The sequence below is a fragment of the Brevibacillus brevis genome (assembly GCF_900637055.1).
In the GTDB taxonomy this organism is placed as follows: Bacteria; Bacillota; Bacilli; order Brevibacillales; family Brevibacillaceae; genus Brevibacillus; species Brevibacillus brevis.
The window spans coordinates 1,925,596-1,983,266 of record NZ_LR134338.1 but is presented as its reverse complement, the minus strand read 5'-3'; the positions used below and the strand labels follow the sequence as shown (position 1 = coordinate 1,983,266).

Annotated in this window: 55 protein-coding genes, 2 tRNA genes and 2 pseudogenes (2 of these 59 only partly in view); 22 read left to right on the top strand and 37 right to left on the bottom strand. The window is 46.9% G+C overall.

All coding sequences use genetic code 11. From position 1 onward, the window contains the following. The 5 genes from EL268_RS10195 to EL268_RS10175 form a co-directional block, all read right to left on the bottom strand. A protein-coding gene (locus EL268_RS10195; RefSeq protein WP_106653685.1) for an SDR family NAD(P)-dependent oxidoreductase crosses the window boundary here: on the bottom strand, positions 1–5,119 show its 5' portion. Its footprint begins 3,125 nt before the window's first position; 5,119 of the gene's 8,244 nt are visible here — the first part of the coding sequence; it begins with the start codon at positions 5,117–5,119; its stop codon lies off the left edge, out of view. Between the two features lie 20 nt (positions 5,120–5,139). Then, complete coding sequence (locus EL268_RS10190) at positions 5,140–5,955, bottom strand: methyltransferase domain-containing protein (protein ID WP_106653686.1); 816 nt, start codon at positions 5,953–5,955, stop codon at positions 5,140–5,142. A 1-nt stretch (position 5,956) separates the two neighbouring features. Continuing rightward, on the bottom strand, positions 5,957–6,757 hold the full coding sequence (locus EL268_RS10185) for an alpha/beta hydrolase (RefSeq protein ID WP_106653687.1): 801 nt from the start codon (positions 6,755–6,757) through the stop codon (positions 5,957–5,959). A gap of 37 nt (positions 6,758–6,794) precedes the next feature. Next, positions 6,795–10,052 carry an ACP S-malonyltransferase gene (gene fabD / locus EL268_RS10180; protein ID WP_106653688.1) on the bottom strand — a complete coding sequence of 1,086 codons (3,258 nt, stop codon included), beginning with the start codon at positions 10,050–10,052 and terminating at the stop codon, positions 6,795–6,797. A gap of 83 nt (positions 10,053–10,135) precedes the next feature. Further along, the gene (locus EL268_RS10175; RefSeq protein WP_232030372.1) at positions 10,136–10,897 is read right to left on the bottom strand and encodes a 4'-phosphopantetheinyl transferase superfamily protein; all 762 of its coding nucleotides are present in this window, start codon (positions 10,895–10,897) and stop codon (positions 10,136–10,138) included. Between the two features lie 373 nt (positions 10,898–11,270). On the opposite strand from EL268_RS10175, the gene loaP reads away from it, so the two are divergent. From loaP to EL268_RS10160, 3 genes are all read left to right on the top strand, one after another. After that, entirely contained in the window at positions 11,271–11,804 is a 534-nt protein-coding gene (gene loaP, locus EL268_RS10170) for an antiterminator LoaP (protein ID WP_106653690.1), read from the top strand. A gap of 305 nt (positions 11,805–12,109) precedes the next feature. Next, positions 12,110–12,259: a lipase family protein gene (locus EL268_RS33840; RefSeq protein ID WP_331251423.1), complete on the top strand. Its 150-nt coding sequence runs from the start codon at positions 12,110–12,112 to the stop codon at positions 12,257–12,259. 328 nt (positions 12,260–12,587) lie between these two features. After that, complete coding sequence (locus EL268_RS10160) at positions 12,588–13,001, top strand: hypothetical protein (protein WP_106653778.1); 414 nt, start codon at positions 12,588–12,590, stop codon at positions 12,999–13,001. Between the two features lie 315 nt (positions 13,002–13,316). Here the strand turns inward: EL268_RS10160 and EL268_RS10155 are convergent, their stop codons facing one another. The 4 genes from EL268_RS10155 to EL268_RS10140 all read right to left on the bottom strand — a co-directional run bounded on the left by EL268_RS10155 (position 13,317) and on the right by EL268_RS10140 (position 15,508). Continuing rightward, positions 13,317–13,451, bottom strand: a complete 135-nt coding sequence (locus EL268_RS10155; protein WP_106653691.1) for a cyclic lactone autoinducer peptide — start codon at positions 13,449–13,451, stop codon at positions 13,317–13,319. Beyond that, entirely contained in the window at positions 13,441–13,977 is a 537-nt protein-coding gene (locus EL268_RS10150; protein WP_106653692.1) for an accessory gene regulator ArgB-like protein, read from the bottom strand. The genes EL268_RS10155 and EL268_RS10150 overlap by 11 nt, the downstream gene beginning before the upstream one ends. Beyond that, a complete protein-coding gene (locus tag EL268_RS10145) occupies positions 13,970–14,626 on the bottom strand; it encodes a hypothetical protein (protein WP_106653693.1) in 657 nt (218 codons plus the stop codon). Before EL268_RS10145 ends, EL268_RS10150 begins: the two co-directional genes overlap by 8 nt. 591 nt (positions 14,627–15,217) lie before the next feature. Beyond that, the gene (locus EL268_RS10140) at positions 15,218–15,508 is read right to left on the bottom strand and encodes a hypothetical protein (RefSeq protein WP_106653694.1); all 291 of its coding nucleotides are present in this window, start codon (positions 15,506–15,508) and stop codon (positions 15,218–15,220) included. Between the two features lie 90 nt (positions 15,509–15,598). Here EL268_RS10140 and EL268_RS10135 point away from each other — a divergent pair, with 90 nt between their 5' ends. Together EL268_RS10135 and EL268_RS10130 are read left to right on the top strand one after the other, a co-directional pair. Continuing rightward, entirely contained in the window at positions 15,599–16,396 is a 798-nt protein-coding gene (locus EL268_RS10135; RefSeq protein ID WP_106653695.1) for a putative protein N(5)-glutamine methyltransferase, read from the top strand. A 322-nt stretch (positions 16,397–16,718) separates the two neighbouring features. Continuing rightward, positions 16,719–17,709: pseudogene (locus EL268_RS10130) on the top strand (IS3 family transposase). Positions 17,710–17,765: 56 nt separating this feature from the next. Here the strand turns inward: EL268_RS10130 and EL268_RS10125 are convergent. The 7 genes and pseudogenes from EL268_RS10125 to EL268_RS10090 form a co-directional block, all read right to left on the bottom strand. Beyond that, the gene (locus EL268_RS10125) at positions 17,766–18,203 is read right to left on the bottom strand and encodes a hypothetical protein (RefSeq protein WP_106653696.1); all 438 of its coding nucleotides are present in this window, start codon (positions 18,201–18,203) and stop codon (positions 17,766–17,768) included. A gap of 737 nt (positions 18,204–18,940) precedes the next feature. Next, the gene (locus EL268_RS10115) at positions 18,941–19,159 is read right to left on the bottom strand and encodes a hypothetical protein (protein ID WP_106653697.1); all 219 of its coding nucleotides are present in this window, start codon (positions 19,157–19,159) and stop codon (positions 18,941–18,943) included. Beyond that, positions 19,156–20,031 (bottom strand): zincin-like metallopeptidase toxin domain-containing protein, encoded by an 876-nt coding sequence (locus tag EL268_RS10110; RefSeq protein ID WP_373863412.1) that lies wholly within the window; start codon positions 20,029–20,031, stop codon positions 19,156–19,158. Before EL268_RS10110 ends, EL268_RS10115 begins: the two co-directional genes overlap by 4 nt. 9 nt (positions 20,032–20,040) lie before the next feature. Continuing rightward, a pseudogene (locus tag EL268_RS10105) lies at positions 20,041–20,457 on the bottom strand (DUF4280 domain-containing protein); the annotation flags it as partial. A 436-nt stretch (positions 20,458–20,893) separates the two neighbouring features. Next, a tRNA-Val gene (locus tag EL268_RS10100) sits at positions 20,894–20,969 on the bottom strand. Between the two features lie 25 nt (positions 20,970–20,994). Then, positions 20,995–21,071, bottom strand: a tRNA-Ile gene (locus EL268_RS10095). 403 nt (positions 21,072–21,474) lie between these two features. Continuing rightward, positions 21,475–22,068 carry a phosphatidylglycerophosphatase A family protein gene (locus tag EL268_RS10090; protein ID WP_106653698.1) on the bottom strand — a complete coding sequence of 198 codons (594 nt, stop codon included), beginning with the start codon at positions 22,066–22,068 and terminating at the stop codon, positions 21,475–21,477. A 177-nt stretch (positions 22,069–22,245) separates the two neighbouring features. Between EL268_RS10090 and EL268_RS10085 the strand changes: the two genes are divergently transcribed. Further along, positions 22,246–22,950, top strand: a complete 705-nt coding sequence (locus EL268_RS10085; RefSeq protein ID WP_106653699.1) for an alpha/beta hydrolase — start codon at positions 22,246–22,248, stop codon at positions 22,948–22,950. A 2-nt stretch (positions 22,951–22,952) separates the two neighbouring features. Here the strand turns inward: EL268_RS10085 and EL268_RS32725 are convergent, their stop codons facing one another. After that, entirely contained in the window at positions 22,953–23,111 is a 159-nt protein-coding gene (locus EL268_RS32725) for a hypothetical protein (RefSeq protein WP_164724454.1), read from the bottom strand. 145 nt (positions 23,112–23,256) lie between these two features. Between EL268_RS32725 and EL268_RS10080 the strand changes: the two genes are divergently transcribed. Then, positions 23,257–23,766, top strand: coding sequence for a YjcG family protein (locus EL268_RS10080; protein ID WP_106653700.1), 510 nt, complete (start codon positions 23,257–23,259; stop codon positions 23,764–23,766). 77 nt (positions 23,767–23,843) lie between these two features. Then, complete coding sequence (locus tag EL268_RS10075) at positions 23,844–24,299, top strand: GNAT family N-acetyltransferase (RefSeq protein ID WP_106653701.1); 456 nt, start codon at positions 23,844–23,846, stop codon at positions 24,297–24,299. A 107-nt stretch (positions 24,300–24,406) separates the two neighbouring features. On the opposite strand, the gene EL268_RS10070 is transcribed toward EL268_RS10075, so the two are convergent. Then, positions 24,407–25,306, bottom strand: coding sequence for an NAD(P)-dependent oxidoreductase (locus EL268_RS10070; protein WP_106653702.1), 900 nt, complete (start codon positions 25,304–25,306; stop codon positions 24,407–24,409). A 200-nt stretch (positions 25,307–25,506) separates the two neighbouring features. Here EL268_RS10070 and EL268_RS10065 point away from each other — a divergent pair, with 200 nt between their 5' ends. The 3 genes from EL268_RS10065 (at position 25,507) to EL268_RS10055 (ending at position 27,563) form a co-directional block, all read left to right on the top strand. Continuing rightward, positions 25,507–26,022 (top strand): TetR/AcrR family transcriptional regulator, encoded by a 516-nt coding sequence (locus EL268_RS10065; protein WP_106653703.1) that lies wholly within the window; start codon positions 25,507–25,509, stop codon positions 26,020–26,022. 108 nt (positions 26,023–26,130) lie between these two features. After that, complete coding sequence (locus EL268_RS10060; RefSeq protein ID WP_106653704.1) at positions 26,131–26,553, top strand: DUF3995 domain-containing protein; 423 nt, start codon at positions 26,131–26,133, stop codon at positions 26,551–26,553. 113 nt (positions 26,554–26,666) lie between these two features. Beyond that, the gene (locus EL268_RS10055) at positions 26,667–27,563 is read left to right on the top strand and encodes an RCC1 domain-containing protein (RefSeq protein ID WP_106653705.1); all 897 of its coding nucleotides are present in this window, start codon (positions 26,667–26,669) and stop codon (positions 27,561–27,563) included. Between the two features lie 132 nt (positions 27,564–27,695). On the opposite strand, the gene EL268_RS10050 is transcribed toward EL268_RS10055, so the two are convergent. Beyond that, complete coding sequence (locus EL268_RS10050; RefSeq protein ID WP_106653706.1) at positions 27,696–28,541, bottom strand: PHP domain-containing protein; 846 nt, start codon at positions 28,539–28,541, stop codon at positions 27,696–27,698. Positions 28,542–28,647: 106 nt separating this feature from the next. Between EL268_RS10050 and EL268_RS10045 the strand changes: the two genes are divergently transcribed. Then, entirely contained in the window at positions 28,648–29,010 is a 363-nt protein-coding gene (locus tag EL268_RS10045) for a hypothetical protein (RefSeq protein ID WP_047068510.1), read from the top strand. Here EL268_RS10045 and EL268_RS10040 read toward each other — a convergent pair. Next, positions 28,980–29,909 carry an MBL fold metallo-hydrolase gene (locus tag EL268_RS10040; protein ID WP_106653707.1) on the bottom strand — a complete coding sequence of 310 codons (930 nt, stop codon included), beginning with the start codon at positions 29,907–29,909 and terminating at the stop codon, positions 28,980–28,982. The genes EL268_RS10045 and EL268_RS10040 overlap by 31 nt on opposite strands. Before the next feature lie 10 nt (positions 29,910–29,919). After that, the gene (locus EL268_RS10035; protein ID WP_106653708.1) at positions 29,920–30,642 is read right to left on the bottom strand and encodes a YitT family protein; all 723 of its coding nucleotides are present in this window, start codon (positions 30,640–30,642) and stop codon (positions 29,920–29,922) included. Positions 30,643–30,925: 283 nt separating this feature from the next. Between EL268_RS10035 and EL268_RS10030 the strand changes: the two genes are divergently transcribed. Next, the gene (locus tag EL268_RS10030) at positions 30,926–32,290 is read left to right on the top strand and encodes a hemolysin family protein (RefSeq protein WP_106653709.1); all 1,365 of its coding nucleotides are present in this window, start codon (positions 30,926–30,928) and stop codon (positions 32,288–32,290) included. A gap of 71 nt (positions 32,291–32,361) precedes the next feature. Next, entirely contained in the window at positions 32,362–34,773 is a 2,412-nt protein-coding gene (locus EL268_RS10025) for a UvrD-helicase domain-containing protein (RefSeq protein WP_106653710.1), read from the top strand. 149 nt (positions 34,774–34,922) lie between these two features. Here the strand turns inward: EL268_RS10025 and fabI are convergent, their stop codons facing one another. The 3 genes from fabI to EL268_RS10015 all read right to left on the bottom strand — a co-directional run bounded on the left by fabI (position 34,923) and on the right by EL268_RS10015 (position 36,725). Continuing rightward, positions 34,923–35,696 carry an enoyl-ACP reductase FabI gene (fabI, locus tag EL268_RS10020; RefSeq protein ID WP_016742464.1) on the bottom strand — a complete coding sequence of 258 codons (774 nt, stop codon included), beginning with the start codon at positions 35,694–35,696 and terminating at the stop codon, positions 34,923–34,925. Between the two features lie 96 nt (positions 35,697–35,792). Beyond that, positions 35,793–35,960, bottom strand: coding sequence for a hypothetical protein (locus EL268_RS32720; RefSeq protein ID WP_164724409.1), 168 nt, complete (start codon positions 35,958–35,960; stop codon positions 35,793–35,795). Positions 35,961–35,999: 39 nt separating this feature from the next. Continuing rightward, a complete protein-coding gene (locus EL268_RS10015) occupies positions 36,000–36,725 on the bottom strand; it encodes a ZIP family metal transporter (RefSeq protein WP_106653711.1) in 726 nt (241 codons plus the stop codon). A gap of 233 nt (positions 36,726–36,958) precedes the next feature. On the opposite strand from EL268_RS10015, the gene EL268_RS10010 reads away from it, so the two are divergent. Beyond that, positions 36,959–37,576 carry a MerR family transcriptional regulator gene (locus tag EL268_RS10010; protein ID WP_106653712.1) on the top strand — a complete coding sequence of 206 codons (618 nt, stop codon included), beginning with the start codon at positions 36,959–36,961 and terminating at the stop codon, positions 37,574–37,576. 152 nt (positions 37,577–37,728) lie between these two features. Further along, positions 37,729–38,817 carry an HD-GYP domain-containing protein gene (locus EL268_RS10005; RefSeq protein ID WP_106653713.1) on the top strand — a complete coding sequence of 363 codons (1,089 nt, stop codon included), beginning with the start codon at positions 37,729–37,731 and terminating at the stop codon, positions 38,815–38,817. A 41-nt stretch (positions 38,818–38,858) separates the two neighbouring features. On the opposite strand, the gene EL268_RS10000 is transcribed toward EL268_RS10005, so the two are convergent. Then, entirely contained in the window at positions 38,859–39,530 is a 672-nt protein-coding gene (locus EL268_RS10000; protein WP_106653714.1) for a TerC family protein, read from the bottom strand. A 95-nt stretch (positions 39,531–39,625) separates the two neighbouring features. Here EL268_RS10000 and EL268_RS09995 point away from each other — a divergent pair, with 95 nt between their 5' ends. Beyond that, positions 39,626–40,147 carry a hypothetical protein gene (locus EL268_RS09995; RefSeq protein WP_015892281.1) on the top strand — a complete coding sequence of 174 codons (522 nt, stop codon included), beginning with the start codon at positions 39,626–39,628 and terminating at the stop codon, positions 40,145–40,147. 164 nt (positions 40,148–40,311) lie between these two features. Further along, on the top strand, positions 40,312–40,791 hold the full coding sequence (locus EL268_RS09990) for a chemotaxis protein CheW (protein WP_106653715.1): 480 nt from the start codon (positions 40,312–40,314) through the stop codon (positions 40,789–40,791). A 36-nt stretch (positions 40,792–40,827) separates the two neighbouring features. Here the strand turns inward: EL268_RS09990 and EL268_RS09985 are convergent, their stop codons facing one another. From EL268_RS09985 to EL268_RS09955, 7 genes are all read right to left on the bottom strand, one after another. Next, positions 40,828–41,496 carry a hypothetical protein gene (locus EL268_RS09985; RefSeq protein ID WP_106653716.1) on the bottom strand — a complete coding sequence of 223 codons (669 nt, stop codon included), beginning with the start codon at positions 41,494–41,496 and terminating at the stop codon, positions 40,828–40,830. A 49-nt stretch (positions 41,497–41,545) separates the two neighbouring features. Next, the gene (thpR, locus tag EL268_RS09980; protein ID WP_106653717.1) at positions 41,546–42,142 is read right to left on the bottom strand and encodes an RNA 2',3'-cyclic phosphodiesterase; all 597 of its coding nucleotides are present in this window, start codon (positions 42,140–42,142) and stop codon (positions 41,546–41,548) included. 64 nt (positions 42,143–42,206) lie between these two features. Continuing rightward, entirely contained in the window at positions 42,207–42,689 is a 483-nt protein-coding gene (locus EL268_RS09975) for a hypothetical protein (RefSeq protein ID WP_106653718.1), read from the bottom strand. A 148-nt stretch (positions 42,690–42,837) separates the two neighbouring features. Continuing rightward, positions 42,838–43,878, bottom strand: a complete 1,041-nt coding sequence (locus tag EL268_RS09970; RefSeq protein ID WP_106653719.1) for a hypothetical protein — start codon at positions 43,876–43,878, stop codon at positions 42,838–42,840. Positions 43,879–43,881: 3 nt separating this feature from the next. Continuing rightward, positions 43,882–44,679 carry a 5'/3'-nucleotidase SurE gene (gene surE / locus EL268_RS09965; protein ID WP_106653720.1) on the bottom strand — a complete coding sequence of 266 codons (798 nt, stop codon included), beginning with the start codon at positions 44,677–44,679 and terminating at the stop codon, positions 43,882–43,884. Between the two features lie 131 nt (positions 44,680–44,810). Further along, positions 44,811–45,242 carry a tellurite resistance TerB family protein gene (locus EL268_RS09960; RefSeq protein WP_048033900.1) on the bottom strand — a complete coding sequence of 144 codons (432 nt, stop codon included), beginning with the start codon at positions 45,240–45,242 and terminating at the stop codon, positions 44,811–44,813. A gap of 100 nt (positions 45,243–45,342) precedes the next feature. Then, entirely contained in the window at positions 45,343–47,145 is a 1,803-nt protein-coding gene (locus tag EL268_RS09955; RefSeq protein WP_106653721.1) for an SgrR family transcriptional regulator, read from the bottom strand. 134 nt (positions 47,146–47,279) lie between these two features. Here EL268_RS09955 and EL268_RS09950 point away from each other — a divergent pair, with 134 nt between their 5' ends. Next, positions 47,280–48,503: an MDR family MFS transporter gene (locus EL268_RS09950; protein WP_106653722.1), complete on the top strand. Its 1,224-nt coding sequence runs from the start codon at positions 47,280–47,282 to the stop codon at positions 48,501–48,503. 10 nt (positions 48,504–48,513) lie between these two features. On the opposite strand, the gene EL268_RS09945 is transcribed toward EL268_RS09950, so the two are convergent. The 5 genes from EL268_RS09945 to EL268_RS09925 form a co-directional block, all read right to left on the bottom strand. Continuing rightward, on the bottom strand, positions 48,514–49,311 hold the full coding sequence (locus EL268_RS09945) for an ABC transporter ATP-binding protein (RefSeq protein WP_106653723.1): 798 nt from the start codon (positions 49,309–49,311) through the stop codon (positions 48,514–48,516). After that, positions 49,304–50,239, bottom strand: coding sequence for an ABC transporter permease (locus tag EL268_RS09940; protein ID WP_106653724.1), 936 nt, complete (start codon positions 50,237–50,239; stop codon positions 49,304–49,306). The genes EL268_RS09945 and EL268_RS09940 overlap by 8 nt, the downstream gene beginning before the upstream one ends. Before the next feature lie 28 nt (positions 50,240–50,267). Beyond that, on the bottom strand, positions 50,268–51,323 hold the full coding sequence (locus EL268_RS09935) for an ABC transporter substrate-binding protein (RefSeq protein WP_106653725.1): 1,056 nt from the start codon (positions 51,321–51,323) through the stop codon (positions 50,268–50,270). 90 nt (positions 51,324–51,413) lie between these two features. After that, a complete protein-coding gene (locus EL268_RS09930; protein WP_106653726.1) occupies positions 51,414–52,418 on the bottom strand; it encodes an ABC transporter substrate-binding protein in 1,005 nt (334 codons plus the stop codon). A gap of 131 nt (positions 52,419–52,549) precedes the next feature. After that, complete coding sequence (locus tag EL268_RS09925) at positions 52,550–53,869, bottom strand: hemolysin family protein (RefSeq protein ID WP_106653727.1); 1,320 nt, start codon at positions 53,867–53,869, stop codon at positions 52,550–52,552. A gap of 141 nt (positions 53,870–54,010) precedes the next feature. Here EL268_RS09925 and EL268_RS09920 point away from each other — a divergent pair, with 141 nt between their 5' ends. The 3 genes in view from EL268_RS09920 to EL268_RS09910 are tightly spaced (at most 52 nt apart) and all read left to right on the top strand, a layout consistent with a single transcriptional unit that may run on beyond the window. Beyond that, positions 54,011–55,675, top strand: coding sequence for a DNA repair helicase XPB (locus EL268_RS09920; RefSeq protein WP_197724042.1), 1,665 nt, complete (start codon positions 54,011–54,013; stop codon positions 55,673–55,675). A 52-nt stretch (positions 55,676–55,727) separates the two neighbouring features. Then, on the top strand, positions 55,728–56,297 hold the full coding sequence (locus tag EL268_RS09915; RefSeq protein ID WP_007716978.1) for an RNA polymerase sigma factor: 570 nt from the start codon (positions 55,728–55,730) through the stop codon (positions 56,295–56,297). Then, positions 56,278–57,671, top strand: partial view of a hypothetical protein gene (locus EL268_RS09910; RefSeq protein WP_106653729.1) — the 5' portion only. Its footprint extends 1 nt past the window's final position; the window shows 1,394 of its 1,395 coding nt (coding positions 1–1,394); it begins with the start codon at positions 56,278–56,280; only part of the stop codon is in view: it crosses the right edge, with 2 bases visible at positions 57,670–57,671. Before EL268_RS09915 ends, EL268_RS09910 begins: the two co-directional genes overlap by 20 nt.

Below are 57,671 nucleotides of genomic sequence, written 5' to 3'. Positions count from 1 at the left end.
ACGTAATGTTGGCGTTCCCTTCTTCAAAATGCAGGGATGGCGCTATTTGTTTGTGTTTTAATGACAAAAGGATTTTGATGACCCCTGCAACGCCTGCTGCGATCTGGGTATGACCTATATTCGTTTTGATCGATCCAATCGCACAAAATTCTTTTTTATCCGTATAGGCTCGAAAAGCGCGAGTCAGCGCTTGATACTCAATCGGATCTCCCAGCTTGGTCCCTGTTCCGTGAGCCTCGACCATCGTAATTTGCTCAGGATTGATGTCGAATGTATCGTAGACATGGCGTTCCAAACGCTCCTGAGATTTCGCACTCGGCGCAGTAATCCCATTCGTCGTCCCATCCTGATTGATTCCCGAGCCTCGAATGACACCATAAATATGGTCTCCGCAAGCGATCGCTTCCGAGAGACGTTTCAATACAACGACACCAGCGCCTTCCCCCGTCGCAAAGCCATCTGCACGCTCATCAAACGTATGGCAGCGTCCTGTCGGTGACAGCATACCTGCTCGCTTGGCATGCAAATAGAATCCCGGCGTAGATTGAATGAAGACCCCACCTGCCAATGCCATATCGACCTCGCCTGTCCGCAAGGCTTGGCACGCCATATGAATCGCCACCAAGGAACTGGAGCAAGCAGTATCAATCGTGACGGCAGGCCCCTGCAAGTCCAGATGATAAGCAACCCGAGCAGGAACAATGGACTCCATATTTCCCCAGAAGGCTTGGGCAGGAGGATTCTCTCCCACGAGACGATCGTAATCACCTTTGGCGCATCCTGCGTAGACGCCGCATTGGATTCCTTGCACGCCTTGACCCGCATAGCCAGCATCCTCCAACGCCTTCCAGGATTCCTCCAAAAAGAAGCGTTGCTGCGGGTCCATATAGTCAGCTTCCAGACCGGAGATGTTGAAAAAAAGCGGATCAAACAAGTCAATATTTTCTACAAGCCCGCCGTATTGATAGCCCTCTGCATCGTCCAGGCCGTACGCTGATAAATCCCAGCGAGTCACTTTCGTAAGCAAATCCGAACCGTTTACTAAGTGATCCCATAAATCGTCAGCGTTGTCAGATGAGGCAAACGTACCGCTCATTCCAATAATCGCAATGGGTTCAGTGAGGAACGAAGCTTTTTCTGACACGCTTACTTTTTCCTCTGAAAGCACAGGAGCTGCTTGAATGAATGGCTCGCTCTGAATCGCAGAGACGGAATCTTCACGCTGCTCGGATAGACTGCTCTCCTGCCCTAGTGCTTGAACAATGACTTCTTTGTACGCAGACAAAATATAGCTTGTAAGTTGATTTACCGTACTATAATCAAAAAGAATCGTCGTCTCTATTTCAATCGTCAATGCTTGATTGATCTCTTGAACCAATCTAACGCCAAGAATGGAATCCAATCCATAGTCTCTGAATGCGTCATCCACATCGATCGAATCGACATCGACTTCCAATGCGGTGACCAGCTTTTCAATAATCATATCCTTCACATAATCCGTCACCTTCTGCTCGGTCACCACAGATTGGCTTGGAATGTTTTGGGGTGCTGGCTGCGAAGAGACTTTCCCTTCTGCTTTTCCCTGCTGTACAGTCTCTCGCGCGATAGGCGATACAGTCGTACCGACACGCACATCAGAGTGAAGGACGCCATCGCTTTTTCCAATGACAATCTGTTGTCCCAAATCATGAGCTTCCCGAGCTGGAAAAGAGATCGTGTGAAATCCTTCATTCTCCAGCACCGTTTGCCAGCTTGTCGGAGTTAAGGCAGGAGAACCAGGAATACGTACGTCCGTATCTTCAGACAGCCACCAGCCCTCCAACAGACCAAAGGTCAGATGTAGGAACAAGGAATTACTGCTAATCTCATTTAAAAGAACCAAACCGTTTTCTCGCAAAACAGCTTTGGTATGGCGCAAAGTTTTGCGAATATCTTTGGTGGCATGCAACACGTTAGCCGCAATCACCAAATCGTAATAGCCCGCTCGAACTCCTTGCTCAGCAAAAGGCGCTTCCACATTAAAAATCTGATAGGTCAGATACGGAAAGTGCGGTCCATATTCTTTTTGTGCGAACATCAAAAATGCTTTGGAGATGTCGGTATAGCAATATTCTTCAATAAGCTCCTGGTAAGGCTTCAGCTTTTCAAAGACAAACGTGCTCGTTCCGCCCGTCCCCGCACCAATCTCTATGATGCGAATTTTTGCAGAAGGATCTTTTTTCAAGCGTTCTTCCACATAGGTTGCGACTGTTTCCGCTAGCACTTCATTGTAATGGTCTGCCACCGGGTTATTTTTATAAATATGTTGCACCAATTCCATTGAAGAGCCTGGAAACATGACATCCGTAGCAAGTCGCTTGCCTGTTACAATGTGCGGCAGAGATTTCATCGTAGCTTCCAGCAATCTGATCCGCGCTTCCAGATTGGCATCTTCTCGCCATGCCACCTTACGTCGATCCCATTCTTCCCATACAGCTTCTACCTCGATCAAAGTCGGATCGACCACCAGGCATTGCTCTCCATCATAGCCAACGAGATAACCATGACGAGTGAACATCGCCATACTTTCTTCCATCCATTTTTCATAGCGGTGATGGAAGCCTGTTTTTGCCTTGAGGTCGGCGACATTCACACTCTTGTCCGTAAACCAACCGATGGACTGCATTTGCCCCCATAACAGCTTGCAAAGAAGCTCGTCCATCTCCTTCCACAATTCGGGGTGAGTATTGGGCAAACGATCCTGTCTCTTGGTTTTGGGCAGCCAATAGCGTTCCCCTCCAAATGGATAGGCTGGCAAAGGCACCCGGGTGTATCTGCCGTTTTTATAGAAGGAACGCCAATCCAGCTTGTAGCCTTTTACAAATAAATCGGCAAGCGTTGACAGCTTCTCTTTACTCATATGAGTGGGTAGCGAACGGTTCTCTGCTACCTCTGCCATTAATTTTTCTCCAAACTCTTTCAAGCTCTTGTCTAGTCTTACGGAATCCGTTTCATACTGGACAAAATAATCAGCAGCTGTACCCGTTTCTTTGACTTCCGCGATTTTTTGCCGTAATTCATCTGCGTCCTTGGCAATAAATATGCAACGGTGCGAGAAATGACTTCTCCCTGTGAACAAGGTATAGGAAATATCTTGTTCGTGAAAACGTCCCGCTTCTTTTTCTAACCATTGAGACATTTCATCCATTTTTTGCGTGAGAGCTGACTCGCTCTTGGCTGAAAACGGGAACAAGTAGTAAGCTCCTGCTTGCTGATTGCTTGGTTTCGGTTGTACCATCGGCGCTTCTTCCATAATCAAATGACAATTGGTTCCGTTCGATCCTAAAGCGCTCACACCCGCTCTTCGCGGAGTGGCATCACTGGTATTCCATTCGATGAGCTCGGTATTGATGAAAAAGGGACTTGCGTTCAATTTGATATGCTTATTGACTTCCTTGACGCTGATCGTCGGAGCGATCTTTTTATATTTCATCGCCATGACAACTTTAAACAGACTCGCCAGTCCCGATGTCATCGTGGTATGACCGATATTGGGCTTATGTGTGCCAATCGCGCAAAATTGTGTTTTATCCGTAAACGAACGAAATGCTTCCATCAATGCCTTCACTTCAATAGGGTCACCCAGCTGTGTTCCTGTCCCGTGCGTTTCGATATAGCTGATCGTCTCCGGATCAACCCCTGCATTTTGATAAGCATCGATAATCAATTCTTTTTGGGCAAGCATGCTCGGTGCGGTAATCCCGTTTGATTTTCCCGTCTGATTCATGGTCGAGCCCTTGATGACCGCATAAATATGGTCGCCATCTTCCATCGCTTGCACAACTGGCTTCAGTACGACTGCTCCAACGCCTTCTCCAAACACCATGCCATTTGCATCATTGTCAAAGGCGTTGCATGTTCCATCGGGTGAGACCACGCCCATTTTCGAGGACATCACAAAAAATTCGGGAGAGCTGTGAATCGCCACTCCGCCTGCAAGAGCCATTTCGGTTTCTCCCCTGCGAAGACTGTCGCAGGCTAAATGAATGGCTACCAAAGCAGAAGAACAAGCTGTATCTACAGCAAGACTGGGTCCCTTGAGATTTAAAAAATAGGAGAGCCTTGCCCCTAACATCGACATTTCATTGCCTAGCATCGTTTGTGAAGAGATACCTTCGGCCAACACGGATTTCTCTTTGTAGTCTGATTGGCGTCCCCCGACAAACACACCTACTTTTCTCCCCGATAACTGTTCAACAGAGTATCCGCTATCTTCAAAAGCTTTATAGGATTCTTGCAGGAATAACCTTTGTTGAGGGTCCATATTTTTTGCTTCATCAGGCGAAATATTGAAAAAGGATGCATCAAATTGATCAATGTCCTTGAGAAGACCGCCGTAATATTGTTTCGCTTCCCAACCACTGCGCGTTATTGCCTCGATACAACTGTCGCCAGACGCAAGATGCTCCCAAAACTCTTCCACTGAATCCGAGCCAGCAAATCTGCCTGCTATTCCAATGATCGCGATATCCGAGTGGCGAATAACAGTAGGCGGGATTTGGCTATCATCTGCTGCCATCTCTGTTGCAAATTGCAGAGAGATATATTCAGCCAGCTCACCCACCTCTGGATAATCAAAAATAACTTCTACGCCAAGATTAATCTCCAAGTCAGCATTGACCGCTTCTATTAATTCGACCGCCAACACAGAATTAATGCCCAGCTCTATGAAGCTTTTATCGAAACTCAAGGTTTCCACAGGTGTATCCAATAGCTGAGCAATGATTGTACCTATCTTGCTCGCAATCGCTGGTGAACCGTTCCCAGCCTGGGTACGATCTGTTGTTGGAGAAGCGATTTCCTGTAGCGTTTCATTCCCACTTGCTGGCTGATATTTTTCGAAAATGTGCGTGGCTAGTTGCTTGGTATTCTCATGATCAAAAACGACCTCAATCCCTAAGTCAATGCCTAGCTTCCCGTTAATCATCTCTACCATTTCGACTGACAATACCGAACTGATACCTAATTCCACAAAGCTTTTATCGAAATCCAAGGGATTCGTCGTATCTTTTAATAAGTCGGTCATTACTTCTTTCACTACGGTTTCTATATCATGAAATGAATGAAAAAGTACCTTCATACTCGACTCCCCCCTTTCTTCTACACCAATTTCTCACCAACAGCCATGTATAGCTGTCTGAGAATAGAATGACCTTCCGTATTCAGCATGTTTCGCCATGCAACTGATAGCTTGCCCAACGCTTTGCTGGATAAATAACCGTCACGCACCAACTGCACTGGTATGCCTACACCCTCCGACTTTAGAAACATTTCGTACCCGAGAAGCTCGCTATGAGCGCAAATGACTTCGAAATCTATTTTTCCAAGTCCACCTTGCTTGAGGACCGTTGGCAGTTCACGACCGATTTTCGGGTTGCCGCCTTCCGCATAGCGTGCCGCACAGTAGGCATCATACAGCTCTCGTAATTCTGGTACATGTGGGGTGGTCATGATGTGCATCTCGAAATCATTGTCGATAAATACCGCTTTGCCACCTGGTTTTAATAACCTCGCTACTTCACGAACTGCACCGACTGGGTCGGGTAAATGCTCCAATACGAGACGAGTAATGGCAAAATCATAGGAATCGCTAGGTAAGCCGGTTTCCATAATCGATCCCTCGACGATCTCAAATCGATCAGATTGCTTTTGTGTCAAATAGTTTTTGGAATAATCCACGAGAAGAGGGTCAATCTCCAATCCCGTCACTCTGCCATTTGGAAACTCCTGCATGACCTTTTCCATCACGAAGCCTGGCCCCGAGCCTAGCTCTATGACCGACATCCCATCTGTCAGACCAAACTCGATATAATGCTTAAGCTCTTTCCCCCAAAACAACTCCACCTGAGATTTCAAACGTTCTATTTCTACCTCAACATTCGTTGCAATGTTTGCGATTTGATAAGAACCTTCCATGTTATTCCCTACCTCCGCCATTCGATATCGATTCGTTTAAAAAAGCCAAGATGTGACCAGCAACGGCTTCCCATTCAGGATCAAGCATCATATCATGACTGATATTTGGGAACAAAACAGGTTCGATTCCGTATGTTTTGCCAATTCGGCGCGTTGTTTTCTCAGAAATCATCCGATCTTGTTTGGAGCCAAGAACCAGCATCGGAGCTTTTGCACTGATGGTTTTGGGAACAATTTTTCCATTCATCTCGGTTCTTGCTTTTAGTGATTCAGGCTGCAAGAGCTTCACCCACTCGTCCTTTTTTTCAATCGGCAGCTCCTTGGAAAAAAAGACATTGGCAAGCAGTGAAGCATCTCTTTTTTCGTTATATGTAAACAATTGCATAGCTTCTTTAAAATTTCTGAACATCAATCGAAGCAAGTCTCGCATCCCCCCATGCGGAGGAATCGAGGCAACGAGAACGATACCCGAGATTATATCTGGATGCTGGTGCAAGATCCTCTGCACTATGCCTCCGCCCATGGAGTGTCCGATCAGCACTGGCTTGTTTCTTAGACGCCCGATCACTTCAAGAACATCATCCATGTAATCCTGTAGTGTGTAGGAATGAAGATTTTCAAAGCCGTCACTTTCACCGTGACCACGAAGACTCAGCGCATAGGAAGAAAAACCTTTATCCGCAAAATAAGGAAGGAAGTTTTTTTCCCAACACCATGCTCCATGACATGCTCCATGCACAAAAAGAAGAGGCGCTTCGCTAGAAACGCCTTCAGGATGGTATTCTACTAGTTCCAAATTCATTTTCGCAGTTCCTTTCTTATTTGAGAGTCATTCCTTTTTACTTGCTTGAACCTGTTAAGGCGTGGATACGCTGATTCAAAAGGTTGGCCGTCTCCTTGACCAGCATTTCACCGATTTGATCAACATGGCGGTCTCTCCAATTTTCAACAGCCGTTCCCTTCACCCATTGATTAAAAGAACCTAACGCAGGACCGCAGTAAATCTGATAATCCACTTTATAGCTTTCGGCTCCATCTAAAGCCCAGTCAAAACAACGGTTAAAATACCATTTGAAAAGCAATGCCATCTTGTATTTGGGCGTTCGTTCCGCTCTTTTCAGTTCCTGAGGCGGGCAAGTGGCTTTCATCTGTTCATATATCTCTTCAAAGCTGCGTTTAAAATACTTTTCCTGAAGCTGCTGCTTGGTTTTCTCATCGATTTCATCAAGCGAGTTGTATTGACGATAGAGGTCGTGTAATTTATTGGCTCTCGCTGGAAAGAATAACCCCTTTTTCAACACCTGAATTTTGGCTCCCATTTCAAACATTTCACCCGCTGGGGCATACTCGGTGTCTTGAACATTGGCCAACTGCAACGAATCCTTCACCGACTCGCTGGTCGCTGCCTCCACTGTACACTGGTTAATCGAACCTGTGACAATATAATCCGCCCCAAGCATGAAAGCGACCGCAGCAGCCTCAGGAGTTCCAATGCCGCCCGCTGCCCCGATTCTGATCGGCTTACGGTATCCATACTTTTGCATCATGTTATCTCGTAGCCTGATCATCGCTGGCATCAAAGCAGAAGCTACACCGTGATCGGTATTTCCTCCAGAATCGGACTCCACCGTTAACTCATCCGCCATCGGAACTTCTCGTAACAGACTCGCTTCTTCCCTCGTAAGCTTATGTTCTTGCACCAATTTTTCTATCAGGTACTCAGGTGCGGGACTTAAAAAAGCTTCCGCTACCTCAGGCTGTGATACCTTGGCAAAAATTTTATTGGCCGCCTCTACATGCCCGTTCATCCCTCGTTTCAACCCCTTGGCCCGATAGATGATCAACGCGGGGGTAATCGCCATAAACGCAGACGCTTCCATCACCCTCACTTGATAGGCAAGATACAGATCAACGATTCTTTCTTCCATGGATGGGTCACTTGGATGATGCAACAAATTCATCCCATACGGCTCGCCTTGCTGTAATTCATGTTGAATCTGTTGGATCGCACGCTCGATTCTATCTAGCTGTAAGCCACCGCTTCCGAAAAAGCCCATCATCCCGGCTTTCCCCATTTTAATGACCAGCTTTTCCGATGAAATTCCCTTGTACATCGCTCCTGCCAGGTAGGGATATTTTAGTTTGTAGTCCTGTTTAAATTGCTGATTTCCCAGTGAAAAAGCGGTAATCCCTTTTGGCTGCTCCATGCTGTTCGATAGCTCTTGCTCCAGGTTATCTTTCTCTTCTTCCTCTTCTATGACCAGCGGCTCTGCTTCATTTCGGATTGTAGTAACTAATTTGGTCAGCACAGTACCAGGGCCTACTTCTTCTATTTCGTTTTCCCCCAAGGCCAGGAGATATCGAATACTGTCATTCCATTTTACTGGGTGAGTAATTTGCTCAACCAAATTTCGTTTCACATCGCTCTGTTTATAGGGTCTTGCGTGAACATTTGATATCACAGGGATGTTCATACTGGAAAACGCAAACTGATTCAAATAGTCCTCAAAGCGTTGCTTCGCATCGCTCATGTAACGGGAATGGAATGCTCCGCTCACCTTTAGCGGTATGTATACTTTTACCCCCGCTTCCTGAAAAACAGGGTTGGCACGGTCAATATCTTCTTTCCGACCAGCAATCACAAATTGGGAGGGAGAATTGTGATTGGCAATATCGATGCCAGTTAGATTATTTTCATGTAATACGCGTTCCACTTGCTCCAAAGTAAACCCGATCACTGCCGCCATCCCCCCGCCGACGGCCTGACTCATCAACTCTCCTCGTTTTTTCACCAAATGCAGCCCTGTCTCAAAATCAAACACCCCTGATGCAAAAAGTGCGTTGTACTCACCCAAGCTGTGCCCCGCCACATAGTCAGGTTTTTTCCCGGTTTCCTTCACTTTTTTCAGATAGCTAAGCGCATTTACCACGTACAAAGCCGGCTGGGTAAACTGGGTTTTACTTAACTGTTTGTCTGGATCATGCAGACATAGTTCTTTGATGGAATAACCTAATATCTGATCAGCCTTGGCCGTTATTTCTGGAAACTCATCAAAAAGAGAGCCCCCCATTCCTTTTATTTGGGAGCCCTGTCCTGGGAAAACATATGTGGTCATTTTTCTGCCTTCCTTTCTACTTGTTTTATTTGAAAATAGCTGCTTGATGTGCTCTACATTTTCGCCATCCTTTTTAAAAGGAGTGATGATTGAGTGGCATTCTGACTGAGAATCTTGCCGCAGATTTCGCTTTGTAAAATTACTTAAATTTCCTGCAGGTCCCAAATCCAAATAGATGTAGCTTTGGTGTTCCTCCAGCTCTTGGACAGCTTTTGGAAGCTGCATCGGTTTTCTTACTACTTGCCAAAAGTAGTCAGCTGGCAGTTCCTTCATGAGTTCACCATGAACACCCGATACAAAGGGAATCTGGGGAATTCCAAATGATTTATGCTTCAATACCTCTCGATAATGTGGTTCAGCCGGATCGATGTAAGCGGAGTGAAAAGCATACGATACGGGTAGTCGTTGACAAATAATCCCCTTGCCTTTCACATAATCCTCTATACGTTGTAGCTGATGACTGCTCCCGGCAATGACAAAATGCGAATGAAAATTCACCGCTACCAACTCACTATTTCGATGCAATAGCGGGTCTTGATAATACAAATCGGGATTGTGGAGAATCGCAAGCATACTTCCCTTCTGACAATACGTTTCGTAAAGGGTGGCTTGTTCAACTACGAGTTGCAGCAATTCTTCCACAGGCATGACCCCAGACACAGCCGCCGCCGCAAACTCCCCCAAACTACTCCCTAGACAATAGTCGGGCTTTATTCCGCTTTCCATGAGAACCTGGGCCAGAGCATATTCCACCATAAAAATGGCGGGATGCGTATAAAGGGTGCGATCAAATATGTCGTCTCGACGCTTCGTGTCATCATATAACTGGGCAAGGACAGACTCCCCGATCAGGGAATGTACCTTTTCATCTAACCTAAGCATCCATTTGCGAAATACCGGATTCTGATCAAAAAGGTCTTTCCCCATCTGATAGTACTGGGACCCTTGTCCAGAAAACATAAACACAACAGGCTTTTCCATGTATGATGCACCCCTTGTTTTTATAAAAGGTTTTTATAAAGAAAACTCCCCACAGCCTGGTCAATTGACCGCTTGCGGGGAATTCATAAGCGATTTATCATGGAGTATTCTATTTCCTGAAGTACATCCTTTACTACAGCAACACTCCACTCTGTCTTTTTCGGGTAGGTGATTGAACACACAAAGTCACCTAGGATAAAGGATGCCGTCCGGTATTGAGGAAAGTTTTCAAAAAGGCTATAAACAATCCCGTCCCTTGCCTCCACTTGGCTTATTTCATAGATATGAAAAGAAGTTGTTAAGCCTGTCTTCAAAATTTTGGATAACGCTTCCTTGACTGTCCAGAAAAGAGTGAGGGTCGTTTCATAGGAATATGGCAAGTACGAAAACAAGTTGCTCTCTTTCACAGTCATTTGCGTCTCTAGAACTTTATTTCTATCAACGCTAATTCTCTCTATATCAATCCCCATCGGCAGCTCCTCCGAAAAAGCAATGGCAGCTGCAAGATCATCACAGTGGGTGATACTCACTTGGAGATGGGTTGAATTCGGTAGGTTCACGACAGGGTGATGAAGAATGCCCTGTTCAATACATATTCGGTCTAAGCTGTCTTCTCCGGTCAGAAACGAAACGGCTCGTTTGGCGACATATCTCCCAGTCAGGTAGCTTTTTACTCTCCGCTCAAACTCCAGATGAAAATAGTACTCAAATTCTTTCGGGTGCAGGAATTTTACTATTTTTAAAAAATCTGCGGGAACTGAAAAGTAGCCCATGCACAAACTGGCACGAAACTCTCTATCTATCCCTTTTATAACGAATTCTTTCGTAGAGATCTGTGGAAACACATGCAATCCAATCTCCGCCTTTCGTTCTCCTACTATGCCAAAGGGCAGAGCTTCCCCAGTTCGTGGGTAAATAAACATTACACACTACTGTTTCTCCGTATGTCCTCCCTACGTTCCTTTAACGTGCCGAAACATCGATTAAACTCCCTAAGGGATTTTCCTTTTGATAAGAAACTTTCTTAGATTGATATCCATATTTTTCTATTAATACCATAATATCACATTTATTGCACAATACGAAAGAATTGGATATATTTAGTATACTACCACAGTTTTTTAAAAAGATATCTACTACATCATTCCTATTTTTTGGGGAAACTTAGCGCGGTCTAGATACTTGCGAATACACTTCATAATGAAAGGATTACCCACCTTGAAATGGTATGCTATCTTCGTAGAATCCGGAAAAGAAGAAGTCGTTCAAAAATACCTCAGACTCTATTTTAATGAGCAATCATTATTGTCCGTTGTACCGAAGAGATTGGTTCCTGAGAAAAAGTCAGGCATTGTGTATAATGTCATGAAGAATATTTTTCCTGGATATGTACTGATTAAGACTGAAATGACTAACGAAATGTTCCATAAAATCAAAAAAATTCCTAGAAGTTTGCGTTTGGTCAATAACGGTAGTTACTATTCGCAAGATGAGGGCACTTATTATTCGAGCATTGACGAAAAAGAAATCACCCCGATACTCCAACTCATGGGAAACGGTGAGGTTGTCGATTATTCAAAAGTTTATCTGGAAAATTCAAAGGTGATCGTCGAATCTGGTCCCCTAAAAGGACTGGAAGGCATCATCAAAAAAGTGGATAAGCACAAAAATAGGGCAAAAATATTTTTAACCTTTATGGGAGTAGAGAAAACAATTGATGTGGGAATTGAAATCCTTTCAAAGCCTTTGTAAAAGGGGAGCGTGCGTACGCGCCCTCTTTCCTTTTTCTTCCACACCTCTATATAGTTCGTCATTGCAACCTTCCATCCTGTCCGATATGTAGTCATCCAAAGGTTTTCGACTACGATATACCATTCCGGCTTTTGCAGATGCAGAGAATCACATGTCTTTATCAATCAACACTGGAACGTTTCATCAGAAAAATAAATCAGTTTTCAGCATCAAAAAAGCTGTTTATTACTGGACACAACTACGGTGGCCCTCTGGCTGTGCTGGCAGCCTTAAATATTGCGCTTAAACACGAAGTTTAGGCACCAATTGTTTATACCTATGGCAGTCCGCGTATTGGTGAACCCCACTGCGCTTTACGCTTCAATAAAGTCGTTGCAAATAGTCTACGCATTGTAAATGTTCACGACTTTTTTCCTACATTCCCCGATCAAAAGTATCCGCCTCCGTTTACGTAGAAAGGATTGTACTACCATGTGGATCGGGAGTATTTGTTGGGTTTTCAGTTGAATAGTTTAGCTGTAAGGAATCATGAAATTGTTTGTTATTTTAAGTTTCTGGCGCAGGAGGACCCTGGGTTTACAGAGAGGTTGTGCGCTGAGAATGAGGAGTTTTGTCCGGGGATGTTGATTCAATTGGATCACTCTCTTTTTTTATGCCCTGTTTATCACGCCGTGAGAGGCAAAAAAATATTTATTGATAATCATTTTCAACGAGATTATAATGGTTATAATTTCCAAATATTTACTTTCATTATGGATGAATAAAAAAGGAGGCATTACGATGATGAAAAAAGCCATTTTAGCAGGGGCATTAGGAATTGCAGTACTTTCGGGGGCAAATTTGCCAGGATTGGAAGTCTCAAAAGCTAGCGCAGCAACTACGACTTTAGACCTTCAAGAAGTTACGAAATACTATTCTCTGAGTTCATACGAAGTGACGCAAAAAGAATCCTTTCCGCTTAAAAAGGGAGAAGAGCTTACGATTTTTGTAAACAATTCAGGATTCCCGATTTCTTATACAGTCTTTAATGCGGATAATCAAGTAATTGGTACATACCAAGCTAATTCACCTTACGGACGCGTATTCCAAGCAGAAAAAGACGGAAATATTTCTGTACAATTTCAAGCAGGTGCGAATTCTTCCTATATGAAAAAAATGAATTTTACAGCTAAATTCGCTCTTTCCAAGTTTCATTAATCGTTAAGCGTTGTAAAAACAATAAGCGGCTGTCTCAAAAGTCGATTTTCCGTCTAAGAGACAGCCTGCTTGGATTCATTCACGATTCAAAAAACAGCGTTGTTTACGCCAATGAACCAGGCGCAATAAAATAAGAAACCCCTTGTCTACCAAGGGGTTGAGATAATGAGAACGATCTGAAAGAAGCCGTCGATAAGTACAATACAATCATACACGAGATGATCTGTTTAAAAAAATGAGGATTTACAAAAGCGCAATGGGACAACCAGTTTTCCCCGTTTGACGTGAGAAATTGTCTGTGTCGTTCATGGCTCCTTATTTCTTTAATTCTTCTGGAATTTCAGGTTTCCCCACGAAACCAAAGGATGCTGTAGATACTGCCAGTACCGCAACAAATGAAGCAATTGCAGAAACATATTTCGCTACGAACATCATCGCTTTATTTTTCATCTTTTCCACCTCCTTTCAGTGGAATTAGCGTCAGTGCTTGCACAAAGAAAGTCTTAACCAGTGTCTCGCTTTCTATGAAAAATAATGTACTGACGATGATAATGGAGATGGTCTTGAGGAGCAAAGTCTGATTCTGTTTGAATAGTCGTGATTGCATTTCCATTTCTTGCGGTGCAAAAAGTGCTACTAGGATTAATGTGATAATAATAATTGGGGTGACAAAATCATTAGGTAGGGTAATGAGAGGGATGAATACAGCTCCTGAAATACTTGTCATGGTGCAGTAGACAGACGATGAATAGTGAAATCCTCCTGAAAATTGGCGTAGTACTAAAAATCCGGCCAATGTGATCAATGTTCCTTGAAATGTCCCTATCATGAGTGAAAGGGTAAGGCTAATCGTAATGATGAGAAGCATGTTGATGATAAGGATTAACCCAAATTTCATGGTAGGGACTGACTTTGTTTCATGTGGGTTGATCGACTTTAGTTGTATGGCTATTCTTTCAGCAAGAGTTTCAATCATATTCCCCATCCCTTTTTATAGCCAGCCATGCCAGTATCGTGATTCCGATTGCCATTCCAAAGAAAATCCACACTAAGGAAGCAATTCCATATGTACTTGCTAATTTAAACAAGACTGTTATCAATACACCTGTTACAATGATCAGTGACAAAATCACCATGTTGATTCTATGATAAAGAGAGAAAGGCGCTCCGTCTCTGACAAATGTAAATTGCAGTCTACATTTCCTAAGTCCATAGCATAATGCAAAGGTAAGTAATGCGGAGATTGTTTGGAATATGAACCCTGTGTTGATGGTTCGATCCTCTAACGATTCAATTGTCTCTAGGGTCCCTATGACGGTCAGGAAGAACACTTCCATCATCTGAATCCCCAAGTAGATTCCTGCTGTTATCATGGTCATTAAGGCAGCATGTCCCCAATTCACGTTCCATACCAGGATTAATGCCCCAAAAATTATGACGACTTGGGCTATGGTTGCATAGTCTCCATACGGCGTAAATTGTCGCAGCCCAAACGAGAAAAGCATTAATACTAGGCTCACAAAGAGAATCCGGTTGATATGCACCATAAAACCAAACCTAAATAGCGTAGTCATAAGAGCAAATATTGCGAGGTATTCCAATGTTGAAAACAGGACGAACAGCATTTAACTTTTTCACCTCAATTACTTATTGAGTGTTATATTCTCCTAGAAACGACAGATTCCTGCTTGAATTTACCAGTTTTTACATTTTGAGCGTTCAAGCGCCACTGGGCGCAGAAGTATGATTTTTGAAAAAAAATCACTTTAATCCTACCCACTTACCACCCCACGATGAGTATTTCTCAAGAGTTTTCTTATTTTTATTCTGGTAGGTTCGAACTAGCGACCACCACCCTTTCAAGAGGAATCACTTGGTGGTCTCCGATAACCCAATATAGTCAAAACCATTGATACGACAGCATTTATCTAACGTTTTCGCACCAAAATTCGCTCCAATTGCCCCAAATAAAAAAACACAGGGTTGCTTTAACCCGTGTGCCTCTCCTTGTCTTCTAATCTCTCAGTAAATTCCTTTCCCTCATACCACTCTAAAAATACTCGGCGTAATACTTTCATTTTTGTTCCTGCTACTCATCTTGTTCTCCCCTTTCCTTATACTTTAAAACGTCAATATTTCAACTGAGGGCTACTAGTGCTTAGCTGTTTAACCTACCAGCGGTTGTATGAGATGGCAATGCAAAAAAAGCTTAGCTTTCAGAAAGCAAGGCATACAGCGTGCTCTGCTAAACTTGAGGAGATCGATTCGTTGATCCATTCTCTTTCGTCCCAAGCACCAGCCTCGTAACCACCATGAGGATCGGCTTCTACTTTCAAATAAATATCTTGCTTCTGTCCAACTGCTTCAATTAGTAAGCCCATGCCTGCCGACCTGCTTGAAAAATACGGCAACATGATAATCTCACTATCAACAACGATGTAGTAATCTGGAGGAAATTTACCGCCTTCGTAGCCCAACGCCTCCAAACCGATTATTGTTTCCTCCATTTATCAAATCCTTTGTTGTGTTGCCTCCTAAGATAGAATAAAATCAAATACATAAAATTACATCAATTCTGAAGTGAGGGAATTTAGTCTTTGAATGATTATGAGATTCATGGCGATCAATTTTTTTCTAATATCGTCACTAAACTTCAGGAAGCTGGTTGTGTTTTCGCTGAAGATGAGGCCAGGTTACTCATCGCCTCGGCAGGGACTACGACTGAACTTTCGGACATGGTAGAACTGCGAACAACTGGCATGCCTCTCGAACACATTATCGGCTGGGCTGAGTTCTGTGGACTGCGGATTATTGTGGATAAGGGAGTTTTCGTTCCCAGACAACGTACAGCATTTCTCGTTAGACAGGCTGCCGCCCTCCTCCGTCAAAAGTCGATAGTGCTTGACCTATGTTGCGGTTCAGGGGCAGTGGGTGCGGCTCTTGCTTACTTGGAACAGATTGAATTGTATTCTACTGACATCGATCCAGCCTCGGTGCAATGCACCCGTCGCAATGTTACTACCGCAGGCGGTCGCGTTTACGAAGGAGACTTATTTGAGCCTCTTCCTATAATACTTAGGGGACACGTTAACGTCATCGTCGCCAATGCTCCCTACGTCCCCACCAAAGCCATCGAATATCTTCCACCTGAAGCTCGCATCCATGAGACGAGAATAGCACTCGACGGGGGAACGGATGGGCTTGACGTTCAGAGACGAGTAGTGGCTACAGCTCCACTCTGGCTGGCTCCTGGTGGACACTTACTAGTTGAGACAAGCGAGCGTCAGACACCTCAGACAGTCGATATATTCACTCGTTGCGGGTTCATTACACGGGTGACAAGGTCCGATGAGTTGGATGCTACCGTCGTAATTGGAACCAAGCCGATTCCCTAAAACGGTTTAGGAGTCTAAACCTGCCCACATAGGCTAGGCCACTTGGTCCAATATTCTTACTCATAACCTTCTTCTTTTGGCGTGCTCTTCGCCATTCTTTCTACATCTTCATTAACGACCGCTTTTTTGATTACGACATAGTCTTCAAACCATAAAGGTTGTCAAAATGTTGCCAAGCGACAACGTAGAGGGATTATGTTGTCTGATGGACGAGGACATAAGAAAAAACCTTGATTTCTGAAAATATCCCCTCATGGTTGACTGTGTTTAAAACCCCACTGTTACAATTGGGTAAGACACAATTGACCAGAGGGGATTTTTTATGGCTAAAAAAGGACAAACATTTAGAGTTTATACGGAAGAGGAAAAATTGGAAGCCGTACGTCTTTACGAGTCCGGAGTATCTTCTAGAGAAGTCGCCAGAAGATTAGGCATTCCAGAAAAAAGACAGGTGTTCAAGGTTCTCAATTATTAACAAATGCAAACCAAATATCGATTATCATGGCTGCTCAGTTTTGCAAAAGTATCCTGTGCGGGATATTACAAATGGAGAAAGTCCAGAGAGGCAGCTGTTCAACGTAGCGAAAAGGAAGTCAATCTAAAAGAACATATCTTAAGTATCCATCGTTTGCATCCTTATTATGGTTACTTACGAATGACAGTTGCCCTTCGCAAAGAAGGATTACAAATCAATCATAAACGTGTCTATCGATTGATGAAGGAATTAGGTATTCTCTCAGTAATTCGTAAAAAAAAGGCGATTCTTCGGTAGACAGGCATCAGTTGTAAACCCGGATCGTCTGGAAAGACTGTTTAAAGCAGAAGCACCTCTAAAGAAGCTGGTAACCGACATCACCTATCTACGAGTCGGAGAACGATTTTTTTATCTATCTGCTGTGCAGGATCTGTATAATAACGAAATCGTTGCTTGGCATGTCTCTTCCCAAAACGATTTGTCAGTCGTGATGAGCACCGTAGATAGTCTTTGGAAGGGAAGAGAGATGAACGGTTCCGTCCTACATTCGGACCAAGGTTTTCAATACACTTCCAGACACTACAATAAACGTTTGGATGAGTATGAGTACGGAGTACTAGGAAGTCATTCGAGACGGGGAAATTGCCTGGATAATGCCTGTATCGAGTCATTCTTTTCTCATCTAAAGACAGAAATGATGTATCGATGCTCGGCAAAATCATTTGAGGAATTAAATCAATCTGTTGAAATATACATTGCATTTTATAATCAGAGTCGTTTTCAGAAAAAACTAGGCAACCGTTCCCCGATTGAGTATCGGAAAGCGATCGCCTCGTAACTATGGGTTTTTAGGCAGTCTACTTGACAGGGTTACGACCATGGGTGCTTTTTCTATTAATTAATTGTAAGTTTATACGGACTTGCTATACCAAAATCAGATGGGCTATGTCCATAAACCTTGATATATACCTGATCACCAAGACCTAACTGGAGGCCCAGAACATCTGCACCACCTTGTCCAGAATCGGTTGGTGAATACGTATTTTTCACTCTTCCATTAGCCGAGATATAGATCACATCAAAATCATAGTTTTTATTCATTGGAGATTCTAATAGGATGGAGATACCCTCTCCAGTTCGATTATCATATTTGTACCAATCTACATCATTACTATCGAAAATTGTCTGGGAGGCGCTTCCGTATTTTTTGATAAGAACTGCCTCATTCTGGGTATCGCCATAACCATCACTAGCAAAGGCAGATTGAGCACTCATAGTCAACGCAGCCAACACCATGCTAGAAGACAATAGTTTTCTTAAAGTATTCTTCATTTTTTTCTCTCCCTTTTATCCAATTGATTACAATTTTAGTATATTTTACTAGTTGTAAATTTTCAACATTATTACTCTTTTATTAATTGCATTGAAAGCAAAAACTTTATCATGCCTCGCTTACTAAGTTATGATCTTTCGGAAGCTTTTCTACAGAATGATTTTCAGCGAATGTAAAAGCCACCCGATGATCCGGATGGCTCCCACTTTTCGCTGTTCATGATTTTTTGGTTCGGTACCTCACACTATTGCTTTACTTTACTTGCGTCATAGCCTCTCTGAGCTGCTGTACCCCGCTCCTGGTTGTAAAGCTGCCCTTGGTACTTATGGTCCTCACAGCATTTGTCAGATTTCAGCTTTGGACATCCTTGCTTAATGCAGAATTTTTTCAGCGCTATGTCTTTCACCTACCATTTCAACGAAAGAGCCGCCCGGTTATTTACCCGAGCGGCTTATTCATCGTGCGTACATTTAGTATAGAGCGTTTATCGATTGACTTTCAAAAACCGTCAATAACGTCAGATGTGTCAAATATGTCAACCTTTCAGGTGCATATATACGTATACTTTTTTCAGACTTTCTATACGAACATCTTCATTCGTGAAAACTGTCATACAGGTAGAGCAAAGGTTTTGTTAGTAAGAATGAGAAGAAGATGTTCATTGGACTCTAAGTAACCCACAAAAAAACCTTGAAAAGCAAAAGCTATTCAAGGTAGTAATAATTACCTGATTTTATTAACCGAAGAACCAAGCTTCGCCATTTTTATCGTCTACCATTACAAACATTGGTCCTTCTAATAGACTACCTGTTTTTGTTCTTACTTCAAAAGCTACAGCCCAATTATTCGGGTTTGCTCGAGACTTATTAATACTAATGAAATTTAGCGTGTAATGTTCTGATGGATGTTTATCTACTAACTCAAACGCTATTCGTTTTGCTTCATTCTCTGTCATCGAATCCCTCCATAATCCAAAATGTAATCAATCGCATGTTGTTTTTCTCTTTCATTTAACATATTCCATCGCTTACTTGAATTAGACAGCATATCGAACACAAATTGTTCAGGTGCATTAAATTGTGTCAAATCATTGTAAGGAACTCTTCCTTGAGTACGTGGTAATTTCAAATATGCCTCCTTTCCAATATTTCTATATTGAATATAATGCGAGAGTTCATGCCATACTTCATATTGGGTTGGATTACTTCTTAGATATAGTTCACCGTCGTTAGCGTTGAACGCTCCTCCCTTATTAGGTGGTAAAAATTCGTCCCCAACCTTTAATGTTACTCCTCTTTTTTCAAGATATTTGCCTAAAAGCTTCAAATCTTTTTCACTGTAGAGTTTTCCACCAAAGCGAGTTGTCTCTTCTACATAATCAATTTTACCGGTTGCCTTCTTTCCTTTCCTTGCCGCATCCACTAAATCCTTAATGTTTTTACTTCTCCCCAGCGTAAGTGCACTCAAGGCAAGTCCACCGATTGCAATTCCATCCGCGAGATTGATTTTATCATCCCGCAACGTATTCAAGTCTTCTTGCATTGGCTCGATATAGCCTTCCCTTACAAACACGCCAACACCCTTAGGCAAATCCTCTGCCGCCTTCTGTAAGCCTTTTGGCAAATCATTTGCAGCTTTCTCCAAAGCCCCTGGCAGCTCACTTGCCGCTTTTTGCATCGCAGCAGGAACGTCTCCCAGCATCGAGATTCCTTTGACGAAATTATCCCACATGCTTGGCTTTTCCTGTGGCTTCTCACAAGCTGGTCCTTGTCCAAAATCAGCAGCAGACGGCCCGCTATTTGGTGACGACTGATTTCCTATTGTCACACCACCCAAATCCTGCCCGTCATCTTCAATCTTGATCTGCCCACAATAGAAACACATATTCGTTGATTTATTTAGCAATGCCGGATGGCCACCGACCATTTTGTCCGCTTTCCCGTCTATCCATGGCATTGTGGTCAGAGGTGTGCACGGCATTGGTGTAAGTACACCATTGTTGGCTGCTGTGGCAGAAGCGACTGTGGGATTTGGTAAGCTGCTGCACTTTCCGAATGGCATGATATTTACGTTAGGAACAAAATCCATGATGTTCATTTGCGGCTATCCTTTTACAAAAACACCATGGCTGAACGGCATTTTCAGCCGACTCTGTTTACTTCCGCTGCTGCATGATAAAATGGCTCCCACAACCACGTAGCTCTTGCGTTCAGCACTTGGCTGCTGGATATTGATTCCTTCAATATTGGGCAAACAGTCTCCTCCTCTCTGTAAAGGATTTCATACAGATGGAAGGTGTTCATGGTGATCGATATGCTAAATATCCAATCTATATATAAAAAAGGAAGTAATGCCCATTTTTGATGTATCGGATATAGAGTGGTCACGAGAAATAGGTATAAAGTCGCAAATAACCTTTGTGTTCGAAAAGCCGTCTTATTCGGTCGGCTCTGCCCCACTCGACATGTAACGTGGATTCGAATACATGAATATTGCCATGCGGTGCCAAAAGAAGCTGCTGACAACTTCGAGAGAAAGATCAAACAAAGGCGTTCAGGATGCTTTTTGTTGAGTCAAGACTGTTAAAATGTTATCAAGCGGAAACCTCTTGGGGCTTATGTAGTCAGGGTGGATGGTTGAGGATATAAGAAAAACCCTTGATTCCTCAAGGGTTCTAACGTTTATATTATGGTGATCCGGACTGGGTTCGAACCAGCGACCCCCACCCTGTCAAGATGGTGCTCTCCCAACTGAGCTACCGGATCATGGGATATGTGTGTGATCGTTTAATGGTGGGCCCTGTAGGACTCGAACCTACGACCAATCGGTTATGAGCCGACCGCTCTGACCAACTGAGCTAAGGGCCCGAATCGTATCGGACGTCGATCACATTTATTACTATACAGCATCGTAAAATGGATTTCAAGAGTAAATGAATAATTTCTTGTAAAAATTTTCACTCGTACCAAAAGAACACTAAGAAACCCAGTGAAATCAGGCTTGTTTTTCCTTTGTAAAAAGCCATTCCCCACCGCTGCTGCCCACTTCCCCCCTACGAAACATGGGGATTACCTACGTGATGGCGTCAAATCATTCATGACTGCATCAAGCATATGAACTACACCGGTGAAGAATTGACTCTTGCCATTTAAAACCTTGCCTATTCTGTAGCTTTATCTGCTAGGCTGAAGACGATCTAATAGAGATTAAAACAAACAAGATAATTAGGTAACGATCGAAACAAACTCCCTCATCCTAAACCAAACCTACCTACCCCGCCTGCTCCGTCCCTTTCCCCTTCTCCTCGACACGCAGCTCTGCTTCCTGTTGCTTCAACGCCTCACTCCGTGCCAACTCCGCCTCCTGCTCATCTCTCATCCGATGTGCCATGCGGCTAGAGGCATTGGCTGCCACACTCGCCACGAGGTCGTCCAAAAACGTGTGTACACGTCCCTCTGCCGACTTGGTATCCAGCCTTTTAATCACCCCGACCTTGTGCTTATCCAAATGTCCAAAGGTGGTCACCGCGATACTTCCATATCCAAATACGGAGCCTAGCGCCAATGTTTCGTCGCATCCGAACAGTCCTTCATCTGACGCGATGATGGATTGGAGCGGCTCGGACAAGAGGCCCTTCTCTGCTAACGTATCCAACTCAACGCCAACTAGGATGGCGTGCTGCATTTCCCTTTTTTCCAAGACTGCTTTGACGCTCTCGATGCACTGCGCCATTGTGAGATCCGGATGGTAAGGCGACTGCATGAGATAGACGATCTCCGCGATATCATCCACCGTCACTCCGCGTTCTGCCAAACGTGCGAGAGCAGCGTTTCTGACTTCGATGCTGTGTACTTGCTTCTTCATATAAGAGACAACCCCTTCCACAAATCGAGTGAAGTCGTTTCCTACCATAGTATCACACGCTGACCAAATTGCGACAATCTTTCGGCCACAGCCTGATCGTGTACCCAAACTCTTGGGCATGCCCGCTCGCTCCTGTATAATAATGAACAGGAATATCCCAATAAGGAGGACACCGCAGTGGCCCTTGAGGAAATTATCTTGGAAAGCCGGTTTTTGGGGACACCGGAAAAGCTGATTGTCTACACACCCCAACGCTACTCGCCACTCTACTCGTATCCAGTCCTCTACGTACAAGATGGAGAAGATTACTTGGCAATGGGCCGGATGGCTTCTTTGCTGGATCAATTGAATCGGGACAAAGAATTGCCTGATATCATCGCTGTCTTTCTCCCTGTCGAGAAAAGTAAACGGCACGACCGTTATCATCCGGATGGCAAGGAGCATATGGCCTACCGTCGCTTCCTCGCCGATGAAGTCGTGAGCTATGTCGATACGCATTTCTCCACACATCCTTTGGGGAACGCACGAACACTTCTTGGCGAATCTTTGGGCGGTGTCGTCTCACTGTTCACTGCTCTCAACTATCCACATACATTTGGACAAGTTGCCTGCCAATCGATTGCCATGGACGCAAAGTTAAATCGTCTGGTAGCTGACGCTGACTTTTCCGTACCGCAAACCTTTTATTTGGAAATCGGGACGGAGGAAACAGCAGTAAGCACGGGGCGCGGCACATTGAATCTTCTAGCGGCCAATGAAGAACTGCGCGAGATTTTGGGCATGAAAAAAGCCACCCTCGTTTATGAAACGTTTGAGGGTGACCATACGTGGGGCCACTGGCAGCGCAATCTACCGCGTATGCTAATGACGCTTTACGGGTAAACTTACCGTGGCTGTTCTTCTTGTGGACCTTCATCCTTGATAGTCGATACGAGTGCCTCTTCGAATTCTCCTTTTCGTATCACAGTCAAGATCGTGAAGGTCAGCACAGACAGTAGAAGCAGAACGAGAAAAATGAATGTGATCATCATAGCCGTATACATGCAGTGCGGCACCTCCTTGCACTACACAGTCTTTCCTTTGGCGCAAGGAATATACGGACCCGCGCTTAACATTACACAAATGAAGAATTTTCTGTTAAAATAAGATCTTGTAGAGCATGATAGATAGTAAGGAGGAGTGGTTCTGATGATGTACAGTATCGTAATATTCCCATCTAGCAAGGTGCAAGAAGTAGCCAACTCTTACCGGAAACGTTATGACCCGGGCTATGCTTTGGTTCCTCCGTATATCCGTTTGAAGGAAGCCTTTGAGCTGGACGAAGCCAAGCTGCCTGAGCTGGTGAGCCATCTGGAGCAGGTTGCCTCCTCTACCGACAGCTTTTCGGCTCATTTCCATCGGGTATCTTCTTTCCACCCTACCAACAACGTGATCTATTTGGCTGTGCAAAACAAAGAACCATTTAACGAGCTGCATCAAAAGATTGCCAATCAGTGTGTGAATGAAAAAGAAACCTACGCATACGTACCGCATCTGACTATCGGGCGCGACCTGTCCGACGATGAGCTGCGGGATGTAACCGGCCAACTGAGCATGGCAAAAATTGACCTGACCAGCGAGATTGATCGCTTCCACTTGATTTATCAGCTAGAGGATGGCATCTGGAGTGTTTACCAGACTTTCCTTCTCAAAAAATAAACACCTTTCCTCAAATACCACCCCTCCCTGCGTATCCATCGTAGGGAGGGATATTTTCTAACAAAGGACGAATACCGATGAACCTGCAAACCTACCAGATCCAAAGAGTCACCACTGAGCAAGAATTGGCAGATGCCCTGTCTGTACGCCGAGTCGTTTTCATCGAGGAACAGGAAGTACCGGAAGACTTGGAAATAGATGAGCATGATACATTGGATAGCGGAACAATTCATTTTGTGGCCTACCGCGATGGAAAACCAGTGGGTGCAAGCCGTCTCCGTACCTACGCACCTGGGGTGGGAAAAATTGAACGGGTAGCGGTTGCTAAAACAGAACGGGGTACCGGGCTGGGCCGCCAAATCATGCTCGTGATGGAAGAGATGGCCAAACAACATGGGTATGACAGCCTGAAGCTGAACGCACAGACGCAAGCCCAACGGTTTTATGAAAAGCTCGGCTATGAACCTTTTGGCGACTTATTTGACGATGCCGGGATCGAGCATATTGCGATGGTCAAATCCATTCGCGAATAACAAAAGCTTACGTGCAGCTCCATTCCCTCAGTCGGAAAAACAACCTCGTTTTCGCAATGATCATCATGCGAAGCGAGGTTGTTTTTCATTGGCACCAGAGAAAAGAATTATTTCACAAGCGGTTTCCGGATTGCCTCAATCACGCGATCAAAAGAGTCAGCACCGTAGCCCTCTGCTACTTTCTGTGTGGCCAATGCTAGCAATGGCGTCAACCAATCAACGGGGATTCCCTGTTCCTTGCTGGCATGAATGATGTGTTCAAGTCCTAGTTTGTTCGTATTCAAATTGGACACATCGGTCGTGAAGTTTCCTTCATCACGGGCACGTGCGGCAACCGGATCTGTTAAGAGCGGAGCAATCAAGTGATTTACCCAGTTGGTTGCGTATGGAAGAAACTCTGTTCCTGTTATGTCTGCCGTACTTAATAGGGCATGGGCATGCATGGAGCCATACCAAGCCCCATACATCATGGTGAGCAGCGACAAATCATAGATCAATGGAACACCATGGTCTTCACTTAGATAGGCAGCCTTGCCTCCCAGCAGTTTCAATGTCGGTTCATATGCTTCAAACAGAGCCTTCGACCCACCGTAGAAAATGAGTGTTTCGGGCAGTCCAATCATTTGAGGAACAGCCATGATCGCTCCATCGAGATATTGCCCACCGCGCTCGCTTACCCATTTGGCTGTCTTGCGTGCATCCTCCGGGGTTCCGGTGGTGAGGTTGACAATGACACGCCGTGATAATTCTTTTTCCAAGGGTCCTAGCAGCTCTTGCATAACTTTGTAGGTCGATAAGCAGACAACGACCAAGCTGCTTGCCACGATTGCCTCTGCTACACTCCCCGCCAGCACTGCTCCCTTCTCGACTAGACCTTTGGCTCTATCTGCTGAACGGTTCCAGACTGTCGTTGGATGACCGCCTTTTAGAAAAGCATCCGCGAGTGCTACTCCCATATTGCCTAGGCCAATAACTGTTACAGACACAGGAATTGATGTTGATTTCATAGGTCGACTCTCCATTCATTTTATTTTTTGCAAGCGAGATGATCTGGAGCTACACGCAAGGTCTATCGCTCTTGATTGCGATTCTAAAGCTTTACACTAGTGTGAATGTCAATACAAAAATCAATGCTTCTTGACACATCACACTCGGTGGAATAACATGGAACCAAAAACATACGATACCGTATCTTTTGAGGTGAACGATGCAATACGTACGTGAAGATTGGATTCGGGCAGGGCTCGATATGTTGGCTGAAGCAGACATTGACGCTGTTCGTGTGGAACCTCTCGCCAGAAAACTGAAGATCAGCAAGGGGAGCTTTTATCATCACTTTCCAGATCGTCAAGCGCTACTGGATTCCATGATCGATTATTGGGAGGAGCATGCGACCGAGCGGATCATTCGAGCGCCACACTCGGACAACATGTCGTTGGAACAGCTGTTGTCGAGCGTTTTTAGCAGCGAGCGGAAAATCGAATCCGCTATCTACAACTGGGCGAAGCAACATCCTGCCCTTTCCAAACGTCTCGTGGAAATCGAGGAGCGCAGGATCGGATTCGTAGCCTCTTTATATGAGAAAAAAGGGCTGGCTCCCGCTGATGCAAAGGCACGCGCTCAGCTCGCGTACCTCCTCTATATTGGTTGGCTCGTGCGCAGAGAGATGGAAGCGCCTTTTGATATGTCCGCACCCTTGGATCATTTTATGTCTTGGATTTGATTCCCCCTGCCTGCCTGACAGATTGTCTTGCACAGGGATTTTTTCATCCAAAAACATACGGATACGTATCTTCTGCAAAAACCTTATGAATCAATAGGAGGCTTTCCCATGACGCATGTTTTCCCTATTTCATCAGCTATCTTTTTAGTCATCGTATCCTTGCTGCATTTTTATTGGGCCTTCGGAGGAAAATGGGGGACCGATTCCGTCATTCCCACAACGGCCGATCATTCACGCCGAACTTTTTCCCCTCGGAAAGGCGGAACGATCGTTGTTGCCTGCTTGTTGACTTCTGCCGCTTACCTTTTGCTCGCCCAGGGCAGTTATCTCCCGCCCTTAATAGCCCCTTCTTTGATTCAATGGGGATGCATTGTCTGTGCAGCTGTATTTATCCTCCGCGCAGTGGGAGACTTCAACTACATTGGCTTTTTTAAAAAAGTAAAAAATACAAAGTTTGCCCGTCAAGATACGGCATTGTTCACCCCTCTATGCTTGTGGTTAGGGATGTCATTTCTGCTTGCATTGTTTTAAGTTCACAAACCCCAAGAACGACAGTTCATGGTATTATTTCTTGATGGAACGTACAACTCTCGCAGTGTGGTTGACTACGATGAAAATAGCTCTTGTTTTCAAGGAGGGAAAACATGGATTACATTTCACCGAAAGACGCGATGTTAAAGGTGAAACGGTGGTCTAAAGATACCATAGCGGCAGGTCGTCGTCATACCGTTGGACTCAAATCGGACGGCACAGTGACGGCTGTGGGTGATAAGAAATATGGCCAATGTGATGTAAGCGGCTGGCGCGATATTGTGGCGGTAGCGGCTGGTAATGTTCATATGGCGACGAACACAGGTAATGCTCATACCATCGGTCTTAAAGCGGATAGAACTGTGGCGGCTGTGGGTTGGAATAAGTATGATCAATGCGATGTAAACAACTGGCGCGATATTGTAGCAGTTGCGACGGGTTGGCGTCGTACCATTGGCCTTAAATCGGATGGCACGGTGGTAGCAGTGGGCCGAAATAATGAAGGTGAATGCAATGTAAGCGGCTGGCATGATATTGTGGAGGTCGCGGCGGGCGACTGGCACACCATCGGTCTTAAATTGGACGGCACGGTGACGGCTGTGGGTAATAATCGGTATCGCCAATGCAATGTAAACGGCTGGTGCGATATTGTGGAGGTCGCGGCGGGTTATCTTCATACAATCGGGCTTAAATCGGACGGTACGGTGACGGCTGTCGGTTTGAATAAACATGACCAATGCGATGTAAGCGGCTGGCGCGGTATTGTGGCGATTGCGGTGGGTAGTAATCATACCATTGGCCTTAAATCGGACGGTACTGTGGCGGCTGTGGGTTGGAATGAGTATGGCCAATGTAATATAAGTGATTGGCGCGATATTGTGGCGATTGCGGCGGGTTGTGCCCATACCGTAGGGCTTAAATCGGACGGCACGGTGGTCGCTGTAGGTGATAATGAATATGGACAATGCGATGTAAGCAGCTGGCGCGGCATCCAACTGCCCGAAAATTAGTTTTCAATAAAACCACGAAGCCGCCGCAGATCGATCGGTGGCTTCGTTGCGCTAACGGAGAACGTTAGCGCAAAATAAGCAGCCGCAGTCTAAGACTTTATTTTTCAAGTCATAGTCAGCGGCTTTTTAAAATTACGCCTTTCGCTTCGCCGCAATCGCACGTAGCTGTTCAACAGCATCTATCGTTGCGGTATGAGAGCCGAGCATCGCATGAAACGGCTCCTCTCCTCGCCAGCCATGGAAATCAGAACCGCCGGTTACAACAAGTCCGTATTGTGCTGCCCACTTGCTGTAGCGCATTTTTTGTACTTCATCGTTGTCCGGGTGATTGACTTCAATCCCGTCCAATCCGAATACAATCAATTCCTCGACCAGCTCATCATCGTCATACAGGCCCGGGTGAGCCAGCACCGCCACTCCGCCAGCCTCTTTGATCAGCGTGATCGCTTCCTGCGGGGTAATGCGTGGAGGATTGACATAAGCCGCTCCTCCTTTGCCCAAGTACTTATCGAAGGCCTCCGCGATCGTAGAAACGACCCCCAGCTCCATCAGTTCTTCTGCAATATGCGGTCGCCCGATGTTTTTGTCCGTGCCCTGCTTGCGGCGGTATACCTTTTCCAATGAAATGTCGATTCCGAGCTCCTGCAGCCGTGCAATCAGCAGTTGGTTACGCTCATGCCTTGTCTCTCGCAAACGGAAGAGACGCTCTTCAAAAGCCGGGTCTTCATACGGGACAAAATAGCCGAGAACGTGAATATCCTGCCCCTTCCCAACGGAGCTCACCTCGACTCCCGGAATAATTTCCACGCCGAGTGCGCGGGCAGCCTCCATTGCTTCTGGAATCCCTGCTACCGTGTCGTGATCCGTGATCGCCAGTGCAGCAAGTCCTGCCTCCTTCGCCAAACGTACATTTTCCGCAGGCTCGCAGGTTCCGTCTGACGCTTTTGTATGTGTATGCAAATCTGCCATACGTTCCATCCTCGTTCACTCCTTCTTTTCTGTTTCCACAAGTCTGAATTGGTATTGCCGTACATAGTATGAGAGTAAGCTCGATTTCTCAATGGTTGAACCGAGGAGGATGTCCATGCGGTTAAAAAACAAGACCCTTACCGGTGTCGTTCAGCCTCTCTCTTATGTTGACAAAATGCTGCGGCAACAAGGCTTTCATCGATCAGGCGGGGACAGTATGCCCACGTACGATGTCGTCATGTACGATTCCGCCAGCAGCAGCGCGTATTTTTTGCGCATCCCTACGAACTACACCAGCACAACGACCGGAAAAGGGGAACTGAATGTCAAACTGGGTCATCCGTATTTGGAAGCAAAGTTCTATATGAACACCTCATCCGAAGAAGTTTTTTTCATTCCCAAGGCCGTCCGCGAAGCTGCAGAGCATAAGCTAGCAGAAATCGCCGATTACCTTTCTGCTCCCTCGGCTCCATCCTGAACATTTCTCCACAACCACCGATTTTGTTCAAACCGGTATGTCACCCTCTTTGTTTTCTGAAGCCCGACCAGGTACCCCATAAACGCCGTCCGAAACAGGACGTAACTCGAAGCATTTTCTATGGAAATGTGTAAACGCTCACACAGGAGAGTTAACGCTTCTTCTGGTGTTCTCTCCTCTACTAAAATGTCGCAGATCACCGAGAAAATCCGCTCATGCCAAGCAATATTTTTGTTCACGGCATCATGAGAGGTGGTGGTATATGCCCCGTGCCCAGGCAAGTATCCCTTGTAGTTGGTTGCAAGCAGTTTATGAAGACTGAGTAGGGTCTCATGCGCATCCACAAGAAACGGCAGCTTGTGCTTTTCCAAAACCTCTTCGCCTAAATAACTGTCGGCAGCGAAGCAAATCTCGTCACAGACGACGCCAACCTGTTGCCAGCTATGCCCCGGCAGAGAAAGGATAAAGAAAGGTACGCCATCTATCTCGATCCCTTCATCCAGTGGAAGGAGGTGGTCCACCCGAGAAGGCTGCGCAAGCAAAAACTTGTTTTTGAGATCCTCAAGTGGTGATGCACCCATGTTCAAGTAAATGGGCTCAAGTATGGGATTCCGAATGATCGCCTCTTCCAGCGGTGGCGCATAGACTCTTGCTTCGGGCCAGCATCCGAGCAAGTAGGCGTTGCCACCGAAATGGTCGGCATGAGAGTGTGTCTGAATGATTGCAGACAAGGGCTGGGCGATAGCGTCCAGTCCTTTCTTGATTTTTTTGGAGTTCTGGGTATCCAGACCAGAATCAATCAGGATTGCTCCACGCTCACCTATGACAAGTCCTATGTTAACATGACCGGGCAAATAGCCGACACGCTCCGTTATCATTTGAAATGCTTGTCCAGACAAAACAGACCCCTCATTTCTTCCTTTTCCTATTTATTTTCTCCAAAATATCGCCTTCCCCTTCCCCGTTCCTATATCTGGTGTTCGTGATTGCATAGTGCCGCGACGAGCGATCGTCCATTTTACTCGAAATAAGCGGACCAATGATCGTATACGGTGGCAAAGGTCGTCCGAGTCCACTGAACATATGCGTAGTCGCAGCAACTGCGACGATTGTCAGCAAAGAGAAAATCATTCTCTCCATCCCGATCGTCCGAATCGAGCAAAGTACGATCAGCCCATCGATTAGAAAAATCAGCAAGGCAACGCGCAGCTTGTATCGTCTGGCAAGAAATTGCGCAAGCAGGTCTGTCCCGCCCGTATTCGTCTCGTAGGCAAGCATCAAGCCGACACCCATTCCGATTAATGCGCCGCCAGTAACTGCGGAAAAAGAAGTTGACCATAGATTCCAGCCACGCATATCCGAGAGAATATCTATAAAGAAAGCAGAAATCAGCATGCCGTGAAAGCTGTGAAAAAACAATCTGCGATCATAAAAAAAGACGATGACATACACAGGGATACTAACCAAAATCATCACGAGACCCGGCGGCATTTGCATGTAATACGTCGCCAACAAACCGATCCCGATCATGCCCCCTTCCATTAGGCGATGCGGAACCAAAAACAGATTGACTCCAATGCCTAGGAGCACGCTTCCTGTAAGAATCGCTACACTTTTTTGCAGCCAGTACATGTCGCTCCCCTCCTTGGACCGTGCTCGTTTATTTTTATGATCGGAAAGAAGCTGGTATGTCCAAGCATTGCCTAAATGCGCTCGTTCAAATCGGAACGTTTTGACTGTTCGGTTGACCTATTGGTATACTTACGAGAAACAGGAAAACCTGTAGCATGGCTCATGAAAGGCATATCCATTACAGGTTTTAGATCGAATATTTATCCGTTTTTGGTCGTACAGGTAAAATACCATTATCGTATCGGAGGTGAATTCTCCTCCTTTCGCAATGCGGGAGGCGGAGGTGTGCTTGGAGAGTCCGATAGGGGAGATTACGCTGAATCTGCTGCTTGTGGTATTTTTGGTTCTTCTGAACGGCTTTTTCGTCGCAGCAGAATTCTCGTTGGTAAAAGTTCGCCAAACTCGTCTGACCCAGCTCGTCAGTGAAGGCAATAACAAAAGTGCCCGCTACGCGCAAAAAGTCACACGTGAGCTCGACGCCTATCTTTCCGCCTGCCAGCTTGGAATTACACTGGCTTCGCTGGGGTTAGGCTGGGTCGGTGAACCTGCCGTCGCCCATTACGTGGCGCCCGTCATGGCATTTTTTCATTTCCCGTCTTATTTGGTCGGTCCGACCTCACTTGCGATCGCTTTTGCTATCATCACATTTTTACATATCGTTTTCGGAGAGCTTGCGCCTAAATCTTTGGCGATCCAAAAAGCAGAGGCCACTTCCTTATGGACTGCCGCTCCACTCATGTTTTTTTACAAGCTGAGCTATCCGCTCATCTGGTTTTTAAACGGAGCAGCCAATTTGCTGATCAGACGCCTTGGAATCGAGCCTGCCACCGAAAACGAGTCCGCTCATACGGAAGAAGAAATCCGCCTTCTCATGAACCAGAGTCATAAAAGTGGTCACATTGACCAGACCGAGATGGCTCTCGTCGACAATGTCTTCGTGTTTTCCGAACGTCTTGCCCGGGAAATCATGATCCCACGGATTGATATGATTTGCCTCTACGATGACAACACGTTTGACGAAAACCTCGAAATCATGAGAGAATCTCGCCATTCACGCTTTCCCGTAGCCCATGAGGATAAGGACAGGCTGATTGGCTTTGTACACACTTCAGATTTTTACCTCTCTGCGTTGACGACAGGGAAAGCAGAGTTATCTGATTTTCTCCGCCCATTATTGACGGTGCCGGAGTCCATGGAAATTAGCCACGTCTTGCGCTTAATGCAAAAACGCCGTTCCCAGCTCGCCATCGTAATTGACGAATACGGAGGTACAGCAGGGTTGTTAACGATGGAGGACATTTTGGAGGAAATCGTCGGTGATATTCAGGATGAGTTCGATGAAAATGAGCGCCCTGAAATTGAAGAAAGCTCCAGCAATACGCTCTCGGTTTCCGGCAAAACTCTCTTGACAGAACTGAATGATTACATATCGATTGAAGTCGTTTCCGACGAAGTCGACACCATTGCCGGATGGCTCTACAGCCAGTTAAATGATGAGGTCGCAAAGGGCAAAACCATCACGTTCCAAGGCTATCTTTTTGCGATCAGTGAACTGCAAAACCATCGCATAACACGGGTAAGCATCTCATATTTGGGAGCAGAAGATTCGACCGCTCTTCCTGAGGACATCGTGTCGCTGCACTCCTAATTGAAACCAACAACCATAATGGCAAGTGTCCCCTGCCGACAGGGGGCACTTCTTATTTCCGAGGTGTCATGATGAACTACGCTTTACTAGACAACAAACCCATCCTGTTGCTACCAGAGAACTATAACCGCATACCGTTTTGGCGCATGGCTGCCCGGCAGGACAAGGTACGCTGTCCAGCCTGTGCATCGGCGCTTCGTCTTCATGCTGGCATCAGCTTTGAGCCGCATTTCTTCCATCCTGAAGGAGCTGAATGCCCACTTCTGACGGAAAATGGTCCTGCTCCTCTCGATTCGCTGCAAGCGATAAATGAGACGGCTGCTACTGCCTTTCAAGCTGTCTTGGCTGCTACGGCCGAAAAGGATCACAGCGAGGATCACACGAAAGAATCACTCGCTTTCTCAACCAAAGAGCACAGCGAGACATCCATAGACGAAGAAAATACAACGACCATCGGCTCCTTTCGCCTTCCGAAAAAGAGAACGATTGGCACGAGCACGACGCCTCCCCCGCCAGCTCCGAAGCCACCTGTTTTCCGCAAACGCTTGATGCCGAAGAAGACCATCTCTCACATGGCTGAGCAAATGCGAGATCAACCGCTTCACCCGGGACAACAGCAAGCGGTGCACGCAACCGAGGGGCCTTTTCTCATCCTCGCCGGGGCCGGAAGTGGCAAGACACGCGTCATGACGGCACGCACGACTCACTTGATCTCAGAGTTGGGTGTAAAACCGAATCAAATCATGGTCGTGACCTTTACGACCAAAGCCGCCGATGAAATCCGTCAGCGCATTGCCCGGCAACTACCTGCTGGACAAGCACGTGAGCTGATTGCCGGCACGTTCCACAGCATCTTTTACCGAATGCTCTTGCATCACCAGCCAGAACGCTGGGATCAACAGCGCCTCTTGAAAAAGGATTGGCAAAAATGGCGGTTGATGCGCGAGGCCGGCGCACTGCTTGGTCATGACGAACTTGCCACGTTAAAAGAAACAGAGATCACTGAAGCACTCGGCATCATCAGCCGTTGGAAAAACGAATACATCCTCCCCCAGGAGGTCGCGTATCGGGAAGCAACGAACGATGCAGAAAAACGGGCGATCCAGCTTTACCCTCTATACGAGGCCACGAAGAAAAAGCATCATTGGTTTGACTTTGACGACATGCTCATTGGCTGCTACGAAATGCTGCGCGATGATCCAGGACTCCTGCGCCGTTATCAGGAACGCATTACCTATGTGATGGTCGATGAGTTCCAGGATATCAATCGCATTCAGTATGAGACGGTCAAGCTATTAGCTGCTCCACAAAACAATTTGTGTGTCATCGGGGATGACGACCAGTCCATTTACGGCTTTCGCGGCAGTGATCCGCAGTACATCTTGGGCTTCACCAAAGACTTTCCGCAGGCGTCGACATTTACACTCGAGGTCAACTACCGTTCCCATTCCTCGATTGTCAGTCTTGGCTACTCGCTGATCGGTCACAACCGGGAGCGTTGGGCAAAGGAATGTCAGTCCTTTCATCACGAGGAAGGCGACGCGTATTTATTCGAGCCGGAAGACGAAGAAGAACAAGCTTCCCGGATCGTCGATGAAATTATCCATCGTCACGAGCAAGGGGCCATTTTGGGTGAATGCGCCATCTTGTACCGCACCAATGAATCTGCACGCCCCATTTTGGAGCGCCTGAGCGAAGCAGGGATTCCTTTTCATTACACGCAAGAAGAGGATTCCTTTTACCAACGCCAGACGGTTCGTTGGACGCTGAATTATTTGCGGCTCGCGTTAAACCCGGATGACACCGATGCGCTCAAAGAAATATTGTCGACCCTCTATATCTCAGCCGAAATGTGGAATGCCTTGCGCAGTCAAGCAATTATTGAAGACAAGCCGATTTTGCACGTTCTTCCGCATCTGACACAGCTCAAACCCTATCAGCGCAAGCACATGCAGCAAATCAACGAGATTCTCACCGCGTGCAAGGATGTTCCACCTGCCCAGGCGCTCGAGCTCATCTATGAGGATGGGAAACTGCGCGACTATCTAAAAAAACGCGCGAAAGACCGGGAAGATGGCCGGGAACGTTGGAGCGATGAGCTGCAGCAAATACTGGCAGCTTCGAAGCGCCATGCGACGATCAGCGATTTTTTGGCTTATATCGATCAAATGGCGCGACAAGAAAAAGAGTGGCGCACGATGCGACCACTCCCGGACGAAGCTGTTCATGTGTTAAGTATCCATCGGGCAAAAGGTCTCGAGTACGACCACGTCTTCTTACCTGATCTGGTAGAAGGTGCCCTTCCTCATGAGTACACATTGGATGAGCTGCGAAAAGGCGGCTCCGGTGCGCTTGAAGAAGAACGTCGTCTCTTATACGTCGCGATTACCCGGGCCCGTCACAGCTTGTGTATTGGTATCCCCCGGGAGCGATTCGGACGAAAGACCCGCACCTCCCGCTTCATCGCCGAGATGGGCAGGTAAGTACTGAAAACCACCGCCCATATAAATCAAAAACTCTTCCATGTTCGTAATCAATGGAAACATAAAAAACAGGCCCCCTTTCACGCATTTTGGGTATAGTATGCGAGAAACCGGGGCCTGTTATTCTTTTTCGGAAAATTTGCTTCTCGTTACCCGCCCATAATGCTGTAGCCAGCATCGACGTGCAAAATTTCACCCGTGATTCCTCGGGAGAGATTGCTGAACAAGAAGAGAGCGGTGTCGCCTACTTCCGATTGGTCAATCGTGCGGCGCAATGGCGCTTTTTCCTCAATTTCCTTCAACACGGAGTTGAAATTGCGGATTCCTTTTGCAGCAAGTGTACGGATTGGACCAGCGGAGATAGCATTGATACGAATGTTCTCTTTGCCCAGGTCGTTTGCCAAATAACGAACAGATGCATCAAGCGCAGCTTTGGCTACACCCATGACGTTGTAGTTTTGAATCACGCGCTCACCGCCAAGGTAAGTCAAAGTCACGATGCTTCCGCCCTCCGTCATCAACGGACGAGCAGCACGAGCAACTGCAACCAGGGAGAATGCGCTAATGTCTTGTGCCAGCGCGTATCCTTCGCGGGATGTGTTGACATACTCGCCTTCAAGCTCTTCCGTTTTCGCAAACGCGATGCAATGCGCTAGGCCATGAATAACGCCCACTTTTTCTTTGATCACAGCAAATGCCGCTTCGACATCCTCATCCTTCGTCACATCGCAATTTACCAACAGCGACTCTACTCCCAATTTTTCCGTGAGTGCCGCCACGTTTTCACGCAGACGCTCCCCTTGGTACGTAAAAATCAGATTCGCTCCAGCATTATGTAAGGATTGTGCAATTCCCCAGGCAATGCTGCGGTGGTTTGCTACGCCCATGATGACGATGTTCTTTCCTTGCAACAATGTGTTCATTATGTATCTGCCCCTTTCCCAACTTATTCCCCTGCATTATAACCGATCTTGTCCATGGATACGAGGGGATAAACGAGAGGGGCAGTGTAAAAACATTTAATCGGTACTTCCGGCCTGATCGGTTAGCGCAGATAGAGCTTCAGTGGAAGCCCAGGATTCCTGCAATGGATTCAACGATGTCCCCATGACCGGGAATTCAGTCAGTGACTGCAAGAGATCGTCCGTTTGCATTTGCTCTTGATGGTTCATACTGTCAGTCCACACTCCCTTCCTCCAGACTAGACTGGCTAGGAATGGGACCTTTTATGCATGCAAGTGGTTCGCGTGTAAAAAGGCAGACAAAATCAGGTACACGGCCATCGCGCCAACAAAATAAACCCCGTACTGCGCCTTTTTAGTTTGTCCGATATAAGGGACGAGATGGCTGGCGGATACATACAAAAAAATACCCGTCGTCATGGCCAGCATAATGCCAGACCAATTCGGTGGAAACATTCGCTCAGCAAATCCAAAGCCAAGAGCTCCCGCAATCGTCGCGATCCCAAGCGATGTCGCCCCCCAAAATGCTTTCTTTCTCGAGTTGGTCGCTGCCAGCAAAAGAGAGGCAATGGTTACACCATCCGGAATTTTGTGCAGCAGCATAGCCACCAACACGGATACCCCAACTTCTGAATCCATCCGCAAGCTTGCGACTAATGAGACGCCTTCGACAAATGCATGCAATAAAAAACCCGTCATGACCCCAATGATTCCCGTCGAGCCAAACTCTCCGCTCGACTTGCTGATTAATTCCAAAGCAAAAAGCGTCACAAAGCCAACGAGCACAAATGGCATCAACCACAAGCTCTTGTCAGAAAAGACATGTGGCATCAAATCTAGCAGCGTAATCGCCAGTAGTAGCCCAGCCCCTGCACTGATCATCGCAAACAATGCCTCGGATGACCATGCACGCAGACATAACAGCAGTCCCCCGATACTGCTCGCCAAGGCAGCAGTCAAAAGGACAATCCAGAAAACAGATTGCATCATCCGGTCCTCTCCTCACCCAACGAGCAATAACATGCTTACTCCTTCCATATGTACGCGCCTGTCCCGGTCATTATGAGCAGACAACCAAATTTGACAAAATACGACGATCTGTCCGAATCGGACGAAAGATCACTAGTTTTTAGAACCTTTGTCGATTCTCTCTTACCCGGAAAATTTTGGTGCTATAATGAGTCCACCGGGAATACCGAGAGGAAAAAAAGGAGTGATTCGGGATGGATGTACAAGTTTGGATGGCTTCAAAAGAGGTAGCTGATCGCCTTGATGTGCATGTTCGTACACTGCGTAACTGGCTGGACTTGTTCGTACCTGCACAGGAACGTCTGAAAAATCCACAGGGTCACTATTTGATCAGCGAAGCAGGCTTTGAACTGCTCAAGGAAGTGAAGGAAAGAAAAGACAGCGGCAACAGCTCGTTAAAAGATATTCAGCGCCAACTGATAGAAGAAGGACGCCTGTCCGAGGAAATGCTCCTGGAGGAAGAACTCGCAGGTGCGGAAGAAACCGCCGTTACGCTCAGCGCCACAAACAAGCTGGGAACGGGCATGCGAGAAGTGGAAATGACCGTCCACGAGACACTCGTCCAATTTCAGCAGGAGCTCACACAACTCTCTTCTATGAATCATATGCAATCAACCATTCTGCAAAAGATTGCGGACATTGAAGAAATGCAAGAGTCCCTCCGCTTGGAAATGCGCCGTGTTACTTTTGAATTAGATCTTATGCAGCAACGCTTGACTCGTCGCAAAGAGCGCTATGCCCGCTACGAGCCTCGCTGGTCACTCAACCCTTTCCGCTGGTTTACACGTTCAGATCGCGCAGCCGAGCAGTAAATGCATGTTAGCAAGGAAAAAAATTACAAATAAAAGAAATCCTTCAACAGCGGTAGTCTCCCCCTGTTCTACTGTGATAAAATGGAACTACACAAACTGACAGAAAATCAGGACTATTTACATTCTATCAAAAAAGGACTGGGGCTTTCGTTGTGAGAAAATTGCATATTACTTCGGTAAAGCCGGGCGATGTCATCGCAAAGAGCGTATTTCAGGAAAATGGAAACGTTCTGTTGGGAATCGGGGTACAACTAACCCCCCGTTACATCGAACGGCTTGTTCAATTGGGAATTGATACCCTTTACATTCAAGACAAGCACACTGAAGATATCATGCCGGAAGATGTAATCCGCGATGAGACGCGTAAAGAAGCCGTGGATGCCGTGTACAAAACGATGACCACCCTCATGGATCAGCCGCAGATCAAGCGCCGTACGTCCGCCCCTGATTTCGGGAGCAGTTTTCAAAAGGTTTTTCGGGAAATCTTTCAAGACTTGAGCAGTCGCAAAGACATCTTGGTCAACCTGTCCAGTCTTCACGTGTTGGATGGTTACCTTTTTCACCACGCTGTCAATGTCGCCGTTCTGTCTGGTGTGGTAGGGATGGCCAAAGGCTACAACCAGCAACAGATGATGGAATTGGGCATAGGTGCACTTTTGTTCGACATCGGCATGACACAGGTTCCTAAGGAGATCTGGACCATGCGTACCGAGTTAAGCCCAGAAGAACGCCTACGTGTCCAATACCATACCGAAGAAGGCTTCAATATATTGCGGAATCAACATAATATCTCGGTCGTCTCCGCACACTGTGCGCTGCAGCACCACGAGAGATACAACGGAACCGGATATCCCCGTCAGCTCAGCGAGAAAAACATTCACGAGTATGCACGCATCGTCGCAATCGCGGATGTTTACGATGCCTTAGTTTCTCCGCGTCCATTTCGGAAAAGCTACTCGCCGAGTGATGCTACCGAGTACTTGTTTGCTACGGGAAACACCTATTTCGACCTCGACCTGCTCAAGCTATTCTTGCAGCACGTCGCTATTTATCCAATTGCTTCAACTGTATTGCTGAGTACAGGGCATACCGGGGTCGTTTCCAAAGTGAATCCATTGGCTGTGAATCGACCTACAATCCGTATTCTTACCAATGAAGACGGCTCTGAAGTAGCCTCCACCTATGAAATCGATCTCTACGATAAAGAATGGATGAGCGTGACGATCGTCAAAACCTTATAGGCCCGCGACAAAGCTGAGATTCAATACTCATCTCAGTTTTTTCATGCGTGGGTACGTGTTGTTTTCGTACGTTGCAAATATCCCGCAACTAACACGAGAGCGACCACCCCCATTTTGATTGCATATTCGAGCCAAATCCTCCCGGCGATCCACTCACGCATCGTATCTTCCATGAGAATCATATTCGCCGCTGTCACAGCCAGAACCCCTGAACCAACATAAACAAGCCATACCAACCGCTCCATTGCTTTTAGAATGAGCTGGCTGCCAAAAATCATGAGAGGCACACTGATCAAAAGGCCCAACACGATGAGGACGATATCTCCTTTCGCTGCCCCTGCAATAGCGAGTACATTATCCAGTCCCATCATCACATCTGCCACGACAATTGTCTTGACCGCTTGAACCAAGTCTTCACTCGAGCTGATGGCTTCCTTTTGCTCGTCCTCGCGCAACAGGTTGTAGCTGATCCACAGCAGAATAATTCCGCCAACCATGTACAAATACGGGATTTTCAGCAAATAAACAGCAAGAATCGTAGCGATCACGCGTACGATGATAGCAAGAAACGTCCCCCACAAAATAGCTCGTTTTCGTTGTTCGATAGGAAGCTTCCGACAAGCGATGGCAATGACCACGGCATTATCTCCACTTAAAACGAGGTTGATGGTAATGATGAGTAGCAGCGACGAAAAAAAGGCAGATTCAAACAAAGGTTATACCCTCCCTGAACTTTTTAAGCCCTACTCGCCACCCTTGTACGGTGCCCCCGATTTTTTGTATGATGGTTACGAGGAGGGTTGTCGAAATGTCGAAACAATTCGTTATAGAAGCGATCATGTTGGCTATCTACGGGGAGTTGATGGTCCCATCGCAACCAGTAGAATATCTGATACCCGCGTCGACAATCTATGAATTGGACGAATTTATCCAGAGTCCTGAACCTATCATGCCCTACTCTGCTGATGATCAGTATGTCCGGCGGATTATGAAAGAAATGAGCCAATTTTTTGCCGATCCATTCAACCGCAAGCGAATGGAAAAAGGACTGATAGCCCCATGGTCCAAGGTTCCCTTTTCTTTTCCGAACGGCGTGACCCTGACAGTCGTAAAAGTGGAGGACAACGCCATGTGGGGGGAGATATTTGATCCCGTAGAGACACAGCTATTGTTGACGGCCATGAAATTTGAGGCCCCACTTCTCACAGACCAGCCTGATTATCAGGATCGGATATTGGAATATATCGTGCCTGTTCAATTTTACGATGTGGATGATTTTGATTTCGCGCTCGAGCAAGGAATCTCATTGAACGACCTTCGTGAACCATAATCAAGAAAACAGACCGACGAGCCTGACGCTTGTCGGTCTGTTCTTTTTCGTCCAACATCGAGCGCTTGTGTTTTTGCCTGTGACAAAAAAACGTCCTGAGTAGGTTTGTCCATGGTACAATATGGGTAAAGACATGGAAAGCGGTTCGGGGAGGAATAGTACACATGGAATTGACGAAAAGAAGCAACGGTTCGGATTGGGAGGCAGAAGCAGCTGTTGACCAACAGATTTTGTTTAAAATGGGGAACGAATATTACGGACTCTCGATTTCGCTCGTACGTGAGATCATCAAGCCGCTGCCCATTACACGTTTTCCAAAATCTCCACCTTATGTCGAAGGAGTCATTGATCTGCGTGGGCGGATCTTACCGATAATCAACTTGCGGAAAATGTTTGATTTGGAACCTTTGGAAGAAACGGAAGACACTCGCTTTGTCGATTTGCAAATGGATGGGCTGAACATCGGGATTATTGTGGATGCGGTCTCTGAGGTCATGGATATTCCACAGAGCTTGATCGAGCCTGCGCCACCCATTATCGCTGGTGTAGAGGGCAAGTATTTGCACGGCATTGCCCGTTTGAACGACAAGCTGATCATGCTGCTCGATGTGGATGAAATTTTTGGCCAGTGGAAAAAGAAGTAAGCGGCAGTGTAAAGCCCAGTGCGATGATGCACTGGGCTACTCTCTTCCTCCGCTTGCTAAATACGCAAAGTTCACCCACACCATCTCTTCGATTCCCAAAATTTCTTTGAACAGATCAACCGAGTCGTACAACAGTGAAGCGCCTGTGTCGTCATCGACGTTCGTCAACAATTGCAAATCAAAAAGGGAACGTAACTGCTGAATTTGCTTCGGACCCACGATCCGACTAAACGACTGCGGCTTGATACGTGTGATCCCTTTACCTACCTCGCGCCGATACAACTCCGAACGCACTACCCTCTCCAGTATGTCTTCATACTTTTGCCGAACGTCCTCGCTGTCTACGATTCCTTCCTGCAGGTCAATCTCTGGATAAAGCCTGCCAAACTCGGCTTCCGCCATTTCTACATCGAGCGAGTAGCTGATTGTCGCTGACGCAACCTCGAAGCCTGCATCGAACAAGCGAAAGCCCCAGCCGTTGTCCTCAGCGTCATGAAACCAGAGGAGGGGTACGAATTGCTTGGACAGTCTCAGCAAAAATTCAAGCGTCGTGGAGGTTTCCAGCCACTCATCCTGCAGGAAAAATGCATTCCAGTCGCTGTTAACGTTTCTGTGAAAATGTGGCTGCTCTGTCTTGGATAAGGCAATCAGTACTTTCGGTTCGTATTTGCGTGGATAAAGAATGCCGGTCGTGAACTCACCCATCCGTTTTCCACCGCTTTCTGGAAGGCTTCCCTGATCCTTTCTTCTTAGTCTATTCAGGCAACGCTTGTTTTTTGCTGTGATCTTTATCAAACGTGCTCGTGTGGATAATCGTATGTACCGCGCCCTCCGGCAACAGCTCGGAACGGTACAAATGAAAATGCCGAGCCTTCCATTGTGGCGGCTCCTGCGCTAAATAACGTTCATTCCAATTCAGGAGGGCTAGCTCATCTCCACTGCGATGCGGTCCGCGCGCTAGCGTAATATGCGGCCGATACCGTTTCCGATCGTAGGACAAGCCTTCGCGTAATTCGAACCGTCTGCCCAACAATAAATGCAGCTGCTCAAGAGGAGAAAGCTGGCCGCGCAGTCCCAGCCAGAGCACACGTGGATGCAGGGCATTCGGAAAAACCCCAAAGCTGCCAACACGCAGGGTAAATGGCTGGATGATCGCGCTAACAATATCCATATCCTCGCAAATGGCGGGAACGAGAGATTCTTGGACCTCTCCAAGAAAATGCAGAGTCAAATGCAAATTAGCGAGAGGCTGCCACCTGTCCGCAGTCACATCTTGCTTCAACCGTTTTTGAACATCGGCAATATAAGCAGCAGCCTCAACTGGAATATCCAGTGCTATGAATAAGCGCATTTCTGTCCTCCTTCGAAAAAAATAGCCCTCCTGTGACGGAGAGCCATTCATCTTTCATGCCGCGTTAGGCAGCCATCATCTTTCCGGTTACGATTCCCAAAACACTCCTGACATATTCCGCAAGGCGATTCGAGCCAGGCCGATAAGTAAAGCGCAGGGTCAGCTCACTATGACCGACATGACCAGCGGGAGGGATATTCCAGAAGTACTCTGCTTCCCCGTATAAGAACTCTTCAATGCGCTGCTTCTTTCCTTCCATATCGATACTCGGATCATGCGTCAAGGAAAACTTCATCATGACAGAAAATGAATCTGTCCAAACGTGATCGCGCTTATGTAATTTCCCATGGATAACGACTAAACCGGCTTCTCCCCACAGATTGTACTCGAGCAAAGCCTGAAACTGCGGATGCACCTGCAGCTCCAAGGCAGGAAGCCCCCCTTCGATCGTAAGTGCATGACGTTGTGCCAGTTGCTCAATCTCCTCTTGAAAACGGTGGGCGCATTCAGAAACAGCCTGGAACAAATTGGGTTCAACAGCGTACATCGTCGTCACCTCTCCCAATGGATTGTCTATCTTACCTAATTCGGATTCCCGCTTGTCGTATCCTTTGTTGAAAAATGACTTATTTACCCTTATTTCATCGAAGACCAAAAAATTCCGGGGAGAGTCTTTTTTCACAACCTCTCAACAATTACAGGTAAGGAATAGGCATTCCTGGAAACGCTTTCGCAAACGCCTGCGCGAGATGCTTCTGTACATCTTCATCCAGCTCCAAATGATAGAGGCGACCGCACTCATAACGCAATAGTGGATAGGCGCCTACCTGCAAGGGAGAAGCGTCCTGCGTCTGCACGTACTCCGGCAAGGTCATCAAAAAGCGGGAGAACGGATTCGCTTCATCCTCTGACATATGAACGACCTCGAACAAATGCGAGAGACTTGGCGTCAGTATGATCATCGCGTAATCGCCCGCTTCCGCAGCCCATACGGTAAAGGACGTATCCCGGACCTCGCTGCGAGCGTGCCTGCGCATGACCCATACTGCTTGCTGTACAGTACTCATCAATAAATGCTGCGCTCCTTCTTCACCATGGACATCTCTCATGTGCTTGTAACGCAATACGAAGGCCATTCCCGATTCTGTAAAAACAGAGGCAGGCAAGCTCATCGCGGATATGCTCTCGGTCTCTTCCTCACGCACCTGCACCTCTTCTGGAAGAGTATCGGGTGTTCCCTCATAAAGCGCCTGAATCATTTCATGCGTACGAGCGACTTCCGCTGGGGAAAAAGAAATCGACTCGGAATAGATGTGGGTAAGCTCACGATCTGCGTATGCCAAGTAGTGCAAAGAAGCATACGGCTGCTCGATCAATCTCAAGGCCATGCTTCGCTCTTCAGCACGCGCTATATCGAACGTCAAGGGAAATCCAAGTGGATTCAGCGGGTCCGACAGTGTCCAAATGACCGCGAGCAGTTTATTTTGATACGTCTTGAATTCGAGCGAAACAGCGTCTTTCGTCTGCTCACTGAAAGCATCCACCGATTCGAACACCAAATACAGCTCCACCTCACCTGTTCCGCTAAGACGGACAAAGTAAGGAAGCCCCTCTTCTTCTGCCAGCTTGTACAAATCGTGATAAACTACGGGATCGAGTACCTCTCCCTGCGTTGACTCTTCTGGAGAACGCAGGGTGTCATCGGGGGTTAGCGGAGGGTAAAATTCGGCATTCATGCGTTACTCCTCCTGTTTTCCCCAAGCTTTTAGCAATGCCCAATTGTCCATTTGTTTTAAGAGAGTCCGATCTGTTGCGTCAATGTGGACAGGGGTAATCGGAATATAGCCATGCTTGAGCAAATCATAATCCAGCGGCTCCGCCAGTGGCATGACTTGCGGGTACTCGCGTGCCAAGTAATAGCCCTCCGCTTCTTCGCTGTATTTGTCTTCATAGTGGTTCATGGACAAAATGGCCGGAACCATTCCTTTCACCTCAGCCAACGGTACATGCGGGATATTAATATTCCAGAATACCTCTGACGCCAGTTCTCCTTTGACCGCACGATCACTGAATTCTCTTACGATCGGACGAATCATCTCCACTACCTCGCCGTAGTTGTCTTGATCGAACCAGTTATCATAGGAAAGGGCAACACCGGGAACACCCAAGATTACCGCCTCTCTGGCACCGCTGCACGTACCGGAGTAATAAATATCACGTCCCAGATTCGTCCCGACGTTAATCCCCGAAAATACGATATCCGGCTTTTTCCCGTGTTCAAACAAGAGATGGCAAGCAGCTTTTACACAGTCCGCAGGGTTGCCATTAACCGCCCACGCTTTCACCGGCATTCCGTAAAAATCACGCTGTTCAGGCGCAAGTGCACTGCGATAAGTGATTCCGTGTCCGACTCCGCTTTTCTCTTCAACCGGTGCCACTATATAAACTTCTGCTCCTTCCAAAGTGAGCAAAGCTTCTACCAACCGCTTGATACCAAGAGCATCGATGCCATCATCATTCGTAACCAAGATCCGCAAAATAGGGTCTCCTCCTTCATCAATAGCGTTGCCACTCTCTGAGACGTTATTTTTCTTATTGTACTGTAGAAAACGAGGCTGCGCCAACTTCTACCTAAAACGAAAGGACCCCAATCAAATTGGGGCCCCAGCTATTCTCCTACAATATCTTTCCAGCGTTCGCGCCAAACAATCCCTTCGCGAATCCACTCTTCTACTTGACGCTGCTTTTCCTCCGAGATTCCGATCAGGCAAGCAATGCGGGCAATCTCTTTTGTCTCCGACGGTGATAGCTTCCGATCGATCAATGCCATGTGGTAGAGCTTGCGCATCATTACGAGCTTTTCAGCCTGCGTCATGGCTACCAGGTCTTCCACGATGACCTCCGGACGCTTCGGATAGTCCATATCATCCATTAAAATTTGTCGTTCTTTCAATGTAAAATGCTCCGAATTCACGATTTCATGAATACGATCCATTTCTTTATTTCCTATATAACCGTCGGCGTGCCCGACGCAGATCATCAAGCGAATGGACGCAAACAAAATGTGTTTGTCCTTTTCGATTTTGGTATACACCGGCATAGTTCCTCCTCAAAGAACTTTATGAGCATAATAAATATCTACATATGATAATACGATGAAAAACGAAAGCGGTTTCACATGATTATGTGACAAATTTATGCTATTCCCGAACAAAAATTCCCCTGAAATCAATCCAGCCATAGGCATCCAGACTTATACCAGATAACCGCGGATGCGCAAGCATTTCTACCCGATTCGAATACAGCGGGACAAACGTACTGCAAGCCGCTAGTGTATGCATGACGTTGTCCACGCAAGCTTGTCGGTCTTGTGCTGTTTGGACGCACGACATGTGGTTCATCCAATACGCGATCTCTTCCTTTCCATGCGGATCTAAATGATGAGAAATACTCAACGCACCAGCGTGTAGAAATTCTCGTAAAGACAGCTCCGCCCTTTCATCTACATTCGCACTATCCACAACCAGATCTGCCTCTTGTAATAAGGAAGGCATGGCAAGCTCCTCCGGGGATGCATACCTGATCTCTATGGCAATTCCGTATTCCTTGCACGTTTTCTGAATCCACTGGGCATCTTCTATATGATCGGGATCTGGATACGTATAGAGCGACAGTGCCTCTCCCTGATACCCGCTCTCTTTGAAAATACGAACCAACTCCTGTGCATCTGGCACCTCTCTTTTTTCTTGGAACGAATTAGTTTTCCCCCAGATGACTGCACGCTCCCTCGTTCCTTGTAGCTCTTGTCTCAAAGCTTGTCCACTTATGATAGCCACCATGAGACACCGAAACTCGCGATGTGACAGCGGGCCATTTTTTGCTCCATTCAAGCTGACGTACTGAAAACAATCTTCCAATCTGCCAACGTCACTCCATGCTGGAACGCTCGTATCCCGATGATCATCCAAAGCCGTTATGGATAACAAGCTTTCATCTGCCTGTGCTTCTGCTGCCATTCCAGGTACGCACCAGATTTCGATTCGGTCCAAGAACGGCCGTCCCCCAAAATAAGGCGTGAACGCTTCCAGCACGAGCATGGAATCGTCGTTGCGGACTACTCGAAACGGCCCCGTTCCTACTGGCATTTGCGCAAATTGCTCCCCTATCTCCAGAACGTAATCACAGGGGACGATCGCCATATATTCCTTGCTCAGTGCCTGCAAAAACAATTCATCCGGCCTATGCAAAGAAATCGTCAATACGTAGTCATCTTTGACGGTAATCGATTCGATTGAAGCGGCTAGCCAGCGATGTTTATAGGAATGCTCCATCAAACGAAGCAAGGAAAAGCGAACATCATCGGCAACAAGTGGACGGCCATGATGGAATAAGATACCTTTCCGCAAGTAAAAAGTCCACTGCTTTCCTTCTTCATTAGCCTCCCAATAAAAAGCGATAGCGGGTTCAATCCGTCTCGCTACTGGATCAAACTGGACCAGAGAATCAAATAGCTGCTTGACCATATGTGACTCGGAGCGCAGGAGAATATGAATCGGATCAAGCCCTGCGAATGGTCGACTGTAAAACAAACGCAAGGTATCGACTCTCCCCTTCCTTCCCTTTTCCCGCTTCACACGATGTCCAAACTGACTATTCATCCATCGTGAAAATTTTTCATTTAAAACATGCAAATTTACCCCATATTCGTCGATCATATCCCGCGCAGCACGAATCTCCCCTTTTTGCACGAGTTCCTTTGCTACGCTCAGGATCAGGTCTTCGGGCGCAAGCAAGCATGTCAATACTGATCGATTTCCTCGCCCTCTCCCCGGCTGCCAGACTACCCATCCCTGGCTTTGCATTTTTTTTAAGGTCAAGGTCGCATTCCGCAATGTACAAAACAAAATCGAAGCAACCTCAGCTAACGATATATCAAACGGATGCCCAATCGCTTCATTAGGTCGGCCCGCACATAAACGCATGTATTGTTCAACGAGTTGCATCTTGCCACCACCCATTCGCTCATAAAACATGAAAAAGCTATTCGCCTAATCGTACGCTTTTTCTCCGGTCTTTGCCACCTTACAATTCTAAAGACACCAACTAACCGGAAAAAGCCGAAAGAAAGGATTTTCTTATGTCACACATTCCTCATGCACTCAGTCGATTCTTTGCTGCATATCCAACACTCCTCTGGGTCCGTTTGTTCGGCGAAACGCTCACCTCTTTATCCAGCGCCATGATCGCCCCGTTTCTCGTATTGTACTTAAGTGAGAACATCGGAGGCTCAGTCACCATGACTATGCTCGTCATTGGCTTGCAGCCCTTCTCAGAGATTTTGTTGACGTTATTTGCTGGTGGCATCACAGACCGGTATCGCCGAAAAACGATCATGCTACTCGCCCTGTTCCTGCAAGGCTTCGCCATGTTGGGAATGGCTTGGGCAGACTCCATGCTGGGCTTTGCGATCCTGTACATCATCAACGGTGCCGGCCGCTCCCTGTTTATCCCTGTCAGCCGCGCGCATCTCGCTGATACGATTTCCTCTGCACAAATGGCCGGTGCCTTTGCCCTTCTCAATACTTCTAGCAGTATCGGAGCCGCATTGGGACCTTTAGTCGGAGTCATCATATACAAGTACGATCCTGCTATGGCTTTTCTGTTTACGGCAATCTCGCTTTTGATCTATGCTCTTGCCGTCTGGTGGAAAATCCCGCAAACTCCGCTGCCAGAAGCTCCCGTCGAAGAAGCAGCAGCCGTACGTTCACGCGCCTCTTGGCATGCTTATCGACCAGCCCTTGCCATTATGATGCTGTGTTTGCCGATCAGTCTGTTTTACGCGCAAACCGAGACGAATCTCCAGCTTCATCTGAAATACACGCTGCCAGACTATTTGCAAACACTCGCCTTGCTCATTGCGGTAAAAGGGGGCCTGCTGCTCCTGTTCGAGTATTTGCTCGTCAAATGGACCCAGCACTTGTCGGCTCGCCTGTTGATTAGCGGCTCGTACATTTGCTTTCTCATCGTATCGTTGGGTTATGCCTTCATCGACAACGTACCTGTCCTTCTCGCTTTGCAAGTGTTGCTCGTCATCGGAGAAAGTATTGGTCTGACTCAGTTGATGGCCTTCGTCACCCGCATATCACCTGTCACAATGCGCGGGCGGTACTTCGCGATAACAGGAACACACTGGGATATTTCCCGCTCGTGTGGACCGTACTTGGGCAGCCTTGTCTTGCTACATTATGGCGGCACGACGCTTTTCACGATCGTCGCAGGCATCCTCTTGATCGGTGCCGGATTCATGTATGTGTATCTTTCCAACAACGAAAAAGCCTCCCCGCTTGAACAGGAAGGCTGATTCGATCCGATTAGGTTAACAAGAAGCGATCTTCACTGAAGCTTTCTCCACCGCGGGCTGTTTCGAATGCCCGAAGCAGATCCTGCGGTTTCATTGTCCGTTTTTTCTCATCCGGAATGTCGAGGATGATTCCCCCATCGTGGAGCATCAACAGACGATTGCCCATGTTCAACGCTTGCTCCATGTTATGCGTGACCATGATCGTCGTCAGTTTATAGCGCTCCACGATTTTTTCCGTTAAATCTACAATCAGCTGCGCCCGTTTCGGGTCAAGCGCTGCTGTATGCTCATCGAGGAGCAATATCTTTGGCTCTGTGAAGGTAGCCATCAACAGGCTAAGCGCTTGACGCTGTCCGCCTGAAAGGAAGCCTACCTTGGTCTTCAAGCGATTCTCCAGCCCTTGATCCAACTGCTTGAGCTGCTCGCGGAACAACTCTCGTTTGTGATTATTTACCCCAAAGCCAAGTGTACGGCGTTTCCCTCGCCCTAAAGCGATTGCCAGATTTTCTTCAATTGTCATGTTCGGCGCTGTACCTGCCATTGGGTCCTGAAACACACGGCCGATCAGACCTGCGCGTTGGTGCTCCGCCAAGCGCGTCACATCTTTGCCGTCAATCGTAATGCTTCCGTTATCTGGCGTCAGTCCGCCGGAGATCATGTTCATCATCGTCGATTTACCGGCACCATTACTGCCGATAACGGTGATGAACTCTCCTTTCTTAACGTGCAGATTGACGTTTCGAAGCGCGATCTTTTCATTCACAGTTCCTGCGTTGAATACTTTGTTGACGTTTGTAATTTTAAGCATCGCTGCTTCCTCCCCTTGCCGTGCGTACCGCTTGCTTTTTCCAGATGCCTTTTGCCACAGTTGGGACAGTCAGGGCAACGATAACGATCAGCGCAGTGATCAGCTTCATGTCAGAAGGATTCAATCCTTGGTCCAACGCTATGGCGATGACCAAGCGGTACACAATCGAGCCGAGAATGACAGCAAGCGTCACTCGGAAAATCGAAGAGCTGCCAAACAGAACTTCCCCGACAATAACGGAAGCGAGACCGATGACGATCATCCCGATCCCCATTCCAACATCCGCAAAGCCTTGGTATTGGGCTACCCACGCACCAGCTAAAGCTACCAAGCCATTGGAGAGAGCCAAACCGATGATCGTTGTCGAATCCGTGTTTACCCCAAAGCTGCGGATCATCTTCGAGTTGTCACCTGTCGCGCGCAAATCCAGACCCATATCCGTATGCAGGAACCAGTCAATGATGAGCTTCAACACCAGAACACCTACGATAAAGACGATTGCGACACCAGACAGCAAGGTAACTCCACCTACAGCCAGGTTTGGAATGCCCATATCCTTCACATAAGTGAACAGGGTATCTTCCCGCAAAAGAGGCAGATTCGCTTTCCCCATGACACGCAAATTGATTGAGTACAAGGCGATCATCGTCAAGATCCCCGCCAAAAGTGCGTTAATCTTTCCTTTGGTATGCAAGACGCCCGTAAAAGCTCCTGCCAAACCACCTACGATAAAAGCCAACAGGGTGGCCAAAAACGGATTGGTTCCATCGATAATGAATTTGGCTGCGATTGCGCCTCCCAAGGCAAAACTACCATCGACGGTCAAGTCAGGAACGTTTAGGACTCGGAAGGTCAGATATACACCGAGAGCCAAAATACCAAATAGTAAGCCTTGCTCAATGGCTCCCATTATTGCCAGTTGATTCATAGAAGAAATCCTCCAATTACTGCATTTATTACTCGATCACTTGTCCAGCACGGTCGAGCATGGCTTGCGGAATCGTCACACCCATTTTTTCCGCTGCTTTTTTGTTCAATACGAGCTTCATGTCTGCTTGCACTTCAACAGCCATATCTGCTGGCTTCGCTTCACCCTTCAGGATTTTTGCTGCCATGTCAGCTGTTTGCTCACCCAGCTTCGTGTAGTCGATCCCATATGTGGCAATCGCTCCGCTCTTTACAGAGTTTTCTTCACCTGCGATGACCGGAATTTTTTGTGATTCAGCTACACCGATAACAGCTGCAATCGAAGATACGACCATATTGTCAGTCGGTACGTAGAAAGCATCTACTTTGCCCACCATGGACTCAGCTGCTTGCTTCACTTCCGTTGCACTCGTAATTGCTGCTTCTTTAATTTCCAAACCAAGCTTGCCGGCTACAGCTTTTGCTGCATCTACCTGTACTTTGGAGTTGACTTCGCCAGAACTATAAATGATTCCAACAGATTTCGCATCAGCTTTCAACTCTTTGATCAGCTTCAATTGCTCTTCGACAGGGTTCATATCCGATGTACCTGTTACGTTTGCGCCAGGTTTGTCCATCGCAGCTACCAGACCAGCTTCTACCGGGTCCGTTACCGCAGTAAACAGGATCGGAATTTCTTTACTGGTTTGCGCGGCAGCCTGTGCCGTTGGAGTTGCAATCGCCAAGACCAAATCTACTTTGTCAGCCTCGAATTTTTGGGCAATCTGGATAGCTGTATCCATGCTCGCCTGAGCGGATTGCACATCGATTTTTACTTGCTTGTCCTTTTCGTAGCCGTTTTTAGCCAGCTGGCTGATAAAGCCCTCTCTTGCTGCATCCAAAGCAGGGTGTTCAACGAATTGGGAAATTCCAATTGTCAGCTGCTTGGTTTCAGTAGACGGAGCTGGAGCCGTCGACGTTGAAGGGGCTGGTGTAGAATTGTTTGCAGGGGTAGTGCTTTGCTGTCCACAAGCGGTAACAGACAAAAGCAATAAAGGAAATAAAAAACTCTGAAAAATTTTAATACTCTTCTTTTGTTTGAACATTTGATAAATTCCCCCTTTTGAATTTTTCTACAATTTTAACACGGATAAAACACTTTTAAAAGAATAAAAAGAGAGCCTGACGCTCTCTTTTTACTTGATGATTTCTTTCGCCTGTTGTTTGAGTGCCTCAGAAATGGTGAGCCCAAACTTCGCAGCCGCTGTTTCATTAATATACAAATCAGCTTGTTTCGAAATCTCTACTGGAGTATCAGCAACGCTTTGCCCTTTTAGAATACGGGCAGCCATATCGCCTGTTTGTTTACCGATTTGGTAGTAATCAATCCCGTACGTAGCAACTGCTCCACGTTTTACTGTATCGGTGTCAGAAGCAAAGACAGGGATTTTGTTTTCCTCTGCTGCTCCGAGTACCGCTTCAAACGAAGATACGACCGTGTTGTCAATCGGGATCATAATGGCATCTGCTTTGCTAGCAAGCCCTTGAGCTGCCAGCTGCACTTCGGATAGCTGCGAAATGCCTGCCTTGATGATTTCTACGCCTTCTTTTTTCGCTGCGTCTTCCAATTCCTTGACCTGTACCTCTGAGTTAATTTCGGAGGTCGTATAGATCACGCCCAGCTTTTTCAGCTCAGGCAGGAAGGTTTTCACCAGCTTCAATTGTTGTTCCATCGATACTTTATCGGACGTCCCGGTCACATTTTTGTCTGGCTTCTCCAGACTGCCAACCAGTTGAGCCGAGAGTGGGTCTGTTACGGAACTGAAAATAACAGGTTTGTCAGCAATCGCCTTGGCTGCAGCCTGAGCGGATGGCGTCGCAATCGCAACGACAATATCCTTTTTATCTCCGGCATACTTTTGTGCGATCGAGACTGTATTGTTCATGTCACCATGGGCGTTCTGGGAGTCTACCTCCAAGTTCTTGCCCTCTTCGTAGCCAGCATCCTTCAGACCATCCAAAATTCCTTTATGAATCGCATCCAGCGCAGGGTGCTCCACGAATTGCGTCAGCCCCAGCTTCACTGTTTGCCCTTGGCCTGTCGTTGCTGCTGCCTCTGTTTTTCCACCTGTTTCGTTGCCACATGCTGCCAAAGAAAACGCCAGCAATGCGGTCAGTACCATACTCACTGCTCGTCTCATCTGTACTTCCTCCTCTAGTCTCTACTCTCAGCTGCTCTAATCACCCTAAGCAATTAGGCTCATTGCCATCTATGCAACTTGTGTCCCATTATAGCAATTATATTACGCATTGAGAAGCCCCCTTTCCTCCCTTACGTAGAACTGATTTCTTCCTCTGCTTTGCCGACTTTCTTTACATAGACCCTGGTGATTCTGTAATGGTCGACCTCTCCTACGACAAATTCGTACTTTCCCTCTTTTACCCGATCTCCCACGCGCGGCGGGTGGTCAATCTGCATGTAAATCCAGCCTGCTAGCGTATCTACATCGCTTGACTCCAATTCAATCTCCAGATAATCGCCCACTTCTTCCAATAACATACGCCCGTCTAATGACAGCATACCGTCACTGCGCTCCACCTCTGGGCGCTCGTCGTCGAACTCGTCTTGAATGTCTCCGACAATTTCTTCCATTATATCTTCAAGGGTCACCAGTCCGGCAGTGCCCCCATACTCGTCAATGATAATCGCCATTTGTCCTCGTTGTTTTTGCAGCATAGTCAACAACCGGCTGATTGAGATCGTCTCCGGTACAGTCAAAATAGGACGCATGAAGGTCTGAAGGTCATTGCTCTCTCCTTCCAAAAGCCCTGTCAGCATATCCTTGATGTGCAAGCTGCCTACTACATGGTCCTTGTCACCATCCACTACTGGATAGCGGGTAAACCGTCCGTTTTGGACATGCTTGACGTTTTCGTCAAAGGGGTCGCGCAGGTTCAACACAACCATATCCGTACGCGGAACCATGATTTCTCTTGCCATCGTCTCCGAGAAATCAAAAATATTATCGACCAGCATCAGTTCGGTTTGATCAATCAAGCCGCTTTTGTGACTTTCATTGACAAGAATGCGAATCTCTTCTTCTGTATGTGCTTCCTGATGCGGCTCCAAGGATATATGAAAAAGCGCAAGAAAACGACTCGCGGCCCAGTTCAGCATTTGAATAAAGGGATACATGATTTTGTAAAAGAGTTGGATCGGTTTAGCTACCGCGAGTACAACCTTTTCGGAGTATTGAATAGCCAGTGTCTTGGGAGCCAGCTCCCCCAGCACGATATGCAAAAACGTAATCACCGAAAAAGCGATAATAAAGGAAATACTGGTAACAACCGTTTCATTTAAATGGAAATAACGAAAAACCGGATGCAAGAGATGCGCGATGGCAGGCTCGCCCAGCCAACCGAGTCCTAATGAAGCCAGCGTAATCCCGAGTTGGCACGCGGAGAGGTAGGCATCCAAATTGCGCAGGACCCTCTCGACGTCAACAGCACGCTTGTTTCCTTCCGCCGCGAGCTGGGCAATTCTTGATTCCCTTACTTTTACAATCGCGAATTCAGTCGCAACAAAGAACCCGTTCAGGAGTACGAGGATCATGACCAAGATCAAATTAAACAAGCTTCCCCAAATTGCCATGCTCCCCGCCGTCCTTTCCGTCCATGCTTTGGGATATTGTTTCCCATCCGTGCCAAAATGTTACCTGTTCGTTTTTCTTTCTTTTAGAGATTGTGATACCATAGTGCTGATTCCTATGCCTTTTGTAACGAGGTGAGCCTATTGTCGTACCGTCCAGACCTGCCCTTGATCGTTCAAAGCGATCGGACGATATTGTTGGAAACACAGCACCCTTTATTTCTCGAGGCCAGACAAGCTATCAGCGGTTTTACGGAGCTAATCAAAAACCCAGAATACATCCATACCTATCGGATCACCCCTTTATCGCTTTGGAATGCGGCTGCATCTGGTCTTACATCACAAGAGGTAACAGACGTGCTTGGCAGCTACAGCAAGTACGGTGTCCCCCCTACCATCGTCAAAGAAATAGAAGATACGATGCGAAAATACGGCTTGTTTCGTTTGGAACGCATTGGCGATCAACTCGTATTAATGAGTGAAGACCCGCTTCTTTTAGCAGAGGTGACCAGTTATAAATCAATCGCTGCTCTTTTTGAGAGTGAATTTGTCATCAAAAGTTATGCGCGCGGACTGATCAAACAAGAGCTGATCAAGCTCGGCTTTCCTGTTCAAGATTTGGCGGGCTATACAGAAGGCGAATCCTGTGCAGTCAGCTTGCGGGAAACGACATCCCAAGGCAGAGCATTCTCTTTGCGTTCTTATCAAAAAGAAGCTGTCGATGCCTTCTATTCTGGTGGAGCTGTAACGGGGGGAAGCGGCGTTCTCGTCCTGCCCTGTGGTGCTGGAAAAACAGTCATTGGACTTGGGGCCATTTGCCAATTGCAAACAGCCACCCTTATTTTGACCACAAATACGACATCGGTTCGCCAGTGGATCGCAGAGCTCTTGGACAAAACAGGTCTTGATCCAAATATGGTCGGGGAATACACTGGTGACAACAAAGAAGTCAAGCCAATAACTGTGGCGACTTATCAAATTCTTACATACCGCCCCACCGCCGAAGATGATTTTCCTCATCTGAAACTCTTTTCAGAGCGCGATTGGGGGCTTATTATTTACGATGAGGTGCATTTGTTGCCCGCACCTATCTTTCGTGTTACTTCTGGGATTCAAGCCACTCGCAGACTTGGGCTGACGGCTACTCTTGTTCGGGAAGACGGGCGGGAGGAAGATGTTTTCACGCTGATTGGTCCAAAAAAGTACGAGGTTCCATGGAAAGTCATGGAAGAGCAAGGCTGGATCGCGGAAGCGCATTGCCGAGAAATTCGGCTCCCCTTTGAGCCGAAGTGGCGGGAGGCTTATGCACATGCAACCGCTCGTCAAAAGTTTCGCATTGCGGCAGAAAATCCAAAAAAACTGGAGGTCGTCCGCGAGCTATTGGAGAGGCACGCCCACGATCGTGTTTTGATCATCGGGCAATATATCGATCAGCTTGAGCAGATGGCAACGGCCCTCCAACTGCCACTCATTACAGGAAAAGTACCGGACAAAGAACGTGAGCTTTTATACACGCAGTTTAAAAAAGGGGAAATTACACGCCTGATCGTATCCAAGGTAGCCAATTTTGCGGTCGATTTGCCGGATGCAAACGTCGCGATCCAAATTTCCGGGACGTATGGTTCCAGACAAGAAGAGGCACAGCGCCTGGGACGTATCTTAAGGCCCAAAACAGACAACAACACCGCCCATTTTTATACATTGGTAACACGAGACACGAGAGAGCAGGAGTTTTCGCTCCATCGCCAGCTTTTTCTGGTCGAACAAGGCTATCCATACGATATTATAGAAATGGAAACGCTGGTCTGAAACGTTTACGAATAACCAGCGTCTCATAGAGGGAAGGGAGGCCAAAGATTCAATGCAATCCGACGCCGAAATCATTCAGCGGATTCTTCAAGGCGACATCGAAGCGTATCGCGACCTCATCCAGCGATATCAGCATATGATCTATGTTTTCATTTACAAAATGGTAAACAATCGCTCTGATGCAGAGGATCTCACTCAGGAAGTATTTGTAAAAGCGTATGAAAAATTGTCCACATTCCGCGGGGACAGCCAATTTTCTTCTTGGTTACATACGCTTGCCCGAAATAAGAGCATCGACTTCTTGCGTCGCCGAAAGTATCATGACTCGGATGAACAATTGGCCTATGTGCCATCCAATACACGTGACGAATCCCCTCAGGAATCGCTCATGACAAAAGAGCAACGTCGAGAAATTCAGGAGGCCTTTGCCTTACTGTCAGATTCCTATCGAGAAGTGATCGTCCTTCGCTGTACGCACGAATATCCGTTTGAAAAAATAGCTACACTCCTCGGCATCGCCGAATCTACTGCTCGCGTCCGTTACTTGCGTGCTCGTCAGGAACTCGCAAAATTGTTATCCCGCAAGGAAGGGGGGCTCGTACATGAACTGCCAGGCATTTAGAAAAGCATGGCTAGATGACACAGATAGCGATTCGCACTCACATATTGAAACCTGTGACGAATGCATCGCTTGGATAGAAACGCAAATGACAACAGAAGAGGAGGTGCAGTTCTTGAAGGAGGTTCCACTGCCTCAAGCGAACCTGGAAGACAGAATCATGCAAGCAATCTACCAGACCGCCGGAAAAGGTGTACCCCCTCACGCCGCTACTGCATCTTCAGAGCAACAAACGAGCACAGTGATTTCAAAGCCAAACAAGCGTTGGACCAAAGGCTTCCCTTCATACGCCTGGGTTAGCGCAGCGGCTGTCTTGCTCGCAGTAGGTTTCGTCGGCTATCAACAGCTGACACCGGATAGTATTCAAATGGCTGCCATACAAGAAAACGGGATGAAAGACACCAGGAACACTCTTGCATTCGACGAAGCGGAATCAAAATCGGCACCGCAAGCTCCAGCACCTGCTATCGCTTCCGTTCCAGCAGCTGCTGATAGTCCGACGATGAAAAAAGCAGAAAGCAATCCAGAGTCCTCTGCTACACAATCGCAGGTCGCTCCGACTGCACCTGCAAAAGATACACCTCCTGCATCACCTCCCCAATCGAACAATGCGATTGCGATGGTGAAACCAGAGGAAAAAGCAGCAACACCAGAGCCACGTACGATCAATAAAGATGGGCAGAACAGCGTGGCATCTCGCGGATTACAGGGGAACTCAGCTGATCAAGCAGCAAAAGCGAAATCGGAAGTTCCAGCCGAGTCAGCAAATACGGGTAACCATATAGCCGCTAAGGAAGCCAATGGCGCTATTGCTGAGAATCCTACGACTTTTGGGATCGCTTCCCAAGCGGAACCAGATACTGCTGATGGCGGTGCGACTGAGAACGCATTAGTGGGTCCATCGTTGCCAGCGGCAGCGAAGCAGCCCATTACGCTCTCCTCCTTCTCGGATTTGAACACCGCTGTACAAGCATCAGATATGCCCGTGCCCGCCCTGTCGCAAGCACCGAATGGGTTCTCGATGAGTACGGTATCGGTCCAATATGAATCTGAAACCAGCCAGAAGGTGACTCGCTTAACTGCAGATTACAAGCGGAACAACGACTGGATTCGCCTAGATGTTGTGCGTAATACAGAAGGCAAGCGAAGCCTCTCTATCCCAGGCACTTTCTCCGCTACTCAGTTGTTCGCGGTCAACGGAGAGCAAGCTATCGCCGTTTCTTTTGATCAAACGGATTCAAAAGGTTCAACAGCACAGCACGCGGTTCATTTTAACGCTCAATCCGACAACCAATCGTTGTATGTGGTAGTGACCGCAAACGGAGTTACCTTACATGATTTAATGGAAGCTACCAAGCATATCACGTGGAATCCGTA

Coding starts and splice junctions, on each gene's coding strand:
- EL268_RS10190 (WP_106653686.1), bottom strand. CDS start 5,955: ATGGAAGGTTCTTATCAAATCGCAAACATTGCAACGAATGTTGAGGTA.
- EL268_RS10185 (WP_106653687.1), bottom strand. CDS start 6,757: ATGAATTTGGAACTAGTAGAATACCATCCTGAAGGCGTTTCTAGCGAA.
- fabD (WP_106653688.1), bottom strand. CDS start 10,052: ATGGAAAAGCCTGTTGTGTTTATGTTTTCTGGACAAGGGTCCCAGTAC.
- EL268_RS10160 (WP_106653778.1), top strand. CDS start 12,588: ATGAAAAAAGCCATTTTAGCAGGGGCATTAGGAATTGCAGTACTTTCG.
- EL268_RS10155 (WP_106653691.1), bottom strand. CDS start 13,451: ATGAAAAATAAAGCGATGATGTTCGTAGCGAAATATGTTTCTGCAATT.
- EL268_RS10150 (WP_106653692.1), bottom strand. CDS start 13,977: ATGATTGAAACTCTTGCTGAAAGAATAGCCATACAACTAAAGTCGATC.
- EL268_RS10145 (WP_106653693.1), bottom strand. CDS start 14,626: ATGCTGTTCGTCCTGTTTTCAACATTGGAATACCTCGCAATATTTGCT.
- EL268_RS10140 (WP_106653694.1), bottom strand. CDS start 15,508: ATGGAGGAAACAATAATCGGTTTGGAGGCGTTGGGCTACGAAGGCGGT.
- EL268_RS10125 (WP_106653696.1), bottom strand. CDS start 18,203: ATGAAGAATACTTTAAGAAAACTATTGTCTTCTAGCATGGTGTTGGCT.
- EL268_RS10115 (WP_106653697.1), bottom strand. CDS start 19,159: ATGACAGAGAATGAAGCAAAACGAATAGCGTTTGAGTTAGTAGATAAA.
- EL268_RS10090 (WP_106653698.1), bottom strand. CDS start 22,068: ATGAAGAAGCAAGTACACAGCATCGAAGTCAGAAACGCTGCTCTCGCA.
- EL268_RS32725 (WP_164724454.1), bottom strand. CDS start 23,111: ATGTATACGGCTATGATGATCACATTCATTTTTCTCGTTCTGCTTCTA.
- EL268_RS10080 (WP_106653700.1), top strand. CDS start 23,257: ATGATGTACAGTATCGTAATATTCCCATCTAGCAAGGTGCAAGAAGTA.
- EL268_RS10075 (WP_106653701.1), top strand. CDS start 23,844: ATGAACCTGCAAACCTACCAGATCCAAAGAGTCACCACTGAGCAAGAA.
- EL268_RS10070 (WP_106653702.1), bottom strand. CDS start 25,306: ATGAAATCAACATCAATTCCTGTGTCTGTAACAGTTATTGGCCTAGGC.
- EL268_RS10065 (WP_106653703.1), top strand. CDS start 25,507: ATGCAATACGTACGTGAAGATTGGATTCGGGCAGGGCTCGATATGTTG.
- EL268_RS10060 (WP_106653704.1), top strand. CDS start 26,131: ATGACGCATGTTTTCCCTATTTCATCAGCTATCTTTTTAGTCATCGTA.
- EL268_RS10055 (WP_106653705.1), top strand. CDS start 26,667: ATGGATTACATTTCACCGAAAGACGCGATGTTAAAGGTGAAACGGTGG.
- EL268_RS10050 (WP_106653706.1), bottom strand. CDS start 28,541: ATGGAACGTATGGCAGATTTGCATACACATACAAAAGCGTCAGACGGA.
- EL268_RS10045 (WP_047068510.1), top strand. CDS start 28,648: ATGCGGTTAAAAAACAAGACCCTTACCGGTGTCGTTCAGCCTCTCTCT.
- EL268_RS10035 (WP_106653708.1), bottom strand. CDS start 30,642: ATGTACTGGCTGCAAAAAAGTGTAGCGATTCTTACAGGAAGCGTGCTC.
- EL268_RS10025 (WP_106653710.1), top strand. CDS start 32,362: ATGAACTACGCTTTACTAGACAACAAACCCATCCTGTTGCTACCAGAG.
- fabI (WP_016742464.1), bottom strand. CDS start 35,696: ATGAACACATTGTTGCAAGGAAAGAACATCGTCATCATGGGCGTAGCA.
- EL268_RS10015 (WP_106653711.1), bottom strand. CDS start 36,725: ATGATGCAATCTGTTTTCTGGATTGTCCTTTTGACTGCTGCCTTGGCG.
- EL268_RS10010 (WP_106653712.1), top strand. CDS start 36,959: ATGGATGTACAAGTTTGGATGGCTTCAAAAGAGGTAGCTGATCGCCTT.
- EL268_RS09995 (WP_015892281.1), top strand. CDS start 39,626: ATGTCGAAACAATTCGTTATAGAAGCGATCATGTTGGCTATCTACGGG.
- EL268_RS09990 (WP_106653715.1), top strand. CDS start 40,312: ATGGAATTGACGAAAAGAAGCAACGGTTCGGATTGGGAGGCAGAAGCA.
- EL268_RS09985 (WP_106653716.1), bottom strand. CDS start 41,496: ATGGGTGAGTTCACGACCGGCATTCTTTATCCACGCAAATACGAACCG.
- thpR (WP_106653717.1), bottom strand. CDS start 42,142: ATGCGCTTATTCATAGCACTGGATATTCCAGTTGAGGCTGCTGCTTAT.
- EL268_RS09975 (WP_106653718.1), bottom strand. CDS start 42,689: ATGTACGCTGTTGAACCCAATTTGTTCCAGGCTGTTTCTGAATGCGCC.
- EL268_RS09970 (WP_106653719.1), bottom strand. CDS start 43,878: ATGAATGCCGAATTTTACCCTCCGCTAACCCCCGATGACACCCTGCGT.
- EL268_RS09960 (WP_048033900.1), bottom strand. CDS start 45,242: ATGCCGGTGTATACCAAAATCGAAAAGGACAAACACATTTTGTTTGCG.
- EL268_RS09955 (WP_106653721.1), bottom strand. CDS start 47,145: ATGCAACTCGTTGAACAATACATGCGTTTATGTGCGGGCCGACCTAAT.
- EL268_RS09950 (WP_106653722.1), top strand. CDS start 47,280: ATGTCACACATTCCTCATGCACTCAGTCGATTCTTTGCTGCATATCCA.
- EL268_RS09945 (WP_106653723.1), bottom strand. CDS start 49,311: ATGCTTAAAATTACAAACGTCAACAAAGTATTCAACGCAGGAACTGTG.
- EL268_RS09940 (WP_106653724.1), bottom strand. CDS start 50,239: ATGAATCAACTGGCAATAATGGGAGCCATTGAGCAAGGCTTACTATTT.
- EL268_RS09935 (WP_106653725.1), bottom strand. CDS start 51,323: ATGTTCAAACAAAAGAAGAGTATTAAAATTTTTCAGAGTTTTTTATTT.
- EL268_RS09930 (WP_106653726.1), bottom strand. CDS start 52,418: ATGAGACGAGCAGTGAGTATGGTACTGACCGCATTGCTGGCGTTTTCT.
- EL268_RS09925 (WP_106653727.1), bottom strand. CDS start 53,869: ATGGCAATTTGGGGAAGCTTGTTTAATTTGATCTTGGTCATGATCCTC.
- EL268_RS09915 (WP_007716978.1), top strand. CDS start 55,728: ATGCAATCCGACGCCGAAATCATTCAGCGGATTCTTCAAGGCGACATC.